47 protein-coding genes (2 of these 47 only partly in view) are annotated in these 57,671 nt (G+C 40.0%); 13 read left to right on the plus strand and 34 right to left on the minus strand.

The window, feature by feature from the left end; all coding sequences use genetic code 11:
- The 3 genes in view from DUT70_RS05535 to DUT70_RS05545 are tightly spaced (at most 11 nt apart) and all read right to left on the minus strand, a layout consistent with a single transcriptional unit that may run on beyond the window.
- On the minus strand, nucleotides 1-257 hold the 5' portion of the coding sequence (locus DUT70_RS05535; protein WP_128353302.1) for an SDR family NAD(P)-dependent oxidoreductase. The gene continues 511 nt to the left of window position 1, outside the view; only the first 257 of its 768 coding nucleotides appear in the window; it begins with the start codon at nucleotides 255-257; its stop codon lies beyond the left edge, outside the window.
- 11 nt (nucleotides 258-268) lie between these two features.
- Nucleotides 269-1,447: a galactonate dehydratase gene (gene dgoD, locus DUT70_RS05540; protein WP_113646258.1), complete on the minus strand. Its 1,179-nt coding sequence runs from the start codon at nucleotides 1,445-1,447 to the stop codon at nucleotides 269-271.
- A 4-nt stretch (nucleotides 1,448-1,451) separates the two neighbouring features.
- The gene (locus tag DUT70_RS05545; RefSeq protein ID WP_113646259.1) at nucleotides 1,452-2,774 is read right to left on the minus strand and encodes an aspartate aminotransferase family protein; all 1,323 of its coding nucleotides are present in this window, start codon (nucleotides 2,772-2,774) and stop codon (nucleotides 1,452-1,454) included.
- 141 nt (nucleotides 2,775-2,915) lie between these two features.
- On the opposite strand from DUT70_RS05545, the gene DUT70_RS05550 reads away from it, so the two are divergent.
- Nucleotides 2,916-3,713, plus strand: coding sequence for an SMP-30/gluconolactonase/LRE family protein (locus tag DUT70_RS05550; protein ID WP_113646260.1), 798 nt, complete (start codon nucleotides 2,916-2,918; stop codon nucleotides 3,711-3,713).
- Nucleotides 3,714-3,732: 19 nt separating this feature from the next.
- Here the strand turns inward: DUT70_RS05550 and DUT70_RS05555 are convergent, their stop codons facing one another.
- The 6 genes from DUT70_RS05555 to DUT70_RS05580 are packed head-to-tail and all read right to left on the minus strand — an operon-like array spanning nucleotide 3,733 to nucleotide 13,614.
- Nucleotides 3,733-4,371, minus strand: coding sequence for a GntR family transcriptional regulator (locus DUT70_RS05555; protein WP_113646261.1), 639 nt, complete (start codon nucleotides 4,369-4,371; stop codon nucleotides 3,733-3,735).
- A 56-nt stretch (nucleotides 4,372-4,427) separates the two neighbouring features.
- The gene (locus tag DUT70_RS05560) at nucleotides 4,428-7,172 is read right to left on the minus strand and encodes a hypothetical protein (RefSeq protein WP_113646262.1); all 2,745 of its coding nucleotides are present in this window, start codon (nucleotides 7,170-7,172) and stop codon (nucleotides 4,428-4,430) included.
- Between the two features lies 1 nt (nucleotide 7,173).
- Nucleotides 7,174-8,163, minus strand: a complete 990-nt coding sequence (locus tag DUT70_RS05565) for a DUF4466 family protein (RefSeq protein WP_113646263.1) — start codon at nucleotides 8,161-8,163, stop codon at nucleotides 7,174-7,176.
- A gap of 9 nt (nucleotides 8,164-8,172) precedes the next feature.
- A complete protein-coding gene (locus tag DUT70_RS05570) occupies nucleotides 8,173-8,571 on the minus strand; it encodes a hypothetical protein (RefSeq protein WP_113646264.1) in 399 nt (132 codons plus the stop codon).
- Between the two features lie 18 nt (nucleotides 8,572-8,589).
- The gene (locus tag DUT70_RS05575) at nucleotides 8,590-10,428 is read right to left on the minus strand and encodes a RagB/SusD family nutrient uptake outer membrane protein (protein WP_113646590.1); all 1,839 of its coding nucleotides are present in this window, start codon (nucleotides 10,426-10,428) and stop codon (nucleotides 8,590-8,592) included.
- A gap of 12 nt (nucleotides 10,429-10,440) precedes the next feature.
- Nucleotides 10,441-13,614: a SusC/RagA family TonB-linked outer membrane protein gene (locus DUT70_RS05580; protein ID WP_113646265.1), complete on the minus strand. Its 3,174-nt coding sequence runs from the start codon at nucleotides 13,612-13,614 to the stop codon at nucleotides 10,441-10,443.
- 241 nt (nucleotides 13,615-13,855) lie between these two features.
- Here DUT70_RS05580 and DUT70_RS05585 point away from each other — a divergent pair, with 241 nt between their 5' ends.
- Genes DUT70_RS05585 through DUT70_RS05605 form a run of 5 tightly spaced genes read left to right on the plus strand, consistent with a single transcriptional unit; the run spans nucleotide 13,856 to nucleotide 20,121 of the window.
- A complete protein-coding gene (locus DUT70_RS05585; protein WP_113646266.1) occupies nucleotides 13,856-15,355 on the plus strand; it encodes a PQQ-dependent sugar dehydrogenase in 1,500 nt (499 codons plus the stop codon).
- 3 nt (nucleotides 15,356-15,358) lie between these two features.
- Nucleotides 15,359-16,588 (plus strand): Nramp family divalent metal transporter, encoded by a 1,230-nt coding sequence (locus tag DUT70_RS05590; protein ID WP_113646267.1) that lies wholly within the window; start codon nucleotides 15,359-15,361, stop codon nucleotides 16,586-16,588.
- A gap of 7 nt (nucleotides 16,589-16,595) precedes the next feature.
- The gene (locus tag DUT70_RS05595; RefSeq protein WP_113646268.1) at nucleotides 16,596-17,615 is read left to right on the plus strand and encodes an NAD-dependent epimerase/dehydratase family protein; all 1,020 of its coding nucleotides are present in this window, start codon (nucleotides 16,596-16,598) and stop codon (nucleotides 17,613-17,615) included.
- Complete coding sequence (locus tag DUT70_RS05600; protein WP_113646269.1) at nucleotides 17,615-18,679, plus strand: dihydrodipicolinate synthase family protein; 1,065 nt, start codon at nucleotides 17,615-17,617, stop codon at nucleotides 18,677-18,679. The genes DUT70_RS05595 and DUT70_RS05600 overlap by 1 nt, the downstream gene beginning before the upstream one ends.
- A gap of 47 nt (nucleotides 18,680-18,726) precedes the next feature.
- On the plus strand, nucleotides 18,727-20,121 hold the full coding sequence (locus DUT70_RS05605) for a Gfo/Idh/MocA family protein (protein ID WP_113646270.1): 1,395 nt from the start codon (nucleotides 18,727-18,729) through the stop codon (nucleotides 20,119-20,121).
- Between the two features lie 675 nt (nucleotides 20,122-20,796).
- Here the strand turns inward: DUT70_RS05605 and DUT70_RS05610 are convergent.
- The 11 genes from DUT70_RS05610 to DUT70_RS05660 all read right to left on the minus strand — a co-directional run bounded on the left by DUT70_RS05610 (nucleotide 20,797) and on the right by DUT70_RS05660 (nucleotide 36,163).
- Nucleotides 20,797-22,866: a glycoside hydrolase domain-containing protein gene (locus DUT70_RS05610; RefSeq protein ID WP_113646271.1), complete on the minus strand. Its 2,070-nt coding sequence runs from the start codon at nucleotides 22,864-22,866 to the stop codon at nucleotides 20,797-20,799.
- Between the two features lie 20 nt (nucleotides 22,867-22,886).
- Nucleotides 22,887-24,377 carry a T9SS type A sorting domain-containing protein gene (locus DUT70_RS05615; RefSeq protein WP_113646272.1) on the minus strand — a complete coding sequence of 497 codons (1,491 nt, stop codon included), beginning with the start codon at nucleotides 24,375-24,377 and terminating at the stop codon, nucleotides 22,887-22,889.
- An 11-nt stretch (nucleotides 24,378-24,388) separates the two neighbouring features.
- Nucleotides 24,389-25,480 carry an SGNH/GDSL hydrolase family protein gene (locus tag DUT70_RS05620; protein ID WP_113646273.1) on the minus strand — a complete coding sequence of 364 codons (1,092 nt, stop codon included), beginning with the start codon at nucleotides 25,478-25,480 and terminating at the stop codon, nucleotides 24,389-24,391.
- 2 nt (nucleotides 25,481-25,482) lie between these two features.
- The gene (locus DUT70_RS05625) at nucleotides 25,483-26,406 is read right to left on the minus strand and encodes an endonuclease/exonuclease/phosphatase family protein (protein ID WP_113646274.1); all 924 of its coding nucleotides are present in this window, start codon (nucleotides 26,404-26,406) and stop codon (nucleotides 25,483-25,485) included.
- A gap of 1 nt (nucleotide 26,407) precedes the next feature.
- Complete coding sequence (locus DUT70_RS05630) at nucleotides 26,408-27,313, minus strand: endonuclease/exonuclease/phosphatase family protein (protein ID WP_113646275.1); 906 nt, start codon at nucleotides 27,311-27,313, stop codon at nucleotides 26,408-26,410.
- Nucleotides 27,298-28,761 (minus strand): SusD/RagB family nutrient-binding outer membrane lipoprotein, encoded by a 1,464-nt coding sequence (locus DUT70_RS05635; RefSeq protein WP_113646276.1) that lies wholly within the window; start codon nucleotides 28,759-28,761, stop codon nucleotides 27,298-27,300. Before DUT70_RS05635 ends, DUT70_RS05630 begins: the two co-directional genes overlap by 16 nt.
- A gap of 9 nt (nucleotides 28,762-28,770) precedes the next feature.
- Nucleotides 28,771-32,193 carry a SusC/RagA family TonB-linked outer membrane protein gene (locus DUT70_RS05640; protein ID WP_113646277.1) on the minus strand — a complete coding sequence of 1,141 codons (3,423 nt, stop codon included), beginning with the start codon at nucleotides 32,191-32,193 and terminating at the stop codon, nucleotides 28,771-28,773.
- Between the two features lie 119 nt (nucleotides 32,194-32,312).
- Nucleotides 32,313-33,266: a FecR family protein gene (locus tag DUT70_RS05645; protein WP_113646278.1), complete on the minus strand. Its 954-nt coding sequence runs from the start codon at nucleotides 33,264-33,266 to the stop codon at nucleotides 32,313-32,315.
- 95 nt (nucleotides 33,267-33,361) lie between these two features.
- Nucleotides 33,362-33,967: an RNA polymerase sigma-70 factor gene (locus tag DUT70_RS05650; protein WP_113646279.1), complete on the minus strand. Its 606-nt coding sequence runs from the start codon at nucleotides 33,965-33,967 to the stop codon at nucleotides 33,362-33,364.
- Between the two features lie 792 nt (nucleotides 33,968-34,759).
- Nucleotides 34,760-35,635 (minus strand): DMT family transporter, encoded by an 876-nt coding sequence (locus DUT70_RS05655; protein ID WP_113646280.1) that lies wholly within the window; start codon nucleotides 35,633-35,635, stop codon nucleotides 34,760-34,762.
- A gap of 6 nt (nucleotides 35,636-35,641) precedes the next feature.
- Nucleotides 35,642-36,163 (minus strand): GNAT family N-acetyltransferase, encoded by a 522-nt coding sequence (locus DUT70_RS05660; protein WP_113646281.1) that lies wholly within the window; start codon nucleotides 36,161-36,163, stop codon nucleotides 35,642-35,644.
- 72 nt (nucleotides 36,164-36,235) lie between these two features.
- On the opposite strand from DUT70_RS05660, the gene DUT70_RS05665 reads away from it, so the two are divergent.
- Nucleotides 36,236-37,117, plus strand: a complete 882-nt coding sequence (locus DUT70_RS05665; protein WP_113646282.1) for a LysR family transcriptional regulator — start codon at nucleotides 36,236-36,238, stop codon at nucleotides 37,115-37,117.
- Between the two features lie 171 nt (nucleotides 37,118-37,288).
- A complete protein-coding gene (locus tag DUT70_RS05670) occupies nucleotides 37,289-37,804 on the plus strand; it encodes a hypothetical protein (protein WP_113646283.1) in 516 nt (171 codons plus the stop codon).
- Nucleotides 37,805-37,808: 4 nt separating this feature from the next.
- Here the strand turns inward: DUT70_RS05670 and DUT70_RS05675 are convergent, their stop codons facing one another.
- From DUT70_RS05675 to DUT70_RS05740, 14 genes are all read right to left on the minus strand, one after another.
- Nucleotides 37,809-38,060: a hypothetical protein gene (locus DUT70_RS05675; RefSeq protein WP_113646284.1), complete on the minus strand. Its 252-nt coding sequence runs from the start codon at nucleotides 38,058-38,060 to the stop codon at nucleotides 37,809-37,811.
- A gap of 78 nt (nucleotides 38,061-38,138) precedes the next feature.
- Nucleotides 38,139-39,419, minus strand: a complete 1,281-nt coding sequence (locus tag DUT70_RS05680) for a purple acid phosphatase family protein (protein ID WP_240432032.1) — start codon at nucleotides 39,417-39,419, stop codon at nucleotides 38,139-38,141.
- Nucleotides 39,420-39,427: 8 nt separating this feature from the next.
- Nucleotides 39,428-42,490 (minus strand): TonB-dependent receptor, encoded by a 3,063-nt coding sequence (locus DUT70_RS05685; RefSeq protein ID WP_113646286.1) that lies wholly within the window; start codon nucleotides 42,488-42,490, stop codon nucleotides 39,428-39,430.
- Between the two features lie 118 nt (nucleotides 42,491-42,608).
- Nucleotides 42,609-43,613: a FecR family protein gene (locus DUT70_RS05690; protein WP_113646287.1), complete on the minus strand. Its 1,005-nt coding sequence runs from the start codon at nucleotides 43,611-43,613 to the stop codon at nucleotides 42,609-42,611.
- A 58-nt stretch (nucleotides 43,614-43,671) separates the two neighbouring features.
- Entirely contained in the window at nucleotides 43,672-44,274 is a 603-nt protein-coding gene (locus DUT70_RS05695; RefSeq protein ID WP_128353303.1) for an RNA polymerase sigma-70 factor, read from the minus strand.
- Between the two features lie 41 nt (nucleotides 44,275-44,315).
- A complete protein-coding gene (locus tag DUT70_RS05700) occupies nucleotides 44,316-44,576 on the minus strand; it encodes a hypothetical protein (RefSeq protein WP_113646289.1) in 261 nt (86 codons plus the stop codon).
- Nucleotides 44,577-44,729: 153 nt separating this feature from the next.
- Nucleotides 44,730-45,482, minus strand: coding sequence for a hypothetical protein (locus tag DUT70_RS05705; protein WP_128353304.1), 753 nt, complete (start codon nucleotides 45,480-45,482; stop codon nucleotides 44,730-44,732).
- A gap of 11 nt (nucleotides 45,483-45,493) precedes the next feature.
- Nucleotides 45,494-46,279, minus strand: coding sequence for a hypothetical protein (locus tag DUT70_RS05710; RefSeq protein WP_113646291.1), 786 nt, complete (start codon nucleotides 46,277-46,279; stop codon nucleotides 45,494-45,496).
- Nucleotides 46,280-46,301: 22 nt separating this feature from the next.
- Nucleotides 46,302-49,721 carry a TonB-dependent receptor gene (locus DUT70_RS05715; RefSeq protein ID WP_113646292.1) on the minus strand — a complete coding sequence of 1,140 codons (3,420 nt, stop codon included), beginning with the start codon at nucleotides 49,719-49,721 and terminating at the stop codon, nucleotides 46,302-46,304.
- Nucleotides 49,722-49,867: 146 nt separating this feature from the next.
- Nucleotides 49,868-50,794: a FecR family protein gene (locus DUT70_RS05720; RefSeq protein ID WP_113646293.1), complete on the minus strand. Its 927-nt coding sequence runs from the start codon at nucleotides 50,792-50,794 to the stop codon at nucleotides 49,868-49,870.
- 87 nt (nucleotides 50,795-50,881) lie between these two features.
- On the minus strand, nucleotides 50,882-51,475 hold the full coding sequence (locus tag DUT70_RS05725) for an RNA polymerase sigma factor (protein ID WP_240432033.1): 594 nt from the start codon (nucleotides 51,473-51,475) through the stop codon (nucleotides 50,882-50,884).
- A 68-nt stretch (nucleotides 51,476-51,543) separates the two neighbouring features.
- Nucleotides 51,544-51,897 carry a bleomycin resistance protein gene (locus DUT70_RS05730; protein WP_113646294.1) on the minus strand — a complete coding sequence of 118 codons (354 nt, stop codon included), beginning with the start codon at nucleotides 51,895-51,897 and terminating at the stop codon, nucleotides 51,544-51,546.
- A 24-nt stretch (nucleotides 51,898-51,921) separates the two neighbouring features.
- Nucleotides 51,922-52,560 (minus strand): hypothetical protein, encoded by a 639-nt coding sequence (locus DUT70_RS05735; protein WP_113646295.1) that lies wholly within the window; start codon nucleotides 52,558-52,560, stop codon nucleotides 51,922-51,924.
- Between the two features lie 68 nt (nucleotides 52,561-52,628).
- Nucleotides 52,629-53,198 carry a Crp/Fnr family transcriptional regulator gene (locus DUT70_RS05740; protein WP_113646296.1) on the minus strand — a complete coding sequence of 190 codons (570 nt, stop codon included), beginning with the start codon at nucleotides 53,196-53,198 and terminating at the stop codon, nucleotides 52,629-52,631.
- A gap of 136 nt (nucleotides 53,199-53,334) precedes the next feature.
- Between DUT70_RS05740 and DUT70_RS05745 the strand changes: the two genes are divergently transcribed.
- The 5 genes from DUT70_RS05745 to DUT70_RS05765 all read left to right on the plus strand — a co-directional run.
- The gene (locus tag DUT70_RS05745; protein ID WP_113646297.1) at nucleotides 53,335-54,396 is read left to right on the plus strand and encodes a PCMD domain-containing protein; all 1,062 of its coding nucleotides are present in this window, start codon (nucleotides 53,335-53,337) and stop codon (nucleotides 54,394-54,396) included.
- Nucleotides 54,397-54,403: 7 nt separating this feature from the next.
- Nucleotides 54,404-55,147 (plus strand): outer membrane beta-barrel protein, encoded by a 744-nt coding sequence (locus tag DUT70_RS05750; RefSeq protein WP_113646298.1) that lies wholly within the window; start codon nucleotides 54,404-54,406, stop codon nucleotides 55,145-55,147.
- A 79-nt stretch (nucleotides 55,148-55,226) separates the two neighbouring features.
- The gene (locus DUT70_RS05755; RefSeq protein WP_113646299.1) at nucleotides 55,227-56,258 is read left to right on the plus strand and encodes a helix-turn-helix domain-containing protein; all 1,032 of its coding nucleotides are present in this window, start codon (nucleotides 55,227-55,229) and stop codon (nucleotides 56,256-56,258) included.
- Nucleotides 56,259-56,362: 104 nt separating this feature from the next.
- On the plus strand, nucleotides 56,363-56,824 hold the full coding sequence (locus DUT70_RS05760) for a nuclear transport factor 2 family protein (RefSeq protein WP_113646300.1): 462 nt from the start codon (nucleotides 56,363-56,365) through the stop codon (nucleotides 56,822-56,824).
- A gap of 33 nt (nucleotides 56,825-56,857) precedes the next feature.
- Nucleotides 56,858-57,671, plus strand: the 5' portion of a protein-coding gene (locus DUT70_RS05765; protein WP_113646301.1) for a nuclear transport factor 2 family protein. Its footprint extends 323 nt past the window's final position; 814 of the gene's 1,137 nt are visible here — the first part of the coding sequence; the start codon lies at nucleotides 56,858-56,860; the stop codon falls past the right edge of the window.

Genomic DNA, 57,671 nt, shown 5'->3' on the forward strand with positions numbered 1-57,671 from the left:
TTGATTTTACCATATTTTGCTACCACCGCCTGCACCCAAGCAGCCACTTGTTGGTCATCAGCCACATCCAAATGCTTATATTCAAAATGGTCTTGATAAGGCGTTAATGCGAGTAGCTTTTCTGCGACTTCGCTCTCGGGCAATACATCGCTCATGACCACAGTGGCTCCTTTTGCTAAATAAGCAGTAGCGATGGCAATACCGATATCTCCTAATGCGCCACTAACGACAATGACTTGATCCTTAAATTCGTGCATATTTCGTTGATTTACCAATCGCCTACACTGCCATCCTTATAAAAGGTTCTTTGCAGTACTTCTTGTTGGAAAGGATGTTTTTTAACTTCTTCTTCATTGATTTCGATCCCCAATCCTGGACGAGCGTTTGGCAACACAATTCTACCTTCTTTTTGTACGGTAAAACCTTCGGACACCACATCTTCTCGCCATTCCACATCTTTATGTACACTTTCGCAAATGATATACGAAGGGGTAGCAAAACCCAATTCAATGGAAGCGGCAGTACTTACAGGTCCTTGTGGATTATGAGGTGCCATCGATACACGGTAAGCTTCGGCCAAAGCCGCAATTTTACGAGCTTCAGATAAACCACCGCAATGCGTAATATCTGGCTGGATGACACTTACTGCACGTTTTTCCAGCAATTCTCTAAAGGCATGCACGCCCACTAAACGTTCGCCAGAGGCAATAGGGGTTTGTACAGCTCTTTGGATCAAGGCAATATCATCCATGGTTTCAGGCCAGCAAGGTTCTTCAAAAAAATACAATCCGTAAGGTTCCAAAGCTTTGGCAAACAACATTCCCATTCGAGGACTAGGACGGGCATGGCAATCCACCATGATGTCAATATCATCGCCTACGGCTTCACGCATGGCTTTTACGCAAGCTTCGGCGTATTTCACTGGGCGCAAACCTTCTAGCGGCATGGTTTCGGGCACTGCCATTGATTTAAAAGCTGTAAAACCTTCATCTACTGCTTTTAATGCCAGTTCCGCAAAGCGATTGGCATCACCAGGAGCGGTTTCGTAAAAATCTTCCATTTTACCACCACCTAAGTGACAGTATAAACGGATATAATCACGAACTCTTCCTCCCCAAAGCTCATGACAAGGCACACCGTGCACCTTACCTAAAATATCCCAAAGGGCAATATCAATTCCACTAATGGCGGTACCACGCACAATGCCGTTGCCGTGCCAAAAGTGCTGACGGTACATCATTTGCCATAAATGCTCAATTCTTCTTGGGTCTTCGCCAACCAATAATTGCGAAATATCTTTGATGGCACCTACTACACTCTGTGTATGCCATTCTAAAGTAGCTTCGCCCCAACCCCATAAACCAGGCTGATCGGTCACTACTTTGACAAAAATCCAATTCCTCATGCGTGCATTACACACGTAAGTTTCAATGGCGGTAATCTTCATAAAATTATATCAATTTTAACACCTTCTCGGTAATATCCAAAGTTTGTTCGATGTCTTTCAAGGTATGTGCAAAGGAGATGCTGCCTTGTTTTATTGGCGCAGGGAAATTAAAAACGCCATGCTGTATCAATTTTTTACGATAAGTCGTATCAAATTCAAAGTCGTGGTTCAACAACACATCATGATAGTTTAGCGGCTCGTGTTCCATAAAATAAACACAAAAGGCCGACCCTTGTCTGGCTATGTAAACTGGCTTGTCTAATTTAGAAAATATTTCACGATAACCCTTTTCTAAAGTGGTTCCCAAATGCTCTAAATGCTCATATACCTTATAATGAGGAGATTTTAATTTCTCCAAAGTAGCGATGGCAGCGGCGGTAGTTAAAGGAAAAGCATTATAAGTACCCGCAATTAATACCCTGTGCTCTTTTTCTGGATGCACAAAGTAGTCCATGTATTTCTTTTTACCTGCAATTACACCCAAAGGATAGCCGTTAGCAACCGCTTTTCCAAAGGTCGAAAGGTCTGGTTTAACCCCACAAATAGATTGGTAACCGCCTAAAGCATGCCTAAAACCTGTTTTTACTTCGTCAAAAATCAACAAGCTACCGTTTTCATCTGCTAGTTTCCTCAAACCTTCTAAATAGCCAGCTACTGGTTTTACCACACCAATGTTTTGCAACAAAGGCTCCAATAATATACAAGCTACCTCATATTTTTGCATCACATAGGCCACGCTATCCAAATCATTGTAGTTCACCACATGTACCAACTTACTGTGGTCTTGAGGCACACCCGCACTTAGAGAATCAAATTTGTATTCGCCTTTATTGGTGTATTCGCCTGCATCTTGCAAAGCACTGATCACATTACAGGCCACATCATTATGCCAGCCGTTATAACCGCCCTGCATGACAATAATATGGTTGCGCTTGGTTACTGCTCTGGCTATTCTGATGGCATGATAAGTCGCTTCTGAACCTGTAGTCGTGATCTGAATGCTTTCGGCATTCGGTACGCTTTCGCAAAAAAGCTTGGCAAAATCTCCTTCTAACAAGGTTGGACCCGCCCCCATCAGTACCTGTTGCTCTGATAGCGTTTTAGACACTGCCGCATTGATGTCCGCATCATTATGTCCCAAAAAGGAAGCCGCGAAACCTGCCTGATAGTCGATGTATTCATTTCCGTCTGCATCAAACACTCGGCTACCTTGGCCTTTCACAAAGCAAATATTAGGTGCCGTTTTCCTGTTTAACGATACTACCCCTCCAGGTATCCAACGTTCGTTACGCTGCAAAATCTCCGCAGACTTTAAATTTTCTTGCATAAAATGATATTCCTTATTATTATAATACAAACACTTGTTCCATGTTTAACAAAGGGAGAAATATGTATTCTATAATTACCTTTATTATGTATACTAAATTATAATTTTTATGTATACATTTAAAATATATTTTAAATTTTTATGAAAATACTTTTGACGCAACTGGATTTTCCAGAAGGCCCATGTTTTGATAGAAACGGGATATTGTGGTTGGTAGAAAAAGACGCAGGCAATTTAGTCTCAACAGATGGCAAGGTTCACCAACGACATAATGTTGGCGGCGCTCCTAATGGAATAGCTGTAGACAAAAACAATACACTCTGGTTTTGCGACTCGTTTCAAAACAGCATTAGAGCTTTTAACCCTAACAATGGTACCACCGAAACTGTTATTGAACAAATTGAAGGTCAAAAACTTAAAATGCCGAATGATTTGACCTTTGACAGCAAAGGCAACTTGTTTTTCACCTGCCCAGGAAGCGAACTCAACGATGGAACAGGTTACGTTTGCCACTACGACTTAGTAATGGGCGTAAAGAAAATAACCGCAGGAATGTTTTACCCCAACGGACTAGCTTTCAATAAAGAAGAAACAAAATTATACATAGCTGAAACAGGTACGCAAAAGATATGGACTTTTGACTGGAACGCTGAAACAAGAACTTTAAGCCAACAAAGGTTATTCGCGGAAACGGGCGGTAGCATTGGCCCTGACGGGATTGCTTTTGATGAAGAAGAAAACTTATATGTAGCAGTTTACGGAAGTGGACAAGTAAAGGTTTGGAATAAAAATGGCCAAGAAATTGATGGTTTTGAAACCGAAGGCAATAATCCAACCAACTGTGCCATAGATCCTAAAGGAGCGCAGGGATTAATGATTACCGAGGCCGAAAAAGGACTACTGATCAACTATCCGTTAAATAAAAAAGGGACTTTGTAAGTCCCTTTTTTATTTAATTTCATACCAACTCTAATGCTTCTTGCTCCCCTCTATCTAATTGCCTTAACAGCGAAGAATGGGCCAATTGCCAGTTATCTGTAGCTAAACCTTCTACAATAGCGCGATGTTCTTTATCAGTATCCTGATAGTCTTCCATTTGATCCATCACCACCCCTAGCCTCATGTGAAACAAGGGGATATTGCTATTTTTATACATGGCAATTAAACGGGCATTACCTGTACCTTCAATCATTTTTTCGTGGAATTTCACATCCGCTTCACAAGCACCACCATAATAACCTTTAGCTACCATTGCTTCAAAATCATCACAGATAAGTGCCAATTCTTTCGCAATTGCTTTATTTTTCTTGGCAAATAAGATTTTAAGGGCACCTATTTCCAAGATTTCCCTCAACTCCCTGATCTCTTTCACATCGTCAATGGTCATGCCTTTTACAAAGCAACCACCTTTTTCGCCGAACTCTACTAAACTCTCTCCAGCCAGCCTCATAAAGGCCTCTCTCACAGCTACTCGACTGACGGACATTTTTTCTGCCCAAAAATTTTCTACTAATCGAGAGCCGCCTGCTAATTGACTAGAAAGAATCTTTTTTCTTACCTCTAAATACACCTTATAGGCTAACGAATCTTCTTTCATTTTGCATACATTTTTCCCCAAAAATAAGAATACAATTTTATTTTCAAAAACTTGTCCTAGTCTGTTCGCTTTGGAGATAGTTGATATCTTCCAGCTTCAGCATTCCACGACACTGCATTCTGATCTTTAAGTACATTTTTAACAATGGTTTTTCCTTTATTTAAATCCTTAATACTCCAAAATCCCGTATTTAATCCTACACAAATTACCTCATAAGCTTTGTCTTTAGGCACTTCTACTTCTATATCTTCACTTAAATACGCATTTGGTTTAGCCAATACAATGATTTTATCGGCTATCTTTAACGTAAAATAGTTAGATTTTTCCACAAATTCTACTGCTAATTGTTTTGCGCCTTTTTCAGTCATCTGAAACACGGTTGCAAATTCAGCTAGCTTTTCGTCATTTTTAGGGCTCACCATAATCCTGCTGCCTTTTGCTTCCGGCCAAACTGATTTCACAGTATAATAATCCTCAAAAACTTTAGTGCTCGAATCGCCAGACAATACATTCACTACCCTATCCGTTTGTTTTGGCTTCAACATCTCTACGTAAGTGATCGCTTGTTTACCGTCCAGTTCGCTGTTCAGCACAAATTTACCTTCTTCAAAAGTCGGTTTGTTTAAGGTGTTGATTTGCCAATACTTTTTCATGGCCGCATTTTGCGAAACAATGTGATCTAAAAGCACCACCACTGCTGGCACATCTGCACGCTTTAAATTCAGAAACAGCATTGACTTGGTATAAGCCGAAACTTTTTCGGAATAGGCCGCCGTAATGTCTATATTAAAATAGCTAAATGATGGATTAATTGGATCTGAGCCTATGGCCGATGACCTGACAAAACCTGTTTGGAACCAAGCATCATTCAATACTTCTTTAACGTTTCTCGGGAAACGCTGACTAAAACGGGTACCGCCGTCGTTGGTTTTTGTTCTAAACAGCAAAGGTTCTTTAGGGTCGCGAACCAATATCATACTGTGCGAAACCGACCTTTTGTTGAAATTGAAATCGTAAGGAGAACCGTAAGAAAGATACAAGCCCAAATCCCCCACCTGAATTCCACGATGATAAATCTGCAATGCACCCGCATCGGCATGTTGATGGTTTCCAAAATGAAAACCACCTCCTTTTAATTCTACCACCACGTTTCCACTGGCTTTTCCTTCTTCCCATCCCGTTCTTGCCACCATACTATTTAGTACTGAACCAAAATCTTTAGTCAATGGCAATTGGCTCAAATTAAAATCAGGTTTTAGCTTAGGGTCATCCAATAATAAAAACAACACTGGATTATCTTTAAGTCCGCCTTGCTTCACAAATTCACCTTTGATTAGTCCATTGCCCGAATAAGCATAGCACAGCAGCATGGTTTGTGGATTTTTCCAGTAAAAGTTTTCGCTTTTGCCGTACTTCACATTAAACATATCGCCGTCACGCATCATTTTACCATCTGGCGTACGCATGTACAACCAGTAGTAAGGTAAATTCTTAATATTATCATCAAATACGGGATAACCCAACATTCGGTAATACAACCATGCGGCATGCATTTCCCAACCAAATCGATAACCACCATAATCAATACCTTGGTTGTGCCTTGGCGATTGGTATTCGAACTTGCGCATGGGCACCAATTGATCTAGCACCCAATAGGAAGTGTATTTATACGGAAGTGGGTCTTCATCATAAATGGCAATGCTCATCGAAAGCATATCTCTACAAATCTGTGCTTCGTTACCATGTCCATTCACAATACTTTCAATACCGTAAAAAGGTGGCCAGCCCATTTCCATATCGGTAGCCAAACGCATTAAATCGCCTCGCAGTTGCTTTCGGTTATCCATATTCATGATACCATAACACCAATCGTACACCAAAGAGGCGGTATAAATGGAACGACCTACTTCCCTGGTGATATCCCCATAAGTAATATTTCCAAACTCTAGTACCGAAAGATAATCCAAAGTCAACTTAACTGCCTCTTTTCCCACTTGTTGATCTTCGGTCATCAAATAATAAAAAGCTTTGGCCTCTATGGCACTTTCTAGCTTTTCGTCGTAGAAAATTTCCTTATTTTTATTAAAGGCGAATTTAAAAGGCAATTTAGCTTTGGCAGTTACTGCCGTCCAAGCTTCAGTATGAGCGGTGTCTTTAAGTCGCTGCCTAATAATGGGCAATGTTTCTCGGTTTACCCATAACCTAGGATGCCCTTTCGGCGGAATAACACTTGGCACATAGGCTTCGGCATCGGCAGGAGGTTTTGGCGCCACAAAAGGCTTAATGAACAATCTTTTCAGCACCAAATTATCGGGCAACCAAATTTTAAAGCTTTGCTTAGCAGTTTTGATTTCGAACTTGCCTAGCTCTTGTGCTCCGCCACGATAATTATCATAAACGATTCGATAGGTTGGCCTTTGCTCCGCATTTTGTAATTTGGCCTTTAGCGTTAGCCTCCCCGTTTGATCCTCTTTTTTGAGTTTCTCCAGATCAATAGGTTCGGTTTCGGCTTCGATCACATACCATCCCGGTTGGGCTACCTGCACTGTCCATTCTACATCTGGAATTGCTACCGCCTCCAAATCTCTTTTAGCACTGTTCTTTACATAAAAGGCTTTTTCTCCCTTATAACTAACCTGAACATTTTTTGGGTTCACCTTTACTTTTTTGATGTCAAGCGGTGTTTTTTTAACCTCCTGTACCTGCTGACTATAAAGTAAATGACTTGAAAATAGCCCCACAAACAAGACTGCATAAAACTTCCACTGACAGGCAACCTTCACCGAAATCGCATTTTGCATACTATCTAATTGCTAATCTTTTAACGCTAATTCTCATTTCTTTGGTGGTATTATTTACGGTATTGATGTAAATATAAGCATTGTATTTACCATCAGCGGTTTGCACCCAAACACCGCCTTCAGCTTTTACGTTGATGGCAAAATCTGGCGCATCAGCAAAGTCTTTTGATCTTAAATCCACATCATCTACAAATACCCCGTATTGGATTCTTGCCAATTGCTGATCGCGAACGGTAAAGGCTTTTACGATTTTCGATTTGTTTTTTAAACCCGTTGGCATGGTAAAGGTTGGCCAATAAATAGGATCTGCGGTAGGCGCTACCAACGAATGTAAATAGGTGACATTGGTAAGTGCTCTGTACAAATAGATCAAATCTATTTTATCAGGATTGGCGGCTGCAAATGTAGCATTGTAAACCTTCATATCGGCAATAGAAATAAAACAATCAGTCCCATCTTTAGCGATAAGATCCAATTGCATATCCATGCTTCTTATTTCGTAAGGACCTGCCTGGTAAGAAATGGTTTCCCCATTGCTGGCCTTTGCCGTAAAAGTGAAGCTAATGGATTTACCTCTCGCCTCTTCTGGAATTTTATAGTAATAACGAAGTGTTGCCGCAGAGAAATTACCCGTATAAACCACCTGAGTGGTCTTTCCAGTAGTAGTGGAAGGATCACCTACCGCAGTGCCTACATCCACCCCAGTATTGTTGGTATTGTAAAACTTGTTGTCCATATAGGTTCCAGTAGCTCCAGCAATACTGGCCTCCACTGTCATAGAGCTCAACTTACCTTTTTCAGGAACAATTCCAGCAGCATAGGCAAATTCAATGGTTCCGCCCACAATATTTGGCCCCAAAGATCTTTTAATCAAATCGTTTTGCAGTTGATCAGATGCCGTTGGGATTTGAAATTCTTCCTCCTTACATGCGCCCAAAAACAAGGTGAACAACATGAAGGACATCAATATTTTAAAACTTAATTTTTTCATCTGTTTAGCTTATTGTTTAACAGTTAAATAAACTTTATAGGTTTTTCTCACTTTGCGATTTCCCGAAACCACCGTCCACTCTTTAGGTTTTGATAAATCAGAAAAATCAACCTTGCCTACAATTTTAGGGTCCAAAATGGCATCAACCACTAAACTAAATTGAGGGTAAAGATTTTTAAGGTCGGTACCGTACAGAACCTCTACATTAATGGTTTGCGCCGTCGTATCAATGGTCGCAGCCTTGGTTCTTACCGTTTGGAAATCGGCACCCAGCAACTCGAAATTGCTGACATAGCAATCGGCCCTATTGGTAATGAGCAAGCCATCTTTATCTATCGGGTAGTCCTTTTTACATGAAACAATCACGAATAAGGCTAATATGAATTGAAGTATGAATATTTTTTTCATCGTTTTAGTGTTTAGTAATTACCTCCAAGGGGTATTTTGAGTAAGCTTTCTGTTTCGCTCCCTCTCGCTTTCAGGAATTTGATAGATATAGCATCTTTGATATGTCAATTCATCAGCGTTGAAGAAGAAACGCTCCCAGTTGTTGCCCCAAGTATCTTGAAACCACTTACCGGCACCATAAGCAGGCCCGAAAACACGCTCCAGAGCTCTCCACCTTCTCAAATCAAACGTTCTTTGCCCCTCACCGAAAAGTTCTACGATTCTCTCTTGCTCAATAGCATCGAAAAAAGCTTGTCTTGAAGCCGTTTTTGAAGCAGCCAAAGCAGGCAGCTTACCCCTAGCCCTCACTCTGTTCACCAATGCAATGGCGTCTGCTTGCGGCCCGTTTACTTCATTGGTAGCTTCCGCGTACATCAAGAAAACATCCGCCAAACGCATCAACGGCCAGTTATAATCGCCAGAGCTTCTATTTTGACCACCGTAGTTACGTACAAATTTCCTCGATTGTAACCCTGAAAGGTTAGTTCCGTTATCGTTGAAGGTGACATAGCTGGTACCGCCAATATTAACAGTGGCTCCCCAAGTTTTGTAGATGAACGGCACATAGTTGGTCACTTCGGTAGTTCCTATTCCCATGATCTTTTCGTAGTCCCACAATAAAGTAGCCTTCATTCGGTAATCTCTATCTTTATACGTGTCTGGATTTACTGAAGAGTTTGGCGTAGTACGAGCGACATTACCGGTAGCAGGAACGGTAGGATTCATTTGTGTCATTTTAGGCAAGAAATCTCCTGTAATGGTCGATTGGTACCTATCCGCCAATTCGTAACGCGGTATGGCTTGATTTTGCGAAAGGCCAACCGATACGCCAGTCCAAACCCTCATGTACTCTTCACTTTGGTTGGTTGCGTTACCACCGTGGGTGATCACCATCAACATCTCCCCGTCGGCATTCGGATTGCCCGTTGACGGAATAAACATGTAATAGTAGTTAGGCAATACATCGGCTTTGCCCATCTCACCCCACTCACCTGGCGCACCACCTCTGAACAAGTTCAAACCAAAACCAGTAATTACACTATTGAAATCGGCAGCTGCACCTTCAAATGCTGTTCTGGCTTCGGTAGCAGATTGCTGGAAGCCTTGCAACTCTGGCCAGCCATTCTTTTTCCACGAACCCCAAAACAATTGCAATTTACCTCTGAATGCTAAAGCGGCAGGTTTACCCGCTCTACCAATAGCAGCTCCTTTGTTTGGTAATTTTTCTGCCGCATAAGTAAAGTCAGCATAAATAGAATCCTTCACTTTCGTAATCGGCATTCTGGAAATGGTATCTACTTCAATAGGATCTTTCGGTGTTTTGTAGATGTATGGCACATCGCCCCATAAAGAAATTAGACGGAAATAAGCGATACCTCTCAATAATTTAGCTTCGCCAATAATCGCCTCTAAGTTTTGCTTTGAGGCAGTTGTTTTAGCATTGGGAAGCAATCTGGCAGTAACGTTTTCAATCACGTAGTTAGAGTTCACAATAGATCCATACAATGCTCTGTACAAAGCACCAGCGCCGTTGCCGTAAGCACTTGGGTTGTTTACCGTGATGCTAATAGGTGCTGCACCCACGTTATACATTTTAAGGAAATCTCCATGCCCATCAAAGTGATAATCTCGATCAAAACATGGCCTAAACACATTGTAATTCCCCATCAGGGCGGTTAGCGCATCGGCTTCTGTAAGCCAAAAGGTATTGGTATTGGGCGACACCGTAGCATCTTGATCCAATAGATCTTTCCTACAACTCCCCAAAATGGCGATTGATAAAACGGAAAGAAGGATATATAATATTTTCTTATTCATGACCATCATTCATTAAAAATCAAAGTTTAACCCAAACACAAAGGTTTTTGTAATGGGATACGAATCGTTAGCGTAGGTATTCTTCTCAGGATCTAAACCTTTAAACCCAGTAAAGGTCACCAAGTTGTCGGCCGATACATAAGCCCTGATTTTCCCGAAACCTACTTTTTTAATGATATTGTTTCTAAAGGTGTAACCTAGTTGAACATTTTTTAAACGGAGATAAGATAAATCCTGTAGCCAAAAGGTACTTAGATAGTTATTGGTACTGGTTGAACCTAAAGTACTAGGCAACAATCTTGGATATTCGGCCCCTCTGTTATCTAAGTTCCAAGTTTGATTTAACTGCTCGTAGGTAACGGCCTGATTGGTAGTCCCCAAGAACGGGCTATTGATTCTGTTCATCCAAAACTCTTTACGTCCAAACGCTCCTTGCAATAAAACAGCAATATCAAATCCTTTCCACGAAGCAGAACCTCTTAATGCATAATTGGAACCTGGACGGCCTAACTGATATTCAGGATAAGCCACGCGGTCGTTCGCATCAATTTTACCATCACCATTCACGTCTTTGATCAAGATATCACCTGGAGCTGCGCCTTGAGGCGTTGCTTTATAAACATCTTCCCAAGTTTGCGCAATGCCAATAGATTCAAAGGCATAAACAAAGTTGTAAGGCATGTCAATAAACATCGAGCCTTTTGGCAAGGTTTCACTCCACGACAATAAGGTGTTTTTATTGGTTGAGTAATTTAGGTTCACCATATATTGGAAATCATCTTTTTTATCATTCCAAGTCACATTGGCTTCAAAACCTTTGTTGCTCATATCGCCAATATTTCTTCGCGGGGCAACATAAGCTCCAGAAAGGTGGATAGACAAGTCAGAAGGCCTATTCATCCCTTTGGTTAACCTGTCATAATAATCCAACTCCACCAAAAGCTTGTTGTTAAACATCGACACGTCGAAACCAACATTAAAAACATTCGTTTTTTCCCAAGTAAGATTGTAATTGATAAATTTCTTGTTAGTTAAACCAATTACTGCAGCTGCATCTAAATAGTAGTGACTTGCGGTTAATAGTTCTTGTTGCTCATAACGACCAACGCCACTATTGTTACCTAAACTACCATAAGACACCCTCAATTTTGCAGAGTTGATTTTTATTTTATTCAAGAAGGGCTTGATGAAAGGTTCTTCCGAAAATCTCCAACCAAATGCTCCTGCAGGGAAATAACCATATCGATCACCTGGTAAAAACTTCGACGAACCGTCAGCTCTGAATGTACCTTCTAAGATATACCTGTCCTTGAAAGAGTAAAATAAGCGACCTATGTACGAACGCAAACCTTCCGTCTCTGAGTTACCGCCTGTAGTTTGCACGTCGGGTAGAGCACCATCAATCTCAAAAATATAAGGATTGATACGATTACCTCTACTTGCCGACAGTGAACGATCTTTCCAAAACTCTTCGCTATAGTTTACCATTGCCGACACGGTATGCGATGTACCGAAAGTTCTTTCGTAGCTTAATTTAGCATTCAATTGTGTTTTGAAGTTCTCACGATCTACATTATAAATGGGCTCGTTAGCTCCTACATAAATCCTAGGCCCAAAACTGTCGGTTTGGAAGTTATAAGCCTGTGTGGGGATGTCACCTCTGGTATCAAACCTGTTGTTATAATTTAAGGAATAATCTACATGCGCTACCAATCCTTTAATAGGTTTCCAATCTACATAACCATTCAAATAGGCTTGCTTTTGGCTCATGTTGTTTCTATTTCTCACCATGTAATCGGCGTAGGCATTGGTAGATTGCGAGCTTTCATTATAAGCCATTGCGCCACCATAATAACCTGTTATAGGATCGTAAGGTAAAATACCCGCAGGTGCCGTAAACAAATCTAAACCGTTAGCACTATTGGCGGTCATCCCTTCGCTATAGTTATATTTGTATTGCGACCAGTTTCCAGAAAACCTAATCCCTGAACTTATCGATTCCGTAATTTTGGTATCGAAATTGAATGCCGCATTATAGCGTTTAAAGTTATTTTCGATCTGGATTCCTCGCTCATCTAACGCACCCACCGACAGGTAATAGTTATTGTTTTCGCTACCTCCGTTCACCGCAACGTTATAGTTTTGCGATAGTCCATCTCTCAAAATCACATCCCACCAATCGGTATTTGGATAACGCTTAGGGTCAATCATACTCATGGCCAACCATTGATCGATGGTGCCATTTTTAAATTGAAATGCAGATGGCAAAGTTGTAGCTGATTGCGCCACCTGCGTAGCGGTTAATGCCTTTGCATAGTTATTTACAAAGTTTACATTTTCGGTTGGGCTCACCAGCGATACGTTACTATTGAAACTAATGGTTGGCTTCGAGTTTCGTTTACCAGATTTAGTAGTGATCAACACCACACCATTAGCCGCTCGGGAACCGTACACTGCCGATGAAGCAGCGTCTTTTAATACCGTTACGCTCTCAATATCGTTAACGTTTACCCTGTTCAAACTTACATCTGGCATTCCGTCCACCACAATTAGCGGACTAGCATTGTTCACCGTACCTAAACCCCTGATCATTAATTCGGCAGCATTATTACCCGCCATACCAGAGTTTTGGTTAACTGCCAAGCCTGGCAACAAACCCTGCAAAGCAGAGGAGGCATTGGAAAGTCCGCGGCTGCTTACCGTTTCATCGAACTTGGCAGAAGCTACCGCACCAATGATATTCCCTTTCTTCTGCACCCCATAACCCACTACCACTACTTCGTTAAGCTTGCTTGTTTCTGATTTTAACACTACAGATGCGGCTTCTTTAGGCGCCACTTCTACGGTACCAAAACCAATCAGCCTAAATTGGATGCGGTCTGTTTCAGAGGCCTTAATTTGAAATTTACCTTCGCCATTGGTTACCGTGACTTCAGAAGTTTTCAGGTTTCTTACTTCCACACCTGGAAGCGGCATTCCTTCTTCATCCTTCACAAAACCCACAACGGTTCTTTGGAACAGTTTTGTCTTCAAAAACGCATCCTTGCGGTAAGCAGAATGTCCGCCTTTGTCAAATTCTTCGTAGGCCTTACCCCTGGCGTGGCTCATTGCGGGGTAAATAGCGCAAAGCAACAAGAAATACTGGCTTTTCAGCATCCCTCTTGCCTTCAGAAACTTACATTTCATAGTACTTTAGGTTAATATAGTTTGTTAGGTTATTATTCGGTACAAATTGTATACATAATAAAGCAACAATTGAATACTTTTGATTGAAATTAGAAATGATTTTTTAAAAAACAAAATATTTTGCACAAAAAAATATTCCACACAATAAAATTTTGTATACATTTTTAATGTTTTTTTGTATATATATTTATTTTCTATAACTTTAATCTAACGAAACAAAACAACCAACCTAAAACAACCAATGAGGCGGCTTACTATTATATACTGCATACTGCTTGCATTATCCTGTACGAGCAAAAAAGAAGAAATTATCAATACCATAGCACTTGAAAACTCGCTACTTTCGCTATCTGTAGCTGCAGATAGCCTCAATGTTCCTTGGGACTTACAATACGACCAAGAGAACAATTACCTTATTTTTTCTGAAATCCGTGGGGAGATAAAAAAACTAGACTTAAACAGTGGCAAAGTCTCCTTAATTAAAAAGCTTCCCAATGTTTTCCAGCAACGAACTACTGGATTATTAGGCATGGCACTTTACCAAGCTCGCGAAAGCGATCAATATTTATTTCTTTCTTATACCTCTAAAGTAAATGATCAAATCTTCTCCAACTTATACCGCTATATATATAAGGATGGAGAACTGAGCCTACCCAAATTGCTTTTACAAATCCCAGGAAATACAGGACATAATGGCTCGAGAATTATGGTAGGGAAAGATCAAAAGGTTTATTGGTCTACAGGAGATGCTGCAATTGATTCGAATGCACAAGATGTAAAGCGTTTAAATGGCAAAATACTTCGCCTCAATTTAGATGGCAGCGTCCCTAAAGACAATCCCATGGCCAACAGCTATGTATATGCTTGGGGTTTCCGTAATATGCAGGGACTTACGCAAGGAGACAATGGCATGATCTATACTTCGGAACATGGGGATGCCGTGGAAGACGAAATTAACTTCATTATGCCGTTACATAATTATGGATGGCCGCTGGTAGAAGGCAAAAATGCTCCCAAAAATGCAGCCGACAGTTCAAAAGCAAAATCATTTACTACTCCTATCCAATCATGGACGCCAGTTATTGCGCCAGCGGGAATAGCCTACTACGGCAGTATGAAAATCCCAGAATGGAGAAACAGCCTGATTTTAACCACGCTTAAAAGTCAAAGCTTACGCATTTTGAAATTATCAGAAGATGGCAAAGCGGTGATTGATGAGTATACCTTATTTAAGGATCAATTAGGCAGGCTACGTTCGGTAATCACTTTGCCTAATGGCGATATCTACTTCTGTTCAAGCAACAGAGATTGGAATCCTCAAAAGGGCTTCCCTAAACCAACCGATGACAGGATCTACAAATTAAGTGTCAGCGATCAAAACGTTGGACAGGTGGTCAGGCCAAATAAAACCGAAGCTACAAGCACGCAAGAAGTTTCTGGAAAGATGCTCTATGAATCATATTGTGCTTCCTGCCACAAAGCAGACGGTAAAGGTATTCCAAATACCTTCCCTTCGTTGGAAAAATCAGCCACGGTAAATGGAGACATAAAAGCGCTGGCCAATATCCTTCGTAACGGCTTAAAAGATAAAACCATTGCTGGTGTAAAATATGACGCTCTCATGCCTGCCTTCTCTTTTTTAAAAGATGAAGAAACTACCGCCATCATCAATTACATCCGCACGCATTTCAACAACCAAAGTTCAACCATTACGACCAAACAACTTAAACAAACTAACTAAATTATGGAATCTACTGCTACAAGCAAAAGGAATATCTTAAAAAACATTCTTGCCATTCTTGGGCCTGGAATTATTACCGCCGCCTTGGTATTTGGACCAAGCAAAATGACCATCACTTCGAAAATGGGCGCAGATTATGGATTTGGTTTATTATGGGTTGTAGTGGTCGCTATTTTCTTCATGATGGTTTTCTCCAAAATGTCTACAAGAATAGGTTTAGCATCTGATGAAACTGTACTTACACTAATCAGAAAAAAGTATGGCAAAGTAATCTCAATTATTATCGGGATTGGTATTTTTCTGGTAGCGATCTCCTTTCAATCTGGCAATTCCACAGGTGTAGCCTTATCATTGTCAGAATCTACACATATTGACACCAAAGTATGGATCATTACTTTCAATCTTATTGGTATATCGCTACTCTTTTTTCGATCATTTTATAAAATTTTCGAAAAAGTAATGTTGTTCTTGATCATCATGATGTTGATTGCATTTCTTACCACGGCAATAATGTCGCCACCACCCTTAAAAGCATTAGCCGCAGGCTTTTTACCTAAATTCCCCGAAGGTTCACTTGGACTTGTCATTGCCTTTACCGCTTCTTGCTTTTCAATTGTTGGGGCTCTTTACCAAGCTTACTTAGTGCAAACAGGCCGAAAACTCTCCAACGGAAAAAATAGCAAGAATGCCTTGTTGGGCAGTCAAACTGGAACAGTTTTACTAGGGATCATGAGCGCTGCAGTCCTTATTTGTGCTGCAAACACGTTATATCCGCAACACATTAAAGTAAATTCGGCATCTGAAATGGGCAAAGCCCTTGAACCCTTACTTGGTGCTGGAGCGAAACTCATTTTCTTCGTCGGCTTATTTGGAGCCTCATTTTCATCATTAATTGGCAATGCTGTTTTAGGAGGTTCTTTGCTGGGTGATACCTTTAGGTATGGAAATGACCTTAACCATCCAGTGGTAAAAGTTTTTATTTCATTGGTGATGATTTTCGGTGCAATCATAGCACTATGTTTTGGGAAAACACCGCTTGAATTAATTGTATTTGCGCAAAGCATCACCATATTTTTAGTTCCTTTCATCGCCGTCGTGATGTTTTTAATCGCCAACGACAAGGAAATCATGAAGGAACATGTCAACAAACCTATCACCAAAGTTTGGGGAGCCTTGGGCTTGCTTTTATTGATAGGACTAGCAGTTAGCAACCTACTTACCTTACTAAAATAAACAACAAATGAAATTGAATTTAAAAGAATTTGAAGACACGCTCTTAGCCCCATCGCCAAGCTTAATAGAAGACATCAAGCAAATAGAGGGAGATATCATGTTCTTGGGCATTGGTGGAAAAATGGGGCCTAGCATGGCCAAATTAACGGTTAGGGCCTTAAAAGCTGCAGGCATTGATAAAAAAGTAATTGGTGTTTCCAGATTTTCATCAGGTGGATTGAGAGAAGAACTGGAAAGCGAAGGCATCAGCACCATTGCTTGCGATCTTTTAAACGAAGAAGAACTGAAAAAACTACCTCAGGTAGCTAATATCATTTATTTAGCAGGACACAAATTTGGCACCACAGGCAATGAAGATTTTACCTGGGCCATGAACACTTACCTGCCAGGCTTGGTATCTTCAAACTTCAAAAACTCAAAGATTGTTGCTTTTTCTTCGGGCAATGTACTACCATTTGTCCCCATCAAAGAAGGCGGCGTATCAGAAGAATACACCCCATCACCTATTGGCGAATATGCCCAATCTTGTTTAGGCAGAGAAAGAATTTTCGAATACTTTTCTAAAAAAAACAACACCCCTGTATTGATTTACCGATTGAACTATGCGGTTGATTTTAGATACGGTGTACTGGTAGAAATTGCAAAGTCGGTATATGCCGACCGCCCAATTGACTTGACTACACAAAACGTTAATGTGATTTGGCAAGGCGATGCCAACGAAATTGCCATCAGATCGCTTTTGCATTGCAGTACGCCAGCAAAAATGCTGAATGTTACGGGTCCTGAAATTCTATCGACCAAATGGATTGCAGAGCAGTTTGGCCTATTACTAAACAAAAAGCCAACCTATACAGGTGTGGGTGCCGATACTGCATTGCTGAATAACGCCTCAGAATGTCATCGTTTGTTTGGTTATCCACGCACCACCATTCGTGAAGCTATTGAACATACCGCCAACTGGCTTTTAAACGGTGGCGAACTTTGGAACAAAGACACCCATTTTCAAGAGAGAGGAGGAAAATTCTAATGAATAAATTATCTGCTGAACTTAAAGCGCATTTAATGCAAGGGACTGTAATTCCTGCCCACCCTTTGGCTTTAAATGAAGACCGTAGCTTGGATGAATACCATCAACGATTATTGACCCGCTATTATATCAATGCAGGTGCTGGTGGCATTGCCATTGCTGTACACTCTACCCAATTTGAAATTAGGGAACCAGCCATTAACCTTTTTGAAAAAGTGATTGAAATGGCCAGCGAAGAAATTGAAAAAGCGAAACTCAACAGGCCTTTCCTTAAAGTTTGTGGCATTTGCGGACCAACAGCACAAGCCGTTAAGGAAGCTGAAATAGCCATAAAACATGGCTACCACATGGGGTTGTTGAGCATGGGTGGTTTAAGAGATTGGACTGAAGACGCCATTTTAGATCGTGTCAGAGCAGTGGCGCAAGTTATTCCTGTATTTGGCTTTTACCTACAACCTTCTGTAGGTGGCAGAATTTTCTCCTATGATTTCTGGTCGAAGTTTGTAGAAATTGAAAATGTAGAAGCGATCAAGTGTGCTTCTTTTAATAGGTACCAAACCTTGGATGTGATGCGAGCACTTGCCAATTCGAGTCGTAGAAATGAAGTAGCCATGTACACTGGCAATGATGACAATATTGTGAACGATCTATTGACGAGCTACCGCTTTCCAACTGCCGAAGGCGAAAAGGAAATTAACTTTAGAGGTGGTTTACTAGGGCATTGGGCCGTGTGGACGAAGAAAGCCGCGGAATTAGTAGAAAAAATAAAGCAACATAAACAACAGCCTAATGCCAGGGTAGCCGATGAGTTGTTAAGCTACAATATTGCCGTTACAGACAGCAATGCCGCATTGTTTGATCCTGCACATGATTTCCATGGTTGCATTCCAGGTATACACGAAGTATTACGCCGTCAAGGATTACTTAAAGGCATTTGGTGTATCAATCCAAAGGAAACCCTTTCGCCTGGACAAAAAGAAGAAATAGACCGCATTTATCAAGATTATCCTTACTTAAATGATGATGGTTTTGTGAAAGATTTTTTAAGCCAACAAACCAGCTAATTGAAAGCGAGTACCACAACCCAAATTACAACCTAAAACAAAACAACATGAACAGAAGAAACCTTTTAAAAACTTTAACGCTCAGTTTAGGTGCCACGGTAATTACCAGCGACCTGCTAGCTAAAGTGGACAAAAACACCTATACCTATAAAATTGGCCGCAACCCATTACACAAACCCTTGGATAAAGCCGTTACTGCCATTACCCTTGGTGCTGGTAATAGAGGAATGGTGTATGGCGACTATGCTGCTCGTACCCCAAAAGATTTAAAGATTGTGGGCGTGGCGGAACCTATTGCCTTCCGTAATGAGCGCTATGCTAAAATCCATTCTATCCCTCAAGAAAATAGATTTAACACCTGGGAGGATGTTTTTAAAAGACCAAAATTTGCAGACGCCATCATTATTTCTACACCCGACAACATGCATTATGCACCTTGCATGAAGGCTTTGGAACTGGGCTATGATATTTTACTAGAAAAACCCATTGCCCCTACCGAGAAAGAATGTAGGGATATTTTAGCACTGGCCAAGAAAAAGAACAGGATTGTGGCAGTTTGCCACGTATTAAGGTATGCGCCTTACTTTGTAAAAATGAGGGAATTGATTGCTAAAGGTGCCATTGGCGAAGTTGTGAGTATTCAGCATTTTGAACCCATTGAGCACATCCACATGTCCCACTCTTACGTGAGAGGGAACTGGCACAATTCTAAAGAAACCACCCCTATTATTTTGGCCAAATCATGTCATGATTTAGACATTATCAAATGGGTAATTAACAAACCCAGCAAAAAAATTGTGGCCATGGGCGATTTAAAATGGTTCCGTAAAGAAAATGCCCCTGCAGGAAGTAGCGACAAATGTGTAACCTGTAGTGTCGAGAGAGATTGTCCATATTCGGCAGTAAAAGAATATGCAGAACGCCAAACCCATTTCCTTTCGGTATTAGATGTTCCCGACAACATCCCTAACCGTAAAGAGTACATTCTAAAGAAGCTTGAAACTAGCAATTACGGTCGCTGTGTTTATAAAATGGATAACGATCAACCTGATCATTATGTAACCAGTATCCAATTTGGCGACAGCGTAACCGCAAGTTTCTCTATGGAAGCCTTTACCTCTTACCATGGCCGTCGTACTAGGGTAATGGGCGCTATGGGCGATTTGGTTGGCGACATGAAAGAATTGGTACACAACGATTTCAGAACCAGAAAAGAAACTAAATTTATTCCAAAAGTTGAGGAAGTAAAAGGTTACGAAGACCATGGACACGGTGGTGGCGACTGGTTGTTAGTTAAAGATTTTGTGAATGCAGTAAGCCAAAGAAATCCTGCACTGCTTACTTCTACCATCGATGATTCTATTGAAAGCCACTTAATGGGCTTTATGGCCGAAGAAAGCCGCAAGAATGGAAAAGTGATGGATATTAAAATGCCTAGCTAATCAAAACAAACATTCATGACAAAGCCGCTTCAGTAATTGAAGCGGCTTTTTTTGTGCTGATGCTAAAGTAGTTTCCATTGTTATCCTTAAAAAGATTAACTTTTGTAGAAAACTTACTGAAATAGTATAAATCTTAAGTTAAGCGTAGTTTTTTGAAGCAGATAGGTACCTACCCTATACGGTTATTACACCTACAAAAGGCAATTGCTGGCCTACAACATATAAATGTTATCCTACTTTTAGTTAAAAAACCACCAGGAAATGATGTCATGCTACCCTGCTTTTAGCTAAAATCCGCCAGGAAATGACGTCATGCTTACCAGCTTTTAGTTAAAAACCACCAGGAAATGATGTCATGCTTACCAGCTTTTAGTTAAAAACCGCCAGGAAATGACGTCATGCTACCCTGCATTGAGTTAAAAACCACCAGGAAATGACGTCATGCTACCCAACAAAAGATAAAATCTATCCAACATGAAGTAAGAAACCACCCGTTTAAAATGAAGAAATGATGAAAACACTAACCAATTCATAGTGTTCTTAGCTAAAGAAGATCAACAACGAAGAGTGTTTGAGCAAATCATCACTAACTTAATCATAAAAACTTACGAAGCTAAACAACAAACCTCGTAGGTTTTTGAAACCTACGAGGTTGAACTCAAATAACTCATAATGCTAAAGCTCCGACATCCAGGTTTCCTTTGGCCAAGATGGATCAGGAGTAGCAGTCGCTTCGAAAACCAATTCGCCGCCGTTGTTGATCTCTTCTTGGGTGAGGTAGTTCCTGTTTAACATCTTACCGTTTAACTTCAGCGACTTGATGTATTTATTCCTGTCGGAGAAATTATTCACCGTAATTTTTAAGGCTTTTCCTTTTTGAGTGTGAATAGTAGCCGAGCTAAATAAAGGTACGTTAAGGTAATAGATAGGCCATCCTGGACATGCGGGCATGATCCCACAAGCGGTAAGCACAAACCATCCCGACATTGCTCCGGCATCGTCATCCATGGTGCGGATATAAGCTTTGGGACTGTTTTTGTAAACCACGTCAACAAAAGGATCAATTCCCTTACTGTTGTCATTAAAGTAATATTGTACCACAGTATCTACTGCAAAACGATGCATCAGCTCTTGAGTTTTCCATGCCTGTGGCGTAAAGCTGTACATCGATGGCGCCTGCAAATCAGGTTCGTTGGCATGGTTGTATTTGTCTTCCTCAAAAAACTGATCGAGTTGTTTCAGGTATTGATCCATCCCTCCCATTAAACCGATTAGGCCTTTATTATCAAACGGTGCAAACCAACGGTATTGCCATATGGTTCCCTGATAAAGTCCTCTTGCTTGTACCTTGTCTACATCCGACTTCGTAAGGTCTTTAAAATCCTTATTCCAATACTTTTTATATTCCGAAGCCTTCTGACGATATTTTTCGCTCAGTTCCTTTTTACCAATGATGTTTAATATTTCGGCCAATGCCCAAGTATCATAACTAGATTCCAAGGCCTTGTCTGGTTTAGAAAAATCTAGACGATCTACTTCGCTGATCAACGAATCGGCAATTTTGTTAAAATCTACGGGATAACCTTTTCTGTACGAATCCAATAACACCACAATGGTATGTTCGGTACGTACGGTATTGCTAGGTTCGTTTTGAGAAGCATAATCTTTTTTACCTGCTTCATACAGATGTGCCAGAGAACTTACCATGTCCTGATATTGTGTAGGCCAAGCAATAGAAAGCAAAAGCAATTGGGTGCGGTAATTGTCCCAAATGGCCCAACCATTATAACGCTTACTGCTTGTTTTTTGAAGGCTCCCATCGGTTGCTCGGAAAGCACCATCGCTCTCAGAGATGTTGTATGGCGATTGCAAGGTACGGTATAGCAAGGAGTAGAATAGTTTTGATCGTTCTGTATTGCCCGCTACGTTAATCTTGCCTAAGGCTTCGTTCCAAGCTTGGTGAGATTGTTGTTTCAATGCATCGAAACTTACAGGCTGAATGGAAGCTTTGGCGTAGGCTTCACTCACCGAAGATAAGCCTACCTTAATTTGCGCGCTGGTGCGCTCGGCAGGCAACTTCCCTATCAATTGATGTGCGTTTAGGTTGCTGATTTCAGTGCCAGCGTCGAACGCTAAATAATAGTAAATTTTATAGGTTCCTACATTACAAGTGGTTTTGGCCTGCACCCATCCACTTACGGTATTATTAGAAATCTGGTGTTCTTCGGCCACAAACTTATTGGCTAAGGTATGTGCCAAATCAATGAAAAAGCCTTTTTCGCCAGCAGGAAATTGATAGCGATGTAAACCCATCTTCTCTACCACCGTCATTTCAGCTTTAATTTGATTGCTGAAATTAACACTGTAATAGCCTGGGCTTCCTTTTTGCGATACTTTGATCAGGTCTTTGGTATAATCTGTGCCTAAAAAAGGTTTGATCAATAGGTTACCACCACTTCCCTGACATCCTACACCTTCAAATCGATTGTGTGTAAAGCCTAAAAATCGCTTTGCTTCGTATTCATAACCTGCATGCAGCTTTGGATAGGTTTGCGGACCTATGCTTAGCATGCTAAAAGGGTAACTGGCAGCGGGCGACAACTGTCCATGATCTCCAGAAGTGCCTAAAAACACATTGACCAAACTGGCCAAATCTGTATTTCCCTTTGTTCCCTTTTGGGCTACACTGGCGTAACTACACCCAATGATCAATAGCACTGCAACACTTAATTTTCTTACGATCATACCTTGATTAAAATAGAAAGCTAAAATATAAACTTCTGGCTACTTAACACACCCGATTGTTGTAAACTTCCAATATACAATCCCTTTGGCAAGTTGAAAGGAAGTTGAGTAACCTGCTGACCTTTAACTACCTTGATATTTTGCTCTAATACTTTTTTACCACTAAGGTCTGATACTTTAATCGTCGCCACACCATTATTTTCTGCCATAAAAGCAAACTCAACAGCTTGTTGATTAGGCTTGGCAATCACGCTCAAGGCTGTCTTTTCCCATAAAGTTTTAACCACTACTACCTTTGAAAGTGACGAATTGCCATCAAAATCTACTTGCCTTAATTGGTAGTAGCTGTTTCCAGGCAAAGGATTTTGATCAGTATAACTGTAAAGCTGCTCCGTGTTGGTATTTCCACTGCCTTTCACCGTAGCAATGACATTAAAATCACTTCCGTTTTCGGAACGCAGAATTTCAAAATGAGAATTATTGGTTTCTGTAGCAGTAGCCCAGTTTATCTTTACCTTATGACCACTTGACACCGCGTTAAACGAAGTTAATTTGATAGGCAAGGGAACTAGATCTGTTAAATAATTGGCATAAGTAAAATTATCCAAATAAACCTGTGCATCATTATTGGTGGCATTGTATCCTAAAAATACAAAGGCATTAAGCGCCACTCCAGCCGCTAAGTTATTGCCTACGTCAAAAAAATCGTAATTATTGGTATCATAAATCAAACGTACCCCATTTACCCAAATATGGCTAGCTTGTGCAGCAATGCTGTAGGTGGTAGTGATTTCGGTAGCAGCATCTGTTTTATCATAAGTGGCTGGAGTAGCATTGTTATTGGCATAAATTTGCACGTAGTATTCTCCCCCATTTACAAACGAAATGTTTGGATTTAAAGTAGGATCTAATGTTTTAAAACCACTTACTGCTGGCGTGCCCGCAGTTAATTTCTCTCTTACTGAGAGTTGGTAAGTTCCTCCAGACAAATTCCAATGCATCATTAAGATAGCTGGCTGGGGGTTAACTTCATTAAAATTGATATTGTTAGAAAACTGGGTACCACCACTTGCCGTAGTCCAATTAAAAGTACTCGCATCTCGGCCTACCACAAAGCGATAATCAGCATTGGTCCCTGACTGAAACTTCATTTTAAAACCAATACTCATTACACTGGTTCCTGCAATGTTGAGAATAGAGAATTTACTGGTAGATGTAGTTGGAGGTGTTTTAAACAACAACCTACTTCCCGAACCAATAGTTCCCGTATTTACCAAGGTAAATCCCGACACATTGCTATTTCCTGTCCATATTCTGGCAATCTGTTGATCTTGCGGTGCAGCCAAAGTACCATGTACATGGCTCCCATCATTTGAAGAGGCAATACCCGCAGCAGAACTTGGGGATAAATTACCTGTAGCGGTACCAAAATCATACTTCCAGTATTTTTGCGCCTGTACATTAAAGCCAAACAAGGCCAAAGCCGAAATCAATAGTAATTGTCTTTTCATGACTGATTGAATTAGTTTTTTGCTGCTTTTATATTGTATTTATTTAAAATATCGATGATTTGAGGTTGGATGTGACGGAGCATGCGGTCATAACCCAAGTCGTTGGGATGCGTACCATCAGTAGTTCCCTCGTGGTCGTTGCCCAGCATATTTTCCGAAGTGATAAAATACAGGTCTTTAATTCCCTTATCTAGCAGCTTTATTACTTCTTGTTGGATATTAATGTTTTGCTGTTTGACCTGTGTGCCTAAAACTTTGTCCCAATAGCCTGTTTCTCGCACAGGGCTTTGTATTACAATGATTGGGGCGGTTGGATGTTTTTTCCTTACCGTATTCACCAAATAAGCGGTGCGCTCGGTAATGAGCGCTGGATTGGTATTGGGCACACAATCCAACACGTAAGCATCGGCATTGATGGCGGCCACCATATCTACTACTTCTGGTTCCATTTTAGCGCTTCCGCTTAAGCCAAGATTAATAAAATTGATACCTGTGCTTCTAGACAGTCTTGCGGGATAAGCCATGCCAGGTCTACTAGCTCCTGTGCCCTGTACAATGCTGGAGCCATAAATAAGTACCCTACGAGCGAAAGGATCGCTACCCGAACTTAACGTTGCTTTTTTCTCTACGCCAATCTCTACGTGCTCAACCTTATCATATAATGGAAGATACAGCAAGCATTCCTTTTCAGTATTGCCCATTCTGCTGATCAGGATCTCTTCATTACAAACCCCACTCACCTTTCCTATCCCTGCAAATTGCCATTGATCGCCGTTTTTGATATAAAGATCAACTCCTTTATGTGCCGTTGGAAACATATAGGCAAGCGCTTTGCTTTTGGATACACACCATTTGGCTGCAATTACCGAACTGTTGGTTTTAAATGAAATGGCTAAACCTGCGGAGTTGGTTAACAATTGAGCAACACGAGCAGGTAAACCTTTATATTTATTGGTATCAATACGGTCGTAACGATTGGGGGTTTCTTCACTTTTACCCACCAAGGTAAACTGGTTGGCACTGGTAAAATTTAATTGATCTGTTTTTTGTGCCTTGGCTGACAGCATCACCAAGCAAAATCCTAAAAGCAATAAGTATTTCATGATTATTGAGCAGTTTTTTTAAGGACAAGCAACATAGGATAGTGATCTGAAAGGGTATCGGTCAATTGGTCTTTCACAATTGTCGCATCTATCGCGTAGGGCGCCAAAGCTTGGTTCATAAAGATGTAATCAATCCTGGTGTAGTTTTGGTGCTTCTTCAACTTGGTTGGCGCACTTTTATCATATACGGTGTTAAACTTTCGCCAAGTATCAATCATTCCAGCGTCTAACAGCTTTTGAATAGCGGTATATTCTATTTCACCATTTTTGGTGATCCTAGCCTCTGGGTTATTCTTTTCGCTGTTGACCACCAATTTCATTTTAGCTTCATTATTATAATCAGCCTTATCCAAAGGCGACATGTTATTGAAATCTCCCATCAGCAATAAAGGCTCTCCTTTGGGTACACGGTTAATGTATTTCAACAAAGTATCTACCTCTAAAATTCTTTCCTCGTACGTTTTTGGGTGTAAATGCGTCACGATAAAATGATAGCCTGCTATTTTTGCATAAAGCATGCCGTGGTGCATACCGTCAATGACTTTTACCACATCGGTAATGCGGTGTTTAGACATGATGGCCAATGGAAAGCCTGCTCTTTTTTGCAACACGGTATAGGAATAACCCGCTACTTTGGCCATTTCGACCAATTGAGCTTTAGAAATACCGTTAAACTCTTGAAATGCCACCACATCTGGGTTACGTTTAGCCACCCATTCCTGAAAGCTCCTCATCAGCGTACTGTCTTTTCTAAAGCCTTCTAAAACGTTATACGAAAGCGCCTTGAACACTTTAGAGTCTTGCTGTTCAGCGAAAAGCAATTTGGTTTTTTCGTAAGAAGCTAGGTTTTCTACGTTTTGTGCACGGGTGTTAAACGCAATAAGGAACAAAGCCAATGCGACAAAGGATTGTAACTGTTTTTTCATATCATTTTTTTAATAGCAATACCATGGGATAGTGGTCAGAAGCGTAATAGGTAAAGGCATCTTTCACCAGATAGGCATCTTTATAATTATCGAGCAAACTTTTATTGAGCCAGATATAGTCTATTCTAGTAAAATTGCCATGCGTACGGAGCTTTGTAGGGGCACTTTTATCGTAGTTGGAACGAAATAGCTTCCAACTGTCGTAAAAACCTGCATCCATCATACTTTGGATTGTACTGTAATCGATTTTGCCGTTATTCAATATTTTGGTTCCTGGGTTGTTTATTTCAGAAGCCCTTACCAAATCCATTTTTGTGGTATTGGTATCATAAAAGGAAGCATCTTGCGGCGACATGTTGTTCAAATCTCCCATCATCAAAATCTTTTCGCTGCTAGGAATTTCTTTAGCTTTAGCCAAGATGGTTGCGATTTCCTCTTTCCGCTTTTCGTATGTATCGGGATTAAGATGGATCACGAAAAAATGGTAGTCGAGTACCTTTGCTTGGATCAAATGAATGGCAGAAGGTCCCGATTTCACATTGGTAATGGGATGCTTAGACACCAAGGCTACGGGCAAGCCCGATTCATGATGCATTAAGGTGTAGTTAAAGCCCATCTCCACCGCAAAAGCTTGTAAGCTTGCTTTGGTAAACCCCTTCATTTCCTGAAAGGCAATGACTTCGGGCTTCATGGTGTCTATCCACTTTTTAAAGTTCGAAATGATGATTGGATCATTCCTAAAACCTTCATAGATGTTATAGGACAATACCTTAAGCGTTCCGTTTATGGCATCAACTTTAGGGCTGCTCTTTTTACAGGCAAGTAAAACACCACAAAATAACAACACCAAAACAACCGCTTTAAACACAGGCAGTATCACCATACTTGTTCTTAATTTTGCCACCATACCTTGGTCCTTAAATTATCGCCGCCAATTCTGGCAGCGGCAGCATCGTAGTTTGCTTTATTGGTTGCTTTGGTAATCAATGGGTATTCGAACCTTGTAGGCAGTATGCCATTATTTTTGGCCGCTGGACCAACGGGTAACACCGGATAGCCAGTACGTCGGTAATCATACCAAGCCTCAAATCCTGAAAAGAACATGGCAATATATTTTTGGCTGATTAAACGCTCCATGTTAGCGGTACTACCAGTAAATCTTACCGTAGGTCTGTTCAAATAAGTAGTGCCTGCGGTGCCATCCCAAGTACATTTCCATTGTTTCCATGATGCCTCTACCCCTTTGTTGTAGTAAGATTGGGCATCTGCGGTAATCCATCCTTTTAAAGCGGCCTCTGCCAACAAAAAGTTAACCTCTGCCCAAGTTAAAATCGGAAATGGATAGGCATCATCTTTTAAGGTAGTGGCCAAAGTGGAAGTTTTAAGCCCATTGTTATCGGCAAAAGCAATGGTTTCTTGCTCATTGTAACCACTTGGAATGCCTACATAAGCACCTGGTGTGTTCTTGGTGGCATACCTAAATCTTCTCCCATCAACGGTGGTATTCATCAAGTCCATTAAAGGTTTGCCCATACGTCTACTGCCACTAAATTCTGCCGCCGACATTTCAAAAAACAGGTTGATGAATGGTTTCACCCCTGTGTATTTCATCATGGCTTCATCATCATTGCTGGCAATCAAAGGATACTTGGTGGGATTGGTGAACATTTCTGCAATCTCCGCTGGAGCGTTCATTTCACTTTTGTTGGAAACCCTTACCAATAAACGTAATCGCATAGAATTCGCAAACTTTTTCCATTTCACGGCATCGCTTCCATAAATCAAATCTGAACTATCAAACGGTTTGTTCTCATTAAACAAATCATTTGCTCTTTTTAAATCGGCCAATATGCTGGTGTAAATGGATTGCTGGGTATCGAACTTCGGATAGTACAACTCATCCCTGCCTTTAAAAGCTTCTGTATAAGGAATGTCGCCGAACATATCTGTTAAATTAGAGATGAACCAAGCTTTCATCACTAAAGCTGCTGCCATGTTGTTGGCGTCGTTACGTTGCTCGGCAATCTTGTACATTTCGTTCATATCGTTGGCCTTTACGTAAAGCGTAGACCAAATAGGGTCAAATTCGTTCTCCCTAAATTCATAACGGGCAAAATCATTCAGCACTCCTGTTTCAACGGTGTATTGCATTAATTCGTTGTTCAGGCGATGGGCACGCTTAGTGATCAACCACATGCCATCAAATTGTGCAGGGGCCAATAAGCTACCTGGTGCTACTGAAGTTACCTTTACAGGATCGGTATTAAGTGTTTCGAAATCCTTAGTGCAGGAAGCAAGTACGAATACCGTACTGATGATCGAGAATAATTGGATTTGTTTGGATAAACTTTTCATGTCGAATACTTAAAATGAGGCTTTAATGGTGGCTCCAATGCTTCTGGTAGAAGGGAATTGTCCTGTTTCGAAGCCTGGTTCAATACGATTTCTGTTTAATGTGGCGATCTCTGGATCATAAAGCGGGAAGCTGGTAAAGAGTAGCAGGTCTCTACCATACACACTTATGGATGCTGATTTTGCACCAATGTGCTGAAGTAACTTTGCGGTGAATTTATATTCCAAGGATACTTCGCGAAGCTTGATATAAGAAGCATCGAAAATATTGGCTTCGGCATTGTCCCTTAAATACATTTGGTTGTAGTAATCGGCAGGCGTAGCTACAATGTCGTTCTTTCTGTAGCTGCCATCTGCATTTTGCACCACACCTTGGCCAATAATCCCTCCGTATCTTCCTGGTAAGGTAGATTTTAACTTACCCGCTCCTGCCAACACTGAGTGTGAAAAGGAATAGATGTCGCCACCTTTTTGACCGTCGAATAAGAACGAAAGGCTGAATCGACCGTAGCTCAATTGGTTTTGGATGCCTGCTTTGAAATCTGGCACTGCCGAACCTAAAATCTTAAAGTTCTCCGCATCAATTAATGGCAATCCATTATTGTCATGAACAATTTGTCCATCTGGTGCGCGTAAGTAGCCCGAAGCGTAAATATCTCCAATAGCACCGCCTACTACGGCTTTAATATAACCTCTAGGGCCAGTAGCCATGATAATTTCGCTAACGTTAGGTGCCAGCTCTTTTACCAAGCTTCTATTAGAAGAATAAGTTAAAGTGGTTTTCCATTGCAGCTTGCTCCTTTTGCTCAACGGACTGGCCGTTACCGCCAATTCGTAACCGCTGTTGTTAATCAAGCCTGCGTTAAAAATTCTTCCTGTAAAACCAGTTGCTGGATCATTGGGTACCGTTAAAATTTGATTGGAACTGTTAGAATTATAATAAGTGAAGTCAAAACCTAACCTGCTTCCAAAAAACCTCACATCTACACCTACTTCTCTGTTGGTTATAATTTCTGGCTTTAGGTTATTGCCGCCTGGTAACGTAGTTGGATTAGTGTAGCTTCCCCCAAATTCTGACGGGTTTAAATAATATCCTGTCCTATATGGATCGGTATCATTTCCTACCTGCGAAATAGAGCCTTTAAGCTTTAAATACGACAAGGGCTTGAGGGCCGATAGGTTGAACATCTCGTTAATAATGGCACTTCCAGAAACCGAATAATAGAAATAGGAGTTGTTGGCTTTTGGCAAAGTACTCGACCAGTCATTTCTTCCAGTGACATCTAGGAACAAATAAGTTTTGTAATTGAACTGCGCCAAACCATACAAGCTTTGTACTTCTTTGTTAGCTGGCGATAATACCACCAATGGCCTATCTTGTGCATTTCCCAAGGTGTAAATTCCAGGGGCGCTCAGTCTTTCGGCGGTGGTTATGTTATTCTTTAGTTTGTTTTTAGTAATGCTTCCACCTGCGGAGAAAGAAAGACCGATGTTTTTAAACAGGGTTTCGTCGTACTTATACAAAAAGTCGTAATTCTGCTCTTGTACAATTACCGATTGCTCTTGGTAACGTCCCACCGCAAAGCGGATGCTACTGTAAGGACGACGAGTGGTTCTGAAAGAGGAATTTTGATCGATCCCGCCTCTCAACATTAAACTCATTTTCTTATTGAAAGTGTAAGTAGCGGTAATGTTTCCAAAAATACGATCCTGATCTAGCGTATTTAGGTTTTCGTACAAAATGAAATAAGGATTATCTACCGCAGAGTTCAGCTTGTTGTTTTGATCAACATCTTTAATATCCCAGTAATCTTTGTACCAAGCGGCAGGAATATTTGCCGAACGATACATCAAGCCATACATAAAAGAGTTGGTATTGTAACCAGACAAAGGCAAATTATCGCTTTGCTTATGGTAATAGTTTACCCTGGTAGTGATTTGCAAATTATTGAGCTTGCTGTTACTCGAAAAAGACAATCTGTTGAATACATAACCTGTGTTTGGCAAAATATATTCGTTACGCATATCATTATACGCCAACCTAATGGAGTTTTTACTATCGCCACCAGTAAGCGAAAGGCTATTGTTATAAGTTACGCCCGTAACAAAGGCATCTTTTACGTAGTTCTTGTCGGCCACCCAAGGGGTTCTGGTGGTTCCCGTGGTTTTGGTTACAGGATCATATTGGTAGTAAGATTGTCCAGCAAAGGCAGGACCAAATGAACGTGTAGAGTTGGTACTAGGTCCATCAGGACTGGCACCGTAAGAGAAATAGGTATTAATGGCATTACCTGCACCGTACTCATACTGAAAATCAGGGTAACGCAATACTTCATCAAAAGTAACGCTACTGTTAAATGCTACACCAAGCTTATCATTTTTATCAGTATTGCTTTTAGTGGTAATGAGTATGGCGCCCGAAGCAGCCCGAGATCCGTACAATGCAGCCGCAGAAGGGCCTCTCAAAATGGTCACGTCTTTTATATCCTCTGGATTAATATCACTTAAGGCATTGCCGTAATCCACAGGTGTTTCAGTGTTTCCAGTAGCGCCATAACTTAAACCGTTGTTCCCTACCATGCCACTCACTACAGGTACGCCATCAATCACCACTAGCGGTTCGCCTTTATCCAGATCTAAGGAGTTTTGCCCCCTTAAAGTGATCCTTACCGTACCACCTGGACCTGCTCCTGCTTTGGTAATGTTTAAGCCTGGCACTTTACCTGATAAGGCATTTACCCAATTGTTAGGTACAGTTTTAGAAATTTCTTCCCCATCTATTTTAGTCACCGCATAACCAAGGCTTTTTTCCTCTCTTTTGATCCCCAAGGCGGTAATCACTACATTGTTTAGCGCTTGCTCCTGTCCTGATAGCTCAATGGTTAAAGCATCACCCCCAGCTTTTACGTTTTGAATACGTTTGGTTTGGTAAGAGATATAACTGACTTCGAGGGTGTAGCTGCCAGCTTGCGCCGCAATCCTAAAAGCCCCTTCGCTATTGCTAATCGCATTTCTGTTGAGTTCCAATAGCTTCACATTTGCACCAGGCAGTGCTTCACCTGTTTCGTCTACCACCTTTCCAGTAATATAGAGTTCCTGGGCAGTTGCACTCGTTTCCTTTCCGATGATGACTATTTTGTTGGCCTGATAGATGTATTTAAGCTGAGTATCTTTTAATACCTGAGTTAACACCTGCGAAACGGGCGTATTGCTTACATTAATAGAAATGTTATCGTAATCTTTTACCAGCTGCTCGTTGAATACCACTTGGATACCTGAGCTTTTTTGGATGTTGGAAAGCGTCGCTTTTAAGCTTTGCTTTTGCAGACGTAGCGTAATTTTCACTTCTGTTGGTGATTGCGCATGGGTATTTGTTGCAACAACCAACTGACCGCCTATCATTAAAAGCACTAAAAAATAATAGAGATGTTTCATTGATATATCTTCTTGTCGTTTGATTATAGATATATCTTAAAAACCATGGCTTGGTAGTAGAAGAAAATGAGAAAAATTTATAAAAAGCTAATTATCAAAACGATATTCTTTTACCAGAATTACTTCACTAGCTTTTCGAAAGTTACTGACTGTCCTTTTTGCTGATAAGAAAGGTTATTGGCACTGGCCAATACGGTTAAGATATCTTGAATTTGATCTTTGGAGACGAAGCCTGCCGTAATGCGATAATCTTGGATATCAGCTTGCTTGAAATGAAAGTTGAGGTGATATTTTTTGGTAAGTACCGCACAAACATCTAACAAACGATCATTATTAAAGCTAAAATCTCCGCGTTGCCAAACAATGGTGGTTGAGGCATCTACCTCACGTTTATCCATCGCTCCGTTTTTAGTATCTATACTCAATTGCTGATTAGGCAGCAAAATCATTGCTTTAACATTTACCGCATCTGATACCTGAACCTTCCCACGGGTTACCGCTACTTGGATATTGCTTAAATAATGGTAGGCCTTAATGTTAAATGCTGTGCCCAACACTTTTGTATTCACTCCTTTTGAGGTCACGATGAAAGGGTTAGATGGATCGTGGCTGATATCAAAGTAACCCTCACCTTCCGAAAGAAATACTTGACGCTTGCCTCTAGAGAATCGATCGGGATAACTGAACTTACTTCCTGCGTTTAACCAAACTTTAGAACCATCTGGCAAAGTAAGTTGCAACTGTTTGCCATCTTCCACTTTTTTCTCGATCATTACTACTGGATCTGCCCAATCGTGGAGATCATTTCTAAAAAAGAACAAACTGCCCAATAGCAAAACCAGTATCGCGGCAACCCTTAGTAGTGGCCAAAGGGTTCTCTTCTTTCCAAACAATTGTTGATCGATATTGCTTTTGATCCGTGCATCAGTAGATTGCTGTTCCAAGTCGCTCCACTCCCATTGACCTGCTTCCGATTGGGCATCAAACCATTCCTCTAAGGCCTTTTTTTCCTCAGCAGTACATTGGTTATTGCGATAACGCTCTAAAAGTGCTTTGATGCCGTTTATATCCATCCTGAAACAATATCCCGAAAATTAGGCTTTGGTAGTAGATATTTCAAAATATTTTTGCAACAAACTATGTTTCAACAGAATAAAATTAAAAGAAATTACTTCTGAAGTAACAACCAGTGGAACAATAGCCCTGCGCTTAGCACCACATCATGGTTAAGTACAATTCTGAAATGCTTGAGGGCGTTATTGATTTGCTTCTTTACGGTTTTGTCCGAAATCTGCAGTTTTTCTGAAATCTCTTTATGGCTAAGGTTTTCTTTTCTGCTCAGCACAAATACTTCTCTCATTTTTGAAGGAAGCTTTTCCAGTTCATGATCGATAAGGGTATTGAGCTCCTTGGCCGCTATCGATTCGTTTAACGTATCTTGCCTAGAAGTAAAGTGGTCGATAAGATGCTCTACATGCTTGCCTTTTTTAAGCTGGTCTTGAATAAAATTGATGCCTTTAAAACGAGCTGCCGTGAAAAGATAGCCTGAAAGTGTACTTTGATTGGCAATCTCCATCCTTCTTTGCCATAGCGACACGAATATTTCCTGCACAATGTCTTCCGCGGCATCTTTGTCCCTAATTACCTTCACTACATATAAAAACAGCTTTTGCCAATAGGTATGATAAATTTGATCGAAGGCATTTCGATCGCCATTGCACAGCAAACGGAACAGGTGTTCCTCGTCCGGAAGTGGTGTATTCTTATCAGGCATTTTATATTTGGCTAAACTAATTTAGTAAGGTTAAATTAAAGTTTACTAAACATTATTAAAAATACTGATAAGAGAACGACCAAAAACCTCGCAGGTTTTGGAAACCTGCGAGGTTTATTGCCTCTACGTCATCTCGACCGTAGCGGAGAGATCTTTTAACAAACCATTTTTTACAAGTCCAAAGATTCCTCCACTCGCTGCGCTGCGGTCGAAATGACGGGAATTCCAAAGCCATGCGCTATATCCCCCTCTTGGAGGGGGCAGGGGGAGGTTTTAGCAACGTTGGTTCTTCTGTATTCTTAAAAACCTCTCAGGTTTTGAAAACCTGCGAGGTCTATTGCCTCTACGTCATCTCGACCGTAGCGGAGAGATCTTTTAACAAACCAATTTTATAAGTCCAAAGATTTCTCCGCTCGCTGCGCTGCGGTCGAAATGACGGGAACAACCCACCTGCCGTCATTTCGACGATAGGGAGAAATCTAACGATTTGTATATTCGATGATATCAATTATAAATTGCTAGATTTCTCTTCGTCGTGCCTCCTCATCGAAATGACGGGAATGCCAAAGCCATGCGCTATATCCCCCTCTTGGAGGGGGCAGGGGGAGGTTTTAGCAACGTTGGTTGTTCTGTATTCTTAAAAACCTCGTAGGTTTTGGAAACCTGCGAGGTTTATCACCTCTTCCGTCATTTCGATCGTAGCGGAGAGATATTTTAACAAAGTCAATTTTATAAGTCCAAAGATTTCTCCGCTCGCTGCGCTGCGGTCGAAATGACGGTTGAGTGTAAAACCTACAAAGTTTGCAAAGACTTCTTCTTAAAATTCACTTCAGAAATTAGTGTGGCTACAAAAATAAGTGCCCCACCCAAAAGCAAACGCCAAGTAAGGTACTCATCCAAAATAAAGAATGCTGCAATGGCACCAAATACAGGTTCAAAAAGATAAATGACCGCTACACGCTCTGCACTGATATATCGCTGTGCGATATTGGAAATAGAATACATGTAAGCGGTAGAGAACAATCCGCAGAAAACAATGCCTATCCAAAAAGTATTGCTTTCTGGAAACCAATTGGCTTGGTCATCATTTAACGCCAAACCAAAGGTTAACAATGCACAAGTAGCAAACATAGGAATAATGGTAGGGATCAGATTCTTTTTGGAGGCTTGTTGCTCCACCAAAATGAGGTATGCAGCAAAGCAAAATGCACCTGCAATGGTGTACAAATCGCCCGTACCGATACTCAATTGGCCATTTATAGAAATGACAAACAACCCAATAAGGGCAACAACGGCTGCAATCCATATTTTAAAAGGGGCAGCTTTTCGATAAAGCATTAACTTAAACAATGGCACAATTACAACACTGGTGCCAGCAATAAAAGCACATTGTGAAGCATTGGTATTTTGAATGCCTAGTGTTTGTAGTTGGATTCCCAAAAACAAAGGGATAGCCAGCATTGCACCTGTTTTAATGGCAACTAAATCTGTCTTCACCAAATGTTTCCAAAAAATGATGGATAGCACCAAGGTTGCCATTAAAAACCGATAGAACAGAAAGGTCGTGGTTGACTCACTTCCCATGGCTAGTTTAGTCACCGAAAATGAAATGCCCCAAAAGGCAGTTCCTAAAATTAACAGTAGCAGTAATAAGTTCTTCTTTTCCATTTATTGTCACTCTAAAACTTTCTTCATCATAATATCGATTTGGCGGTCATCGCCCAACATAAAAACGTGCTCATCAAAAGCGACAAAGCCATTCTTTTTGTAAAAGCTCATGGCTCTGAAATTCTTCTCCCACACGCCCAACCAAACATGCGCTACTTCTAATTGTTGCGCAACTTCAATGGCTTTGTTGTAAAGCAACTGTCCCACTTTTTTACCGTGATAGTCTTGCAACACATAAATTCTCTCTATTTCAAGCGCATTTTCATGGGCATTCTCTTTTTGTGCTTCACCAATATTGAGTTTGAGGTAACCAATCACTTCATTGTTGAGCTCTGCAAAATAAAAGGGTGATAATGGGTTGCTTAGTTCCTTGCTTAATTGTGCCACGGAAAAGCTTTCCTCCAAATATTTTTGCATGTTTTCTTCCGTATTGATGTCGGCAAAAGTCTCTAAAAAAGTTATCCTACTGATATGTTGAAGCGCGTCCACCTCATCGATGTTTAATGGCCTTATTGTTATATTTTCCATAGCGCAAATCTACCCAACCAACAAATGCAATAAAATGCTATTTTATCATTTATTAATGCATATATTGCATTAATGGATCTCCAACAAATCAGGTATTTTTTAGCTTTATCTCGCGATCTTCATTACTGGAATACCGCAGCAAAGATGAACATCACCCAATCAGCACTTACCCGTCAAATTCAATCGTTAGAGAGTGAGCTGGGCCTTTTATTGTTCGAACGAAATAAGCGTAATGTAAAACTCACCCCAGCGGGACGTTTTCTGAAGGACAAGTGGGAAGTAGAAATTAACGAAATTGAATACATCCATCAGTTTGCCAAACAAATCCATTTGGGTGAAAGCGGTACCATTAGAATTGCTTACCCTGATTCAATCTCAGCTTCTATCATGCCTGAAATTTTGGCGCATATCGCACAAGAATATCCCAAACTACAGATAGAACTGGTGCAGGTTTTATATGAAAACCAACAGGAGTTTTTAAAGAATTACAAAATTGATCTGATCATTACGAGAGATGTTAACGGTCCTCCAGGTATTAAATCCAAGAAGATTTATACCGATCACTTAGCTTTGGTTGTTCCTGAAGATCATCCTTTTCAAAGCGTCGAAGACCTGTCTACAGCAACACTATCCCAGCAAAAATTCATATTGCCTACCATTGATGAGGGAAGTAGTTACGGTCACATCATTCAACAGCTGTTTAGCACTTTTGATTTTGTGCCTGACGTTTACCTCCACTCTGAGTTTGGTTCCATCATTATTGCACTGGTAAGAAAAGGACTTGGCATTGCCATTTTACCCGATTCTTATCAATATCACGACAGCCCTGGTTTAAGGTTTATTAAACTTTCCTTTAAAACTGATTTATACCTTAACTGGAGAACCGATGACCACAACCCCATCCTTTCCAATGTATTGCAACTGATTTTAAATAAGATTAGTAAAGTGGATTAGTTTAATCTTGCATCACTTTTAGATTGCTTGCGTACCTCGCAATGACGCTTCGATTGATATGCTTGAGTACCTGTTCCTTCATTGCGAGGCACCAAGCAATCTCTTTAAACTACTGAACAAAGAGAAATAAAAATCATTTAAAAAGGTATTTTAGCACCCAATACACAATGAATGAAAAAAGTATATTCGGAATATAAATTCTTTGGAGGTTTTAGCTTACTGCTTATTCTAAGCGGTCTGGCCACATTCCTCAGCTATGAGCTTTTAACATCCACACTAAACAGAGAAGAGAATCTGTTTGAAGATACTAGCTTAATCATATTCGTTAGCAGCATAATTGTGATTAACCTTCTATTTATCCTCTTATTTATTAGTCAGTGTAGATTTATCATTGCTGACGCCAATGGAATCAAGTTTATAAACCCGATTTTACCATTTCTAAGAAAATCATATTCATGGTCTTACTTTGACTATTATGTCATCGTTGATGAACATTCACGCTACAACACACATGAAGCAGTGTGGTTAATTAAAGATGAAAAAATAATGAAACGGTTTTCTAGTTTTTATTATGCTAATTATCATACCATAAAGGCTCAAATCAAAACAAAATCAAGAGGTAAGAAAAACCTCAATCCATTTCTACAGTTTTTCGCTCTTCTTCGATTGAAAAAAATAAGAGGATAACCGTTTATACAATTCCATCTCTTTTTGCTTTGCGTAAAGCAGGACCCAATACCTTTACCCGCAATTGATGGTGCAGGGCTTCATATTCATTGATACAAATCGAAAGATCGGCCAATAAGGTGTGGTAACGTTGATATAGTTTAGAAAGTGCCTTAGCATTTTGAACAGCACCAGCCCTTTCTTCTCCCAACAAACTTTCCATTTGTTTAAGTGCGTAAATAACAGATTGGTGTTCTTGTTTACTAATGGCTTTCATGTTTAGGTATTTCGTAAAACTTTATCAATCCTACTGTACATCATGCTAATAGGATTGACAAAGTCATAACCACTATTTTTACTTCTTTTGTTTATTTAAATCAGTAAACACTGCTGCTTTATCTTTACTTGTTTTTTTTAATTTGAAGCTATCGAAAACCTCTCCTGTTGCTTTATAGGCAGTGTAAGTAAGATTTTCACCATCCACATTAATGATTTGGAACAACTGCGTATTTTCTGCAAAGACATCCATCCATTTTGGATTAACATCTACCTTATACATTTTTGGACCAGCTACCGAAACCACATACATAGGGCCACCCACTTTTCCTGATACTCCCGTAGGTAAATTTTGTCCTCTGCTATAAGTATGATCATGCCCCTGCATTAACAAATCCACATGGTATTTATCAAAAAGTGGTTTAAAAAGCTCCCTAAACTCTTTGTTATCTCTGCCTTTAGCGGTAGAATAAATAGGATGATGATAAGTTATCATGGTCCAACGCTTCGGGTTATTCTTTAGTACTTCCTCTAACCATTTCGCCTGTATTTTTAAAGACGTAGAGTCAAGCACAATCATTTGTGAGTTCAAAGAAATAATACGGACATTGGCATAATCTACATAGTAAACTGATTCTTCCAATCCTTTGGGGCCATTTTCTGGCAAGGTATATTGTGCTCTCCAGTGCGGATCTAAGGTTAAGGTTCGCTTCTCATCACGGAAATACTCATGATTGCCAGAAGAAGGAATGCTTGGGATCATGCCATTGATAAAACCACCACCAAAATGCCACTCGCCCCACTCGTTATCATTGTTAGAACGATTGATCAAATCGCCTGCGTGTACAATAAAGCGGGCATCACCATAAGTGGCGAAAGCTTTTCTAATCACCCTCGACCATTTAGAACGAATGTCATTCTGCGCATCGCCTAAATAAATAAACGAGAAAGGCTGCTCCTTTTCTGGAGCGGTCTTAAATTGAAACCATTCGCTCCAATGGGTACCATCGCCTACCCTATAGGTGTACAATTTATTGGGGGTTAGGCCTTCAAAAGTGACGCTATGATAATTAGCCGTTTCATAAGCGGCACCTTTTAGCACTTCAGTTTTTGCTTCATATTCTTTTGCTTCTGGTTTATCCAATTTTGGAGAACTGTCTTCTACCAAAACCTGTGCAAAGCTTTTATTCACAGTACTGTCTGTACGCCAAGTAACCGACTGCGTTGTTTTTGGATCGGCAGACCAAGTCAGGATAATCCTATCTGGAAATTTGCCAGCTTTAAACTCTTGTGCCTTTGCTAAAGTTGGCAGCACTAAAGCTAGTGCCGCCAAAAAGAAACTCTTTTTCTTAAAAGTCATTCTCATATTTAATAAAATGGATTGTATTTGAAACCTAGATTAGCCCATCTAGAATAGTATTTATGATCATTAGGTCTGCCATCACCGAAATCAAGTATGTTTTGTGCATTGTTAATGTTGCTAATTCCCATGAAAATGGTAAAACGCTTGTTGATTTTTTGAGAAGCAGAAAAGTCTAATTGTACCCTTCCTTTTTCCATCAAATCATTGGCTTCTACATCTGCCAACTCATTGATATAGGTGTCATAGAAGTTAAGTGACAAACGACCAGAGAACCCATATTTCTCATACGACAAGGATGCATTACCCACTTTAGGGCGCATAGAGGGTAAACGAACCGTACGATCGCTTACAATGCCTGGCACCTTAAACTTAGATTGTATTTGAGTGTAGTTAGCGTAGATCCCAAATCCATTCCAAAAGCCTGGCAAAAAGGTCAATTGTTGCTGCCAAGCTACCTCAAAACCATACACATGTGCATTAGCACCGTTCACCGTTTGTGTTACTTGATATTTGTCGTAGGTACCGCCTTGTTGTGTATAAATGCTTTCATAAATATAGTTGCTGATGTTTTTATAGAATACTCCTCCAGAAATTAAACCTAATGATTTCAAATAGTGCTCAAATAGCAAATCGTAATTCACCGAAGTCGCTTGATCTAAATCAGGATTCCCCTTCTTCATCCGTTTTCTACGGGTTTCAATTTCCTCCCAAGGCACTAAGTCGTAATAACCTGGCCTAGACAATGATTTGGTTACCGCAGCTCTTAAATTGGTACTTGGTGAAAGTGCATATTTCAAGTTTAAACTAGGGAAAAAACCATTGAAAGAAGAGTTAACCGCTACTTTTCTAGTGGCCACATAATTCCCCTTATCATCAAAACTCACAATATTACCATTGTATTCGAAACCTGTATTTTCATACCTCACACCAGTAATGATATCTAACTTATTCAAAGTCAACTTACCCATTACATAACCAGCCTGCATATTCTCTTTACCATTGTACGAATCAGGATCGGTGTTTTGTCTGATATAGGTTTCATTGTTATTAAATAGCGATAAATTGTTTTGATAATATTGCTCCATCAAATAACCATTGGCAATAGCTCCCGACAAGTCATAATGTCCGTTGAAATAGTTTTTCCTCGAATAATCTGAAAGGAAATCAGACATGGCTAACTTACCTGTCTTTAAAGAATATTGATAATAGCTTCTGGTGTGGTCATCTTCCTTATATTTCATTCGACCACCAAACTTGAACATGAATTTGTTCTTATCACTCAAATCAAAAGTACGTTCGATGTTTAATGAACCTTGAACATCCTTGTCGTGGGCAATTTGATGTCTGTTTACATAGTTTGAAGTAAAATATTGGCTGGCATCATTCGGATTTCCAGTAGTAAAATTAAACTGCGGTGCTCTTGGGTTAGACATATCCATGTTAGCTGCCATACCCGAGTTGGTAAAATAACCATCGTAATAAGTAGGTTGGTCATAAAGACCGCTGGCAAAAGTGACATCTACATTTCCAATCCAATTGGCAATATTTGTTTTAGCACCTGCCGATACACTGAACAAATCTCTATTGTAATCTCTTGGCGTACCGCTTGAACCTATGGTTACTCCTGTCACCGCATCTTCTGTAGTATAGCTCCCTATGCTGTAGCTTTTGGTGCCTCGGGTTTGTAGTTCGTAAAATTTATTATAGTTACCGCGTACATAGATTTGGCTTTTTTGGTTGGGGAAGAAACTTAACTCGCCTTGCACCCCAATGTTTTCCCTGTTCAAATCAGAACCTTCCAATTCCAAGTTCGATAGCTTAAGCTTCTCTACGCCATTGATGGTATAGGTATCGTAATCTTTTTGTACCCTATCTTCACCACGATTGGTATTGCTATAGTTTACGCCAATTAAATAAGCGATCTTGTTTTTGCGCTCGCCATAGTTAAAAGCACCGTCAAAATTCTGTTTACCCAGCAAAAAGTTGTTACCAAATGAACCTTTTACCTGAAACTGCTTAGCGCCAATTTTAGGAGTTTTAGAAATAATGTTCACTGAACCTGCAGTAGCATCGGCCTCCATGTCTGGCGTTAACGTTTTGTTCACTTCAATGGCTTCTACCGTTGAAGAAAGAATACCATTTAAATCGATATCTCTAGAGTTGGTTTGGGTAGAAGGCAACCTGTTTCCGTTTAAGGTTACCGAACCCATGCTTTGGTCTAAACCTCTAATGATGATATTTCTAGGTAAACCATAGCTTAAATCCATGGCAATACCTGGTACTCTTTGCATGGCTTCACCCACCGTAGCGTCAGGAAAACGTTCTATTTGCTCTTCAGATAGCACGTATTTCACGTTATCTGCATTTTGCATGTTGTTTAAGGCCACACTTTCTCCCCTACGAATACCCGTAACGGTAATCCCTTTCATATCGTTGCTCTCGCTGGTCAGCTTTAAATCGGCATTATTTACTTTACCGCTGATCACGTCCACCGTAGTTTCAAAAGTTTTAAAACCGATATAGCTAATTCTTAAAGTGGCTTTACCTGCTGCAATGTTACTCAACACAAAATAGCCGTTCATGTCTGTCATGGCTTTTTGGTTGGTTCCTTTTACAATTACCGTAGCATAGGGTAATATTTGGTTGTTGGCCTGATCTTTTACATAACCTACAATAGTGCCTGGTTTTTCTTGGATCAAAGTCTTCACTTCTACTTTACGTAGTACCACCATCATGCCATTTTCAACGGCCTGTAAATCGTGCTTTTTTAACAAAGGAGTAAGAATTGCCCTTGCTGTTTTAGATTGATCACTTATAGAAACTTTATCTGTAACAGATTCTTTATTGGTGTAAATAAAACTTACGCCAGTTTTGCGTTCAATCTCTTTTAGTAACTCAGGGAAAGAACTGTTTTTAAGATAGATGTCGATTCTTTTATCTAAACCATATTGTGCCTTTACCATGGCTGCATTTCCTATGGTTAAGCAAAGGGTAGATAGTAAGCAGAAGATTAAGCTAAGGCGCATAAAAATTCCTTTTGGGTTAAATAACCCATTGTTTTTTTTCATAAATTTGTTTGTTAATGATTATTACCGTTAATAATTTTTAATCATTGCCAATGGTGTGCAAACCGTAGGCAATAAGAATTTTAGCCATTTCTGTTAGCGCAGAAGTGGCTTTTTATTTTTACTTACATGATTGCCCTCCTTTGATATAAATTGTTCGACCATGCTCGTTAATCTTTAGATGAAGGGAAGTGCTTAGAGCGGTTAAAATGGTTTTTAAGGATTGATTTGGAAACTTAGCAGTGAGCTTGCAACCTTCAAAATCTACTTCGTTAAATTTAAAGTCCACATCAAATTTGCGGGCTAAAATGGCAAATACTTCTTGCGGGGCGGTTTGGTCAAACACCAAATTTCCATTTAGCCAAGTAGCTACGTCTGCGGTTTCAATGTTCACTTTTTCTATTTTCCCATTTTCTGGGTGATATACCAAACGATTTCCAGGCAGCAACATGGTCGGCTTACTTAAGCGATCTCCTTTTAAGACAACCCCTACCTTTCCTGTTTTTACGGTTACGGAGTTCTGTTCGCTGTCTTTATAGGAACTTACATTGAAACTGGTTCCATAAACAATGGTTCTCAGGTCTCCGCTTTCTACCACAAATGGCTGCTGCTGATGATGGGTTACTTCAAAGAATGCTTCACCTGTTAAACGAATATTCCTTGTTTTCTGAGAGCGAAAGTCTTTAAGGTAACTCACTTCACTACCCGCATTAAGCCAAACAATAGAACTATCGGGCAAAACAACCTTTAGCATTTTACCATTACTGGCTTTATGAATGCTATATACGCTTACTTCACTACTCGCTACTTGTTGCTTAGATTTAGTGAGATAATAAAGCGTTAAGGAAGTAACTAGTGCTAATGATGCGGCTATACTATATCTCTTAATCCCTTTTAGCGACCATCCTTTACTTTTCTCTAAAGCAGGATTTAGGAGGATTGGTTCAACCGAAGGCTTATTGTTGGTTGGCAACATGCCTGTTAAAGCCCAAAGCTGTTCGGTCTCGCGGTAAAGCTTTACATTTTCTTCACTGGTTTTTAACCACTGATCTAGATGCTGCTTGCTCGCTGGCGTTTCAACACCTGTTAGCCTTTTAATAATACTATTCCAAATTTGATCTTCCATGAACAGATTTCTTACTCTTAAAGACAGGAAACCTAGGGAAAATACGGGCTGGCGGAGGTTAAGTATTCGTTAACTTTTGATCAACTAAATGTTTTGCTTGTGCATGTATAAATTGCATGCTTTTGGAGAGGTGATCCTCTACCGTCCTCACGGAAATATTTAGTAATTCGGCAATTTCAGCATAGCTTAATTCCTCGAAACGAAACATTTTAAATACCAACTGTCTTTTTGCGGGAAGTCTCGAAATTACCTTTTCCAGAAACAGTAGCTTATCATTGGTATCCTCCATGTCCTCTACACTTAACGCTCCGTCTGAAAGGACTTCAAGTTCCGAAAAATCTTTGAGCACCACATGATCCCTGCGCTGCTGCAAATAATTTAAGCAAGCGTTCTTGACCGACTTGTAGAGATAATTTTTGATATAGAATGGCTTTTGTTTACCATTCCAAAGTTTAATGAAGGTATCATTCACTACGCTTTTGGCGGCTTCCATATCATTAAGGTAATAGAAAGCATAGTTATAGAGCATGTCGCTAAAACGATTAAACAGCGATTCGAAGTCTATAGCGCTATATTCCCCAAGTTCTGGTGTATAACGATTTGTCTGTTGCTGAATTTCCATGCGATACCAGCCACAAACTTCACGATATCGTGTAAACAAAAGATTAAAATGAAGTTAACCTTAGTGCAAATCAATTCCTGCTATCGTCTTTCGGCATATTGTTCCATCCTTTTGGCTTTTCTCAAGGCTGGCGCCAACACCTTCACCCGCAAATGATGATGCAGGGTTTCATATTCATTAATACAAACCGAAAGGTCTGCCAATAAGGCGTGGTAACGTTGATATAATTTAGAGAGCGTTTTTGCATGGACGGCACTTGCCGTTCCTTCGTCCAACAAGCTTTCCATTTGTTTAAGGGCGTAAATAACGGATTGATGTTCTCGTTTACTAATGGCTTTCATGTTTAGATCTAAAAAAGGTTTAAGATTGCTTCGTGCCTCGCAATGACATAATAGATAGGTAATGACGTAAACGAAAGTGACGGCTAATAGGAACAATGAAATGTGATCAGCGTCATTGCGAGTTTACGAAGCAATTCTTAATGAACTTCGGGCTTAATAATTCACTTGTTTAAACAGAGCCGCTATATCCAATTGATTGGTAGTTGGCGTTATAAAATAAGTTTGCACCCTGCCCTTCTCTCCTTTTTTAGGAATGGAAAGTGTTCCCGTAGAGAATTGGCTCATGTAAGCATCATCATTAAAAGCCCATTGATCCACGGTACCCGCTTTTACAAAATGCCAAGTATAACTACTACTGGTATTGGTAAATCCTGTGGTGGTAACATATTCTGAATAGCTCCAAGTCCCTGGTTTTACATTTTTAGCGATAGACACCATCTCTCCCTTTTCATTTTTCATATAAATATCCAACACGTCATCGCTTTGTGGATAATGAACATAAAATGCCATTTTATTGGTTGCAGGATCTGCAGCTGGTGCTTTAATCTCTAATGGGCTTCCATTTAGGAAAACAAAAGGAAAAAAACGTTCCAAATCCTTATTACCTAAGGTAAGCGTACTTTGGTACACTTCTTTTCCAGAAACCAAATCTTTGATTTTAAGCACCGCCTGTCCTTTAGTAGAAGGATAAGTATATACGTTGCGGAAGTTTAACAATTTATCTGGAGCAGTTTTAAATTTATCGTAAACTACAGTGTCTATGGTTACTAGTAACTCGCTGTTGCCCACATTATAACCGCCAATTTGGATGCTCACTGCTTTGGTGGTAATGTCTTCTTTGTTGCAGGCAGCAAGCACCATTGTTATCACAGCAAAAAGTGTCAATCTTTTAATATTATTCATCATTTGTTTCATGGTTAAAGGTCTAATCGGGTCGCAAATCTCATGATGTTTCCCATAGGAGCTTCAGAAAAGATATAAAGTTTAGAAGAGGCGGAAGAAGCTGCAGGTTTTGGCGCAGTCGAATTGAGCGCATTCCAAGTGTAACTGGTTCCATCAATGTAAGGGATATTGGTTCCTGGCTTGCAAATACGCACTACAAACGATACGGAAGTCATTACCCCGTTATAATCTTGGCGGGCAGTAGAAAAAGTACCAATGCTTACTGGTGTGCTGAACTCGTTAGGTTTTACATTTTTGGCCCTAGCCAATTCCTCAAAAACCTGTGGGGTTACGTAATATTTCCCTATCACGAAGTCAACTGGCTCTGTATAATTGGTTACTGTAGGTTGAAACCTGTACACCAAGCTAATTTTATCCGTTTCAACGGCTGGTTTAGTAGGCATCGAACTAATTTTTCCATCCATATAAAGGAAATTTACCTTTGCTTCACCATCTTCCTTTTTAAGCTCCTTTTCTAGCACCAATTTTCCAGTCCCATTTTCGAAAATGTTAAGTTTAATCTTGTTTTCTGCTGAATTAAAGCTATAGGCATCGCTTAAATTAAAACTGGTATTGGGCTGTATTGGAGACCGAAAAGCGGCTGATCCCACTTTAATGTCCAACTGTTCATTACTTCCATTATAACCGTTTACGTTAATGCGATATAACTCTGCTTTGTAAAACTGTTCTGATTTGCTGCAAGCGGCCAAAGTTAACAGCGCAACACTTAGGCCAGCGAGATATAGTTTATTTAATTTCATTGTTTTAATATTAAAATCGACGTTAAAAACTGTAAGAAAGGCTTAAACTAAATGAGGTACCCACCTTGCGGGCAAAAGTTTGGATATCCCCTACACGTCTCACTTTTCCCTCCGTAGAAGGTTCGTAATAGCCCTCTTCATACTTCTCGGTAAAGCCATTTTTCCATTCATACACATCCGACCACTCTACCATCGTCATTGAATTGGATCCAGGTTTTATGTTGTACGTTGTCTGCGAATTCATGAAAAAACGAAAAGGGCTGTTCAACAGGTTGCTCATGTTTAACTTAGCTTCCATTCTTTTGCTTTTCAGCAATTTGTAGCTTAACTGGGCGTCCAATTGGTTGCGCGGGCGTTCTATTTCCGAATACTGTGGTTGCATCCCTACCGTAAAGGTTTTATGACCTGAGTGGTTAAAGGCTACGTTGGCACTTAAACGCTCGCCTACATATTGTAGCGCAATATTGTACAGTACGGGTACTTGTCCATAAAGTGGTCTTTTCTCTCTTAAGTAAGTTTTATTTTTATAGGCATAAGTTCTACCATCTTTATCTGATCCAACACCCATGGTGCTATAACGGAAAGCGCTGGCCTGCACTTCAGAATCCTGAATAGTAAGGTTACCGCTGAAGTACATGTTGCTTAAAAACTTCCAGCTGTTGTTAATGAAGCCTAAATTCTTACGCAAATCAAATTCCCAACCTCTTACATCCGCATAATCAGAGTTGGCCGTCAACAAATCAACAGCACCACTGGTATTGGTAATATCCAAGTACATTTCCACTGGATTTTTAAAGTACTTTTTGAAATACCCAACAGAAATAGTTTCCCCTGCTGAAGGATACCATTCGGCCCTAAAATCATAATGAGAAATGATGGTTGAAATGACCCCTACATTACGCTGGATGCGACTATATTCATAATTGAAACGAGAAAAACTTGAGTTTTCGATAAGTGCTGGCCTTACTGCTGATTTTGCATACGAAGCACGGATGTTAAAATTAGCAACGGGTGTAATGGTCAAGTTTACGGAAGGCATATACAACCATTTTTTTTCATCGGCACTTGCATTTTGTGTTTGGTGCACAACATTACCCGTTTCAGGATCAACAAAACGCTTCTTATCTTCATTTTGCATGTCAGATTGAGCCACTTTATCCGCAGCAGAATCTTTGATTTTATCATAGCGGTAATACTCGCCCCTAATTCCCCATACCAAACGTAACCAGCTACCTAATCTATTGTCCATCATGCCATACCAAGCTTGATTATTATTCTTGCCTGTATAGTTAGTGTTATTAAAATCAGAAGGATAATAGAATAAATCATGCAATGGATCATTGAAATTGATATTCCACTGTTGTATGGGTTTAAAACCATCATTAAGGCCTACAGCCACCCCTACAGGTAAAACGCTCCAAGCAAGGTCGCCCTTTTTCTCTAAAAACTGATAGCCAGTTTTAAAAATCTGCCCATGTTTACCAATGTTGAATTTATAACTCAATGATGCATCAGCTGACCAGTTGGTTTCTACGTATTTGTAAGAAGAGCGGCTCAACGGCCCAGGGTTATTGGTAAAATTACCTAATGTATAAATATAGTTGGTGGCATTTAAGGTTGTAGAAGGTGCCAAATTAGCATCTACCGCATCTTGCTCATGGTTATCCACACTATTACGTGCTACGCCCCAATCTAATTTAAACTTACCTAAGTTATGCTCTCCCGTTACACGATTTTGCAACAGATTGATAAACTTAGGACGATCATATTCATTAATTAGTGGACTTTCTGCACGCCCAATATCCTCGCCCCAGCCTGTAATACGGAAAAATTGGTTGGCAAAAACTCTCGAATAAAAGTTACGTGAGGTGATTTTATGGTTTGTATTACTCCAACCCATATTAAATAATCCCCCCCAACTGGTGGTGAAATTATATCGGCCTGCTAAATTTTCTTCAAATTCCTGATGAGTTGTTGGATCATATAGATTTTTGTTCATCTTATTAAAGCTACCACGCTCAAATTTCATGATGTTATCGATGGCCTGCTCGTTACGATAGCTAATGGACCCTACAAAACCAAAGCGACTGTTTTTTAAACCGTAGCTACGGCCCAAGCTAAACTGATAGTTTTGTCCAGGAGCAGTTTGATAAATGCGAGTCCCCAATCTTTCCAAGCCTCCTATCCTTTTGTTTTGTGCGGCAATCATATCAGGCGTAATCTTAGCTACACCTGGCGGCGGTGTCCAACCCTGAGGATTGGTGGGGTTATAGTTAGACTGAGTGAAAATCACTAAATCTTTAGGAAAATGATCTCTCCCCCCGTCATCAAAACCTAAGTAATCCTGCTTACCTCGTTGATAGCCCAAAAAGTCTTTACCAGTACTGCCATTAATGTATTTAGTACCAATGTTTAAAGAAATAAAATCTTTGTTGGGAATAGCCATGGTATTTAACTGTACCATACCTCCACCAAAACCAAAGCTCATATCTGGCATTGCAGTTTTAGATACGATAACGTTATCCACTAAGTTGCTCGGGATAATATCAAACTCAAAGTCACGCACCTGCACATCAGTACTTGGCAAAGCTGCCCCGTCCATCATAGCCAAATTATAACGTTCAGCAATCCCCCTAATCACCACTCTGCGGTTATCGGTAGTACTTACTCCCGAAATACGTTTCAACGTTTCGCCAATGTTCTTATCAGGCAAAGCCGACATCTGTTCACGGCTAATACCATTGGAAATGCTCGCATCATTTTTCTGACGGGCGTACAAGGCATTAATACTTTCGGTTTTAAAAGTTCCCGTCACCACTACCTGATCTAGGCTATTGTTGGCTGGCTTTAGGGTAATATCCAAACTGGTCAACTGCCCTGCTTTCACCTCTATCTCTGTAATGCGCTTGGTTTGAAAAGAGATAAAGCTAATCTCAAGCGTATAGGTCCCCGCTGGAACGTTGAGGGTATAAGTGCCATCCACATTACTTTGAGCACCCTGCCCTGTTTGTACCAACTTAATATTGGCGCCTGGTAAGGGCTCGCCTCGGTCATCAATAATTTTACCCGCAATACGACCTGGTTGCTGCTTACGTACTTTGGGATTGAAATACAAAACCACAGCCCCTCCTTGCTCTTTAAAGGCTACATTACTGTGTTGCAACAATTGGTTAAGGATAGTTTTTAGTTTTTCTTCATGATAATTTGCGGCCTTAACCGATACATTTTTAGCAAGTGACGGATCATAGGCAAACCTTACGTTGGCTTTAGCACGCAACTGTTCCAAGGCTACTGATAGGGATTGTCCTTCTTTAAACTGAACATCTACTTTGGTCTCAAGTGACTGAGAATGTGCCTCGCCTGCAAACAGCGAGGTCATGATATTGATGGAAATAAAATATAGGATCAGTGATATTTTCACACCTATTTTAATTATAGACATTAATTTTTAATACTTTTATGATGTTTACGAGTTAAACCTGGCGTTTGCTAATGATGATGACTAGGAAGCGGCAATTTTCTGTCAACAAGCAAGCGCCTAAATACCCGGTATCTATCCAATAGGTACCGGTTTTGTTTTATAGTAGCCTATTTCATCAAAACCACCTCCTTGTCTTTAATTTGATAATGTAGTCCGTGGATGAGCTTTAATTGATTTAAGATATTTTTAGGATTATCGCCTTTATTGAACTGCATGGAAACATGTAATTGCTCCAATGCACTTTGCTTAAATTTAACTTCCATTGAAAAAGTATTGCCAAAGGTTTTGGCAAATGATGTTAACGGTACATCTTCTAAAAGATATTCTCCCTTCAACCAACGCTCCGTACTGTAAGCCTTGGTATTTTCTAGCTTAGCGGTTTCTTGATATCGGTTAAAAGAAAGTTGCTGATTAGGCAATAAAAGACCTAATTGGGCCCTTTGATTTCGTACAGCTACTTTTCCACTTAACAAGGCCACACGAATGTCGGTTAACAAAGGGTCGTTATTAATGATAAACTTGGTACCCAATACTTCGGTAGTCAATTGTCCTGTAGTGACTAAAAATGGATGCACAGGGTCATGACTTACTTCAAAATAAGCCTCTCCAACTTCCAGCTTTACCCTACGCGTTTGCTGTTTAAATGGATGGGCAACCTGAATTTTAGCCCCTGGTCTTAAATGAACTACAGAACTATCTGGCAATAGAATTTTTTTAAACTCACCTTTTTTGGCTGCATAACTGTCCCAAGTTCGTGCTATGGTTGTAGAATTAGCACTTTGGTAGCTACGGTAGGCAAAAGTACCTGCGGAAATTAGGATGACTGCAGCTGCAGCGATGTTACGCCACAACTTATAAAGCTTCTGCCTGTTAATCTTACGACGAATTTCGCCAAGTATCTCCTCGCCTGTGCTGATTTCTTCCCGTTCATCAGCAAAAGCCTTAAAGGGAATGTTGTCATTGGTACGATCAAACCAAGCGTCTGCTTGTTGCTCTATTTTACGCCTCTCGGCGAATACATTTTTCTTTGCCATACATTTAACTCTTCGCAGCGAAAGCGAAAATGTACTTTAAGAAAAAGCTATGATTAGGTTAAATCTTTGTTAATACCTTAAGTCGATTTACCAACGAAATAGAATAACCAGTACGCCTGCCAGGTTAGCTGGCTCTGCATAAAACTTACGGGTTTGTAATCTTAAGCGATCTAAGGCCATCGAAATATTGTTGCGTACCGTTTGCTCAGAAAGGGAAAGTTCGGTGGCAATTTCCTTGATAGATTTGTTTTCGTAGCGACTTAAACGAAACGATTGCTGCATATTGGCTGGCATCTTGCCAATTTCAGTGTCCAATAGTTCCTGCAGTTCTTTAGTTTCCAGTTCGGTGGTAGATGGTGCTACCAACACCTCATCCCCGTGGTACAACAATTCTCTTTGCTTACTTGCAGATTGCTTCCTATACCAAGATATCGCCTGTTTTTTAGCAGTAACATTTAATAAAGGCGCCAATGAGCCTTCAGCAATAACTTTATCACGATAACGCCAAAGATTGACGAAGATATCCTGTACAATATCTTTAGCCACTTCCCTATCGTTTATACGGCGATAGATCATGATGTACACCTCGGACCAATAGCGCTCATAAAGCGCTTCAAAAGCTTTTTGATCGCCACTTTGCATGGCAATGATGAGATATTGATCAGTAAGTGCTTGGTCCACCTTGCAAAGTTAAGTGGGACAAGGTTACCAACATGTTAATTTATAATGAACAAAACCTATCTCATTTTTTAGCGTATGGCTTGCCCAAACGTCAACAAGTTATGATCTGGATCTAATAGCGAAAATTCCTGCTGGCCCCATGGCTTAGTAGTTAATGGTCCATTGGGATGAATATTCACTCCATCAGCTAAAAATGTCTGATATATCCCTTCGATATTATTGGTCCGTATATAAACCTGTCCGTAGTTTAATTTGGGATCAAGGTCTTTAAACTTAAAAAAATGCAGTTCAATATCGTCTTTTGATAAAATCAGATAATCACCATAATCCGAAATCTCTTGAAAGCCCAATTGGTGGATATAATAGAACTTAGTTACTACGCTGTCACGCATAGGCAGTTTTGGATGGATGTGTGTTAGCATATGGATAAATTTAAAAAGTTTAAGCTAGTTTGTAGGTTTTTGTTTAATCAATAATACACCTGCAACGATTAGCCAACTGGCCATTACAAATATAAAGACACCAAACAATCCTACACTAACCATATCAGTATTTGAAAACAAAGCAGCTGCACCAATGGCAAAAACCAATAAACCGTAATAACCCAACCATTTGCAAAGCCCTTTTTGATAGGTCATTAACAAAGACCAAAGCAAAATAGATACAACTATTGAAGCCATGAATACATAGGCCAGAGACTTATTGAAATAACGGGCATAATCTAAAATTGCATCTAGCAACGTAGCATCTACATCACTTCCTACATAGGCTGTTGCAAATTGCGGCAATACCAATCCGTTGAGCGTGCCCGCAAGGCTAGCAGCGCCCAAACCCCATAGTGCTATAAAAAGTGCCAATATCGACGTTCTATTACGGTCTGTAAGTAGTTTTGAAAGCCCCCACAAGCCAAAACCAATCAATGGTGCACAAGCAATGGCAATGGTATGCGAAAAGATCAATACGAATTTGATTTTTACCAAATGTGCCATATCCCCTCCTAATGGATGAAGCACCACAGTAAGCACAGACATTGCAGCGCCCAACAACAGACTAATGCCTGTTAATTTATTTGAAAATGTTGCCATGTTTTATTTTTCCCAAAACTGGCAAACACTTCTTAAAAACGCACTTGACAAAAGTCAATAAATTGGATTTATTTCTTCGCTCGTAAACGGCTCATCGTCTCTGGCGCTATGTTAAGATAGGAAGCAATCATTTTTAAAGGAAAGGCTTGTAGCAACAAAGGGTTTTTAGAGACCAACATTTCGTACTTCTCTTTGGCATTATTGGCCGAATTGAAATAAGTTAAACGATCGACCCCTCGTTCGAGCAAAGCGCCCAATTGAAAAAAAGCTGGCGAAGAAGCTAAGAGTTGATGGATCGAGAAAATGGAAAGTTCTCTGACTACGACATCTGAATAAGCTTTAATCACCGAGCGGGATCCTCGCTGCGAAACAAAACTGGCATGATTAAAACACCAATCGCCAGCTGTATAAAGGCCAATTACCTGCTCCTCTATTTCCTCACGATCCAATTCGAACTGATAAGTTGATCCTGAAACCACCAAAAAAACAGCTTGTGAAATTTGACCTAGGGAAAGCAGTTCGGTTCCTTTAGTAAAATGCTTCAACACCGCCTTTTGCTCAAATTGTTGAATATCGTGAGCCGTAAATTTACCTACAGAAGATAAGACAGAAAAGAGGTCGTTGATATGATTGGGCATCTTAAAGGTTTATGCCTTTGAAATTGCAAAATTATTTCGATCATTTAAAATCAACATGTGCATGACAGGAACAATGACCAACAGCTAAACTTTTACACAAAAGAGTTATATTTGAGATCAAAGAAAGAAATTTATCATGAGGCTAACGGTTTTACTTTTTGCAGTGGTATTGTGCTTGAATTCCTGTATTAAAGATGCTCCTGCAAATCCAGAAGCAGATATCGAATCTTTTGAAATAGATCCTAAGTTACTTACCGGACAAACATTCATTGATCAAGTTAACCGTAAAATATTAGTTTACCTTACCAAAGAGGCTTATGAAACAGGGATTACCCCTACCATCACCATCTCAAAAAATGCAACGATCACCCCAGCTTCTGGGCAAAAAATCACTTTCAATGGTAAAAACGAAGTCACTTATACTGTAGCGGCAGCACAACATCCTAACCAAAAAACGTATACTGTACAAGTGGTAAATGTAGGCGATTGGCATTTTGAATTTGAAAAATGGCTACAAAACACTGACGATAAATATGAATATCCTGTGGAAGATGACTTAAGCACGTTATGGACATCGGGCAATCCTGGTATTGCGCTTTCTGGCGTACCTCAAGATCCATTAGCTTATCCTACCCGCTCTACTACCGATGGCTATTTAGGGACAAAAGCTGCTGAAATGGTCACCATCAAAGGAACTCCGCTCTCGGCCATTGTGGGTATTTATTTATACTCAGGTTCGGTATTCATCGGAAATTTCAACCCATCAGTAGTCCTCATTAAGCCCTTAGCGGCAACGGAATTTGGTGCTCCCTATGTTGGACTACCTGCCAGGTTTACGGGCTATTACAAGTACACTCCAGGAGCAGCTTATCAAGATGAAAACCAAAATATTATTGCGGGTAAAACAGATGAATGTGCTATTTATGCGGTGCTATTTGAAGGTCCCGAACGTTTGGACGGCACCAATATTCATACTTCCGAGCGTGTGATCGCTACTGCTACATTGAGCGATGGATCGGCCAAGACTAATTTTACCAAATTTGATATTCCTTTTGTTTATAAAAATGGGCAATTGCCAGCGGCTAATAAAAACCTAATGTTGGCCATTGTGGCCTCTTCTAGTAAAGACGGAGATCATTACAAAGGTGCTATAGGTAGCCGTTTAGTCGTCGACAATTTATCAGTGATCCCAAAATAGCATTTCTATGTATAAATACCTGCTCTTAACCTTTCTATTATTGGGTTCAACCATTTTTACATTTGCACAAAATAGTGGCGATACCAGCTCAAAATTTGAACATAACGTCCAAATTGGTTATAACATTGGCGGCCTAGCCCCTATATCTTTCCCCAATACCATTAGAAAGATCAATAGCTACTCGCCTGGTTTTTCTCCAAGTTTTGGCTACGAGCTAAATTACCGACTCCATCAAAAATGGGGACTTGCCATTGGGCTTAGAGTGGATTGGAAAAGTATGAGCGTGCAAGACAGCGTTCAATATTTCCATACCCTAGTTTCTATGGATAATGCAACCATTGAAGGCGATTTTAGTGGTACCAATACCACCAAAGTAAAAAACATTTACTTAGCAGTCCCTATCCAAGCGTTGTTTTATGCCGGTAACCATTGGAAGTTAAAGTTGGGTGTTTACTTAGCGCATTTGGTACATCCTTCCTTTTATGGTTCTGTTTCTGATGGTTATTTACGCAAGGGAGATTCTTTGGGCGAAAAAGTAATTATTGATTACGCCAGCTTTGATTTTGACAAAGAGCAAAGAACTTTCGACTTTGGCATTTCGGCAGGTGCAGAGAAGCTGATTTATAAAAACTTTGCGGCAAAGGCCGATTTACAATGGGGCCTGCAACCTGTATTTCCTGATTCGTTTAATGGCATCTCCTTTAACATGTACAACATTTATGGTACGTTAGGGGTTAGTTATCGTTTTTAAAATAAAATATTGGATATTCTCCTAAAGAGCATCTATTTTAGTTAGCGCATTATCAACCATTATTTCATCTCATCCAATAATGACTGGACCTGATCAGTTTCTTTTCTTTTTTAGCGCCCTAGGAGCCTTTAACGGTTTCTTGCTCTCTATTTATTTCGCCATCCATGCCAAAAAGAAAATTTTCACCAATTACTTTTTATCTCTTTTGTTGCTGGTTTTAAGCATTAGGGTCATCAAATCTGTTTTTTTCTATTTCAATCCACAGCTATCCAATATCTTTATCCAAATTGGGCTTTCAGCCTGTATACTTATCGGGCCATTTCTTTTTCTTTACCTCAAAGCATATGCAGAAGATAAAAAAACTAATTGGGCCAACCATGTTCTCCCTTATTTGATAGGCATCAGTATACTAGGCTTACTTTATCCTTATGTTGAACACACCTTTATTTGGAGAAAATGGATTATAAAAACCATCTATGTACAGTGGTTCATCTACATCATTTTGTCGGCAAAATACCTTAGGCCTATTTTTAAAAAAATCAAAAAACGCGAAAGCTTACGCAAAATAGATATTTGGTTATTCAGCATCTATACAGGCGTTAGTTTGATTTGGCTAGCCTACGCCATGGCGGCGTATACCTCCTACATCACTGGCGCCTTATCATTTACATTTATCCTATACGTAGCCATATTACTGTTAGTTTTCAAGAGCAGCAGCGAAACCACATTTTTTGACGAAAAAGAGAAATATAAAAACAAAGCGATCGATCAGAAAACATTAGCAGCGATTAGCCAAAAACTAGGCCTGATCACTGAACAAGAACTGTTCCTTAATCCAAATTTCACCCTTGAAGAAGCAGCCAAAGAGCTGAAGCTGAGCAAGCATACCCTATCTCAATATGTTAATGAAATATTAGGTAAATCTTTCTCCAACCTCATTAAAGAATATAGAATTGAAAAAGCTAAGAAGTTATTAGAAACTAAAAAAAATTATACCATCGAAAGTTTAGGCTACGACAGTGGCTTCACCTCAAAATCAACTTTCTTTACTGCCTTTAAAAAAGTAACGGGGCTCACTCCTGCAGAGTATCAAAAAGCCTATTCCAAATGAGTTCTATTTTATAGGATAGCACTTCTACATTATAAACCAAAGCCTTTAAAAGACGTATACACTAGACATTTGCACTCATTATTTAACCATTAAAAAATTAAAAAATGAGAAAAGTATTTCTATTTGTCGGACTTAGTCTTTTTTTCCTGAATGTAAATGCCCAAGTAAACGAAACTAAAAATGATTTACAAGCCATCCAAAAAACATTAGACCTCTACATGGATGGGCAGGCCTTTGGCGACTCTGCCAAGGTGGCGCAAGCCTTTCATGACTCTTGGCAACTTAAAGGTTTTAGCGACAACGAATTTAGGGTTATCCCTAAAGCAAAGTATTTGGTAGGCTACAAAAAAAGAGATGCCAAACCTAACAATTGGTCGGCCCGTACCGTATTTATCGACATTTCAAATAATGCGGCCGTAGCTAAGGTTGAAATCAGTACTTCGAGGCTTTTATTTACAGACTATTTCAATTTGCTAAGAACTGATAAGGGCTGGTTTATTGTAGATAAAATTTCGAGCCGTGTACCCCACAAAACCGTGGAAACACCAGCAGTAAAATCAAAGTAATCACCCATTGTTTTTTAGCTAATACTTAATGCTATGAATAAAATACTAGTATCATTACTTGTTTGCATGGGTGTAAACTTTACCAATAGCCATGCCCAAAAAAAGATTCTGTTTGTAACCTCTAATCAAGATTTCTATGGGAATACAAAAATAACCACCTCCAATCACTTTCAGGAAATCATAGTGCCTTACCATGTATTTACAACAGCAGGTTACCTTGTCGATTTCGTTAGCCCAAAAGGTGGTGCAATTCCAATTGGCTATATCAACTCGTCGGATACGCTTCAAAAAAAGTACTTGTACACTGGTTGGTTTATGGATAAATTAGCGCATACCATGAAGCCCACTGAAATTAATGGCGACCACTATTCGGCTATTTTATATACAGGTGGAGGCGCAGCCATGTTCGGCGTAGCCGAAGACAAAACCATTCAAGAAATAGCAAGAAAAATTTACCATAAAAATGGCGTAGTTTCGGCCATATGCCACGGTACAGCAGGTTTAGCTTTCTTGAAGGATGAGGATGGAAGTTCCTTGTACAAGGATCGAAAAATCACGGGCTATCCAGACAAACTTGAGAATAAAGAAGCCGAATATTACCAAACATTTCCCTTTGCCATTGATAAGGCTATCCAGAACAACAAGGGCAATTTTGTTTATTCTGATAAAGGGGGTGACGGCTTTTATGTGGTTGATGGCAGATTTATCACTGGACAAGATCCCAGTTCAGCTTCAAAAATGGCTACTGAAATTGTGAAGTTGTTAAATCTTAAGAACACCAATACTTCCTTTATCAAAAGTGATTTGGACCAAGTTAAGGAAGTCCTTCTCGACTATATCGAAGGTA

The organism is Pedobacter chitinilyticus (assembly GCF_003313385.1).
Taxonomy (GTDB): domain Bacteria; phylum Bacteroidota; class Bacteroidia; order Sphingobacteriales; family Sphingobacteriaceae; genus Pedobacter; species Pedobacter chitinilyticus.

Coding starts and splice junctions, on each gene's coding strand:
- DUT70_RS05570 (WP_113646264.1), bottom strand. CDS start 8,571: ATGAAAAAAATATTCATACTTCAATTCATATTAGCCTTATTCGTGATT.
- DUT70_RS05650 (WP_113646279.1), bottom strand. CDS start 33,967: ATGCCTGATAAGAATACACCACTTCCGGACGAGGAACACCTGTTCCGT.
- DUT70_RS05700 (WP_113646289.1), bottom strand. CDS start 44,576: ATGAAAGCCATTAGTAAACGAGAACATCAATCCGTTATTTACGCCCTT.
- DUT70_RS05690 (WP_113646287.1), bottom strand. CDS start 43,613: ATGGAAGATCAAATTTGGAATAGTATTATTAAAAGGCTAACAGGTGTT.
- DUT70_RS05715 (WP_113646292.1), bottom strand. CDS start 49,721: ATGTCTATAATTAAAATAGGTGTGAAAATATCACTGATCCTATATTTT.
- DUT70_RS05555 (WP_113646261.1), bottom strand. CDS start 4,371: ATGAAAGAAGATTCGTTAGCCTATAAGGTGTATTTAGAGGTAAGAAAA.
- DUT70_RS05685 (WP_113646286.1), bottom strand. CDS start 42,490: ATGAAAAAAAACAATGGGTTATTTAACCCAAAAGGAATTTTTATGCGC.
- DUT70_RS05600 (WP_113646269.1), top strand. CDS start 17,615: ATGAATAAATTATCTGCTGAACTTAAAGCGCATTTAATGCAAGGGACT.
- DUT70_RS05750 (WP_113646298.1), top strand. CDS start 54,404: ATGTATAAATACCTGCTCTTAACCTTTCTATTATTGGGTTCAACCATT.
- DUT70_RS05665 (WP_113646282.1), top strand. CDS start 36,236: ATGGATCTCCAACAAATCAGGTATTTTTTAGCTTTATCTCGCGATCTT.
- DUT70_RS05660 (WP_113646281.1), bottom strand. CDS start 36,163: ATGGAAAATATAACAATAAGGCCATTAAACATCGATGAGGTGGACGCG.
- DUT70_RS05675 (WP_113646284.1), bottom strand. CDS start 38,060: ATGAAAGCCATTAGTAAACAAGAACACCAATCTGTTATTTACGCACTT.
- DUT70_RS05615 (WP_113646272.1), bottom strand. CDS start 24,377: ATGAAAAGACAATTACTATTGATTTCGGCTTTGGCCTTGTTTGGCTTT.
- DUT70_RS05550 (WP_113646260.1), top strand. CDS start 2,916: ATGAAAATACTTTTGACGCAACTGGATTTTCCAGAAGGCCCATGTTTT.
- DUT70_RS05590 (WP_113646267.1), top strand. CDS start 15,359: ATGGAATCTACTGCTACAAGCAAAAGGAATATCTTAAAAAACATTCTT.
- DUT70_RS05705 (WP_128353304.1), bottom strand. CDS start 45,482: ATGATGAATAATATTAAAAGATTGACACTTTTTGCTGTGATAACAATG.
- DUT70_RS05605 (WP_113646270.1), top strand. CDS start 18,727: ATGAACAGAAGAAACCTTTTAAAAACTTTAACGCTCAGTTTAGGTGCC.
- DUT70_RS05565 (WP_113646263.1), bottom strand. CDS start 8,163: ATGAAAAAATTAAGTTTTAAAATATTGATGTCCTTCATGTTGTTCACC.
- DUT70_RS05635 (WP_113646276.1), bottom strand. CDS start 28,761: ATGAAAAGTTTATCCAAACAAATCCAATTATTCTCGATCATCAGTACG.
- DUT70_RS05670 (WP_113646283.1), top strand. CDS start 37,289: ATGAAAAAAGTATATTCGGAATATAAATTCTTTGGAGGTTTTAGCTTA.
- DUT70_RS05625 (WP_113646274.1), bottom strand. CDS start 26,406: ATGAAAAAACAGTTACAATCCTTTGTCGCATTGGCTTTGTTCCTTATT.
- DUT70_RS05655 (WP_113646280.1), bottom strand. CDS start 35,635: ATGGAAAAGAAGAACTTATTACTGCTACTGTTAATTTTAGGAACTGCC.
- DUT70_RS05755 (WP_113646299.1), top strand. CDS start 55,227: ATGACTGGACCTGATCAGTTTCTTTTCTTTTTTAGCGCCCTAGGAGCC.
- DUT70_RS05730 (WP_113646294.1), bottom strand. CDS start 51,897: ATGCTAACACACATCCATCCAAAACTGCCTATGCGTGACAGCGTAGTA.
- DUT70_RS05640 (WP_113646277.1), bottom strand. CDS start 32,193: ATGAAACATCTCTATTATTTTTTAGTGCTTTTAATGATAGGCGGTCAG.
- DUT70_RS05595 (WP_113646268.1), top strand. CDS start 16,596: ATGAAATTGAATTTAAAAGAATTTGAAGACACGCTCTTAGCCCCATCG.
- DUT70_RS05585 (WP_113646266.1), top strand. CDS start 13,856: ATGAGGCGGCTTACTATTATATACTGCATACTGCTTGCATTATCCTGT.
- DUT70_RS05745 (WP_113646297.1), top strand. CDS start 53,335: ATGAGGCTAACGGTTTTACTTTTTGCAGTGGTATTGTGCTTGAATTCC.
- DUT70_RS05680 (WP_240432032.1), bottom strand. CDS start 39,419: ATGACTTTTAAGAAAAAGAGTTTCTTTTTGGCGGCACTAGCTTTAGTG.
- DUT70_RS05645 (WP_113646278.1), bottom strand. CDS start 33,266: ATGGATATAAACGGCATCAAAGCACTTTTAGAGCGTTATCGCAATAAC.
- DUT70_RS05720 (WP_113646293.1), bottom strand. CDS start 50,794: ATGGCAAAGAAAAATGTATTCGCCGAGAGGCGTAAAATAGAGCAACAA.
- DUT70_RS05735 (WP_113646295.1), bottom strand. CDS start 52,560: ATGGCAACATTTTCAAATAAATTAACAGGCATTAGTCTGTTGTTGGGC.
- DUT70_RS05575 (WP_113646590.1), bottom strand. CDS start 10,428: ATGAATAAGAAAATATTATATATCCTTCTTTCCGTTTTATCAATCGCC.
- dgoD (WP_113646258.1), bottom strand. CDS start 1,447: ATGAAGATTACCGCCATTGAAACTTACGTGTGTAATGCACGCATGAGG.
- DUT70_RS05760 (WP_113646300.1), top strand. CDS start 56,363: ATGAGAAAAGTATTTCTATTTGTCGGACTTAGTCTTTTTTTCCTGAAT.
- DUT70_RS05740 (WP_113646296.1), bottom strand. CDS start 53,198: ATGCCCAATCATATCAACGACCTCTTTTCTGTCTTATCTTCTGTAGGT.
- DUT70_RS05610 (WP_113646271.1), bottom strand. CDS start 22,866: ATGATCGTAAGAAAATTAAGTGTTGCAGTGCTATTGATCATTGGGTGT.
- DUT70_RS05580 (WP_113646265.1), bottom strand. CDS start 13,614: ATGAAATGTAAGTTTCTGAAGGCAAGAGGGATGCTGAAAAGCCAGTAT.
- DUT70_RS05710 (WP_113646291.1), bottom strand. CDS start 46,279: ATGAAATTAAATAAACTATATCTCGCTGGCCTAAGTGTTGCGCTGTTA.
- DUT70_RS05630 (WP_113646275.1), bottom strand. CDS start 27,313: ATGGTGGCAAAATTAAGAACAAGTATGGTGATACTGCCTGTGTTTAAA.
- DUT70_RS05545 (WP_113646259.1), bottom strand. CDS start 2,774: ATGCAAGAAAATTTAAAGTCTGCGGAGATTTTGCAGCGTAACGAACGT.
- DUT70_RS05560 (WP_113646262.1), bottom strand. CDS start 7,172: ATGCAAAATGCGATTTCGGTGAAGGTTGCCTGTCAGTGGAAGTTTTAT.
- DUT70_RS05620 (WP_113646273.1), bottom strand. CDS start 25,480: ATGAAATACTTATTGCTTTTAGGATTTTGCTTGGTGATGCTGTCAGCC.